This is a genomic window from Zobellia uliginosa (assembly GCF_018860745.1).
GTDB lineage: Bacteria > Bacteroidota > Bacteroidia > Flavobacteriales > Flavobacteriaceae > Zobellia > Zobellia uliginosa_B.
In genome coordinates this window covers 634,384-692,054 of record NZ_JAHKPY010000014.1, presented here as the reverse complement: position 1 = coordinate 692,054, position 57,671 = coordinate 634,384, and the positions used below count along the sequence as shown (strand labels likewise).

Below are 57,671 nucleotides of genomic sequence, written 5' to 3'. Positions count from 1 at the left end.
GCTCAGGAAAAGCAGGTGTTTGAAGAACAGGAGCCCAATCTTGATCTATGTAATTGTTGATATAGGTTTCCGGCCTCGTTAAACTACTTTTATACTTTTGGTCCCAGCAACTTATAAATGCATCTGCAATAGCAACACTAACTTTAGAAAGAGCAATACCTGATTCTAATAAAGAAGAGTTTTTTTCTTCTAAAATTTGGGCAGTAATATGTACCCAATGACCACCAGGTGAAATTTGTTGTTGAAAATACATCACATGTCCGTTCGTAGTTGAGATATTAGGATTGCAATCCCAAAATTTGGCAATTTCTAGTTTGGTTGAATCTAAGTTGTTTACCGTTTCGTATACTTCACTGGCCTCTTTATAAAACTTAGAATCTTTTTCAGCATCAAAAGCAGTAGGAAGTCCAGGATCAAATTGACCTGCTGAATCCAATACAAAAGTTTTTATTGTTCTCCAATGCGGCTCGATAGCTTCCATGTAATCAGGCGGAGTGGGTTTCCAACGGCCTGGGGTATCTGAAATACTAAATCTCGGCAAGGCTGTTCTTCTTAAATATCCATCCTTGCTAGCACGAACTAAAATTTCTTCTCCTAATTTTTTACCTAAAGAAACCGAGTTTTCATAAGTCTCCTTATCAATACCAATTCCTTGGACCTCTTTCAACAACTCTTGCTGAATGTTGTCAATTCTTTCTAAATCGAATACGAGTGATTTTGCTACCTCAGTAAAAGCTACCAAAGACGTCAGTGGGTAGTAATAGGTCTTATTGGCTTCTGGTTCACTTAACTTATTTAGGTCATTTAATTGACCACCTAGAGATTGTTTTGAGGCATCTTCAAACCGAATTCCTTCGTATGCGGCAATATTGGCATAGGCATAGATTCTACTTGCCACAGGCGGAGTGAATATGTCAGAGACGATTACGTCAGTAAGTTTTCGATTGTAGGCCGAAATACTTCCTTTAAAATAAGCGTCAAGGCCTTCCTGATTGTGTTCCGACCCGCAAGATGAGATTACTATTAGAATAAAAAGTAGAAGACTACTTGATTTCACTTTTACTAAATACTGTTTTTGTGTTTCCTGATACATCAGTAAATTTTATTTCCTTTATTTTATTATAAGCTTGAATACTTCTAGAACTATTGGACAAATAACCTGAACCGTAGTAGAATTCTTTTCTTACTTTCTTCCCATTTTCGAAAAAGATTTCTGCAAATAGAGTTTCTTTTTCTGCATTGATAATTTCGATGCTTTCTTCGGATGAATTTATTGTAAAAATTTTTAATGGCCCATTGTTATTGGCAGCAATAATTTGCAATTCTCCCATGTTATTACGGATGCTAGCCAAACCACTTCCATCAAAATCGTTTATGAAACCACTTTCTTTAAGAGACAGTGTTTCAAAACTACCATTACCCTTTCCTTTTAGAACTAATCCCTTCAAAGCATCGTATCTTCCTGTAGCTACATCAGCTGAGTAAGAGTTGCCAGTTAAAATTACATCTTCATTACCATCTTGATCAAAATCTTCAATAACAATTCCTTCAATAGGAGCCATTTGAGCTGCTATCGGTAAATCAATTATTTTGAAGCTACCATTTCCTAAGTTTTCTACATAACTACTGGCGAAGTTATGACTTTTCACTACATAGGCATTTTCTAATTCTTCTGGTAGAAATGATTTTTCAAAAGGGGTTTCTGCGTATGATTTATAGGTTTTAAAACGGGATCGCATAGCACTTATTTGACCAATAAGCTCATCTCGTGAATGAGCAATATAGTTTTCGCCATCATTATAATAACACATTATGGGATCTATGCGGCCATCTTTATCATAGTCGTTGGCATAAATAGATAGCGGTTCATTTTCTGAAGCCTTGAATTTATTGTTTAACCCTTGATTACCAACAATATAGTCGATATCGCCATCGCCATCAAAATCACCTCCGTTAATACTATTCCACCAACCTTCTGATTTTTTGAGTCCAGTTGTATTTGTAGCACGGACTAATTTGCCATTTTCATTATGAAAAAATTCCACCTGCATAAATTCACCCACAACAATTAAGTCACTCCATCCATCGGAATCATAATCGGTCCAAAGTGCTGAGGTTACCATCGTTAGTTTATCCCAATCGCTAATTTGATTACTGATATCTCTAAATTTAAGATTCTCTGCATCTTCATTGGCCAAATTCTCTAAGAGATAACTTTTAACCGGCATTGGATATTTACCAGGATCTACACGACCACCTACGAACAAGTCTAAATCACCATCATGGTCAAAATCAACCGCGTTTACCGTTGATCCACTTATTTTGATTTGTGGTAAGGCATCTGATTTAAAAAAATTTCCAGAACCATCATTTAAATAAAGCCTGTCTTGATAAATAAAATCCTCGGTTAAAAGTACTCCGCCACTTACTATATAAAGATCAAGATAGCCATCATTATTGGCATCAAAGAAAAGGCTACCCAAATCCTCTTTACTTACATCAAATGGAATAGTAGATTTGCTAAAAGTTGCATCTTTATTTTGCTCGAAAAATTCTCCAAATTGACCAGAACCACCACCCACATAAAAATCTTCTAAACCATCAGCATTATAATCCCCAACAGCTATACCGGGACCATTTCTTGATGCCATGTGCGGCAAAATGGGCTGAATTTTGAAATCAATCATACCATCTTCGATATGATTAAAGTCAAGTTTTGACTTTTCAGTTGTTGACTTAAACCAAGTTTTATCTTGGCCGATTGTCTCTTTACTTTCTAAAGTAACTTGATCAGTTTGTTTTATAAGTAACTGTTGATCCGCTTTAATACCTGTTAGGTTTTGATAACTATTGTCTGGCCACCAAATTTCAATTCGCTCAACAACATTTTCTTTCCCTAATCCGAAATGCAGTATAGGATCTGTACTAGATTCATAGCCCCTACTCAAGAAATTTTCCTCAAACTGCGTACTGGTTTTTGTAGTTATTTTAACCTTGGCTCCAATACCTTGAAGATTTCCTTGTTTTCCTACTAACTGTATTCTAAGATAATGATTGATGGTATCGTTCAGAGTTCTATTTTCATAAACAAAAGCAGGTTGATTAACATTATTAACTACCAAGTCTAAATCACCATCATTGTCTAAATCAGCGTATGCAGCACCATTTGAGCAGCTTGCATCTACTATGCCCCAATCTTCGGAAGTGTCTTCAAAAGTTGTATTGCCAGAATTACGATATGAATAATTCACCAGTTTAGCTGGAGGTAATTCTTGAATAGATTTTAATTTTTGATTGATTTTCGCTTCTCGCTCACCAAGTGGATTGTCGTATATGTTTTGATAGTGAATGTAGTCAAGGTTTCCTAAATCCCTCAAAAATCCATTTGTAATATAAATATCTTTATACCCATCGTTGTCATAGTCAGCAAGAAGCGTACTCCAGCTCCAATCAGTACTGCTTATACCAGCCATATTTCCAATTTCACTAAACTCACCTTCACCCATGTTTAGCTGCATGGTATTTCTGCTGTACTGGGCCTGATAACCTGCATTGAGCATCATTTGAAAGCGGTCATAACCGGTAGACGAAATAATCAGTTTTTGCCGCTCATTATCTTCCGGTCTCATGTCGAGTACCATTATATCGGGGTTACCGTTATTATCAATATCTGAAACACCGTTGCCCATACCGGCGTAAGATGTATGATTCATGTATTCTGTAATCTCATCTTTAAAAGTGCCGTCGCCTTTATTTATGTATAGAATATCATTACCAACAAAATCGTTTGAAATATAAATATCTGGCCAAGAATCATTATTGATATCTGAGATGGCAACACCTAAGCCGTAACCTTCTACTAAAATTCCAGCTTCTAGAGATACATCTGTAAATTTTCCATTGCCTTCGTTTCGATAAAGTCGATCATTACTTATTGATTGCCCATCTAGTTTTCTAGGATTGCTGGAATTCACTTGATGTTCATAAGCAGCAGGGTTAACCAATAAGTACAAGTCTAAATCACCATCCTTGTCATAATCAAAAAATGCTGAATGCATGGATTGCCTTGTGTCTGCAAGACCGTATTCTTTTGCTTTTTCAGTAAAAGTAATTTCACCTGAATTTGACGAAGGGCCATTATTGATGTAAAGTAAGTTGGCACGTTTTGATTCTTCGGCTCCGCCAGAAACTGCTATATAAATATCTAGAAAACCATCTTGATTGATATCAATCATTGATGCTCCAGTGCCCCAGCTATTATTCAAAAGACCAGCCTTTTTAGAAATATCTTCAAACTTTAAATCACCTTTATTTAGATATAATCGCCCTGAAACCATGTTGCCACTAAAATAAACATCAGTTAAGCCATCATTGTTAACATCACCTACAGCAACTCCGGCTCCCGTATAAATATTCATGTATTTAAATACATTAATACTGTCGTTTTCTGTAATAAGGTTATTGAATTCTATTCCTGTATCAGACGGATTCAATAATTTAAAACGCTTCGGTTTTTTGGTTTCACAAGAGGTCAAAAGAACTACACTTGCCAATAGAAGTATTAGATTTCTCATTGAACTGTAAGGATTTCGGTAGCGTTACCTTCAAAATCTAATATTCTAACGGAAACAGCATTCTGCGGGATAACTAGTTTACGACTACCTTGCGATAAATATCCGGTTCCATAATAAAATTCTATCTTTTGTTTTTTACCGTTTTCGTATTCAATGAGTGCATAGGCATCTTTGTTTTTAGGCGAATATACCTTTTGCGCCCTGCTTAGCTTTTTATGAACTTTAAGGTTGCCGTCATTTACACTAGAAATAATCAGCTCATCGTTTGTAGTAAACAAGTTTACTTGTCCTTTTGCATCTGCCTGAACAAAGAAGCCACTTTTATCAACATTAACTGAATTAAAGTGACCTGTACCGTTACCTTCAAGTAATGTTCCTATAGAAGCGTCATACCGACCCGCGAAAGTTTCGCCACTATAAAAATTACCAACAGCTAAAACGTCCAAATTGCCATCGTCATTAAAATCACTAATTGTGGTACTATATATAGGAGCAATTTGAGATGTTCTTGGAAGATCACTAATTTTAAATTTGCCTCCGCCTGTATTTTCTAGGTAAGCATTCGCAAAAGTTTCGCTTTTAACTACATATGCATTTTCTATTTCTTCTTTAGTGAATGATTCTTCAAATGTAGCTTTTGAATAATCTTCAAATGTTCTGAATCGCCCTCGCATGGCATTTATTTGGTCGATGAGGTCACTTCTTGAGTGCGCTACGTAGTTTTTACCGTTGTTGTAATAACACATTACAGGGTCAATTCTTCCATTTTTGTCATAATCGCTTGCATAAATGCATAAAGGTTCTTTAGCATTTGCTTTATAACGACTATTAAGTCCTAAATTACCTAGGATATAGTCGGTGTCACCGTCATTATCAAAATCCCCTGCATTGATACTGTTCCACCAGCCATGGGTATTTTTCAATCCTGTTTCACTGGTCACTTCTTTTAGTTTACCTAAGTCGTTTTGAAAGAAGCGGATTGCCATAAACTCACCTACAACGATAAGATCAAGCCAAGAATCGTTATTGAAATCAGTCCACAAGGAAGCCGTCACCATGCCAAGATTGGAAAACGTTTTGGAAATAGGTTGATTATCTTTTTCAAATTTAATATTGTTGGGAGTGCTTTCATTTTTTAATAATACACTTTCAGGAGCCATAGGGTATTCCCAAGGACGTATTCTGCCACCAACGAAAAGGTCTAAGTCACCATCTTTATCGTAGTCTGCGGCGTTTACGGTAGCTCCACTAATCTTTAATTCAGGAAGTGCATTGGTTTTAGTAAATGACCCAGATCCATCGTTTTTATAAAAACGATCTTGGTATAGAGTATCTCCTGTTTCATGAGATGAACCACCGCTTACTATATACAAATCTTGGTCACCATCTAAATCCGCATCGAAAAATAATACTCCCATGTCTTCGTATAATTCATCTTGGACGGGAGTTTCTTTAAAAGTGCCGTCATTTTGTTGAATTTTTAGCGTCCCTGCTTGTCCAGCTGCACCTCCTATGAAAACATCTTCCAACTCATCTCCATTAACATCGGCAACAGCCATTCCAGGTCCATTTTTTGAGTGCATATGGGGTAATAGGGGTTGAACCTTATAATCTACAAACTCATTTTCTTGATGTTTGAAATCTAGACCTATACTGTCAATTTTTTGAAATAATGTCGGACTGCTTTTTTTTGCACGTTTTATTAATTCAGACGCATCTTTTTGGTGTAGAGTAATTTCTTGATTTACAGATACATCTTTCAAAATTTGCTGAAGACCATTAGGCCAAGTTACCTGTACACTATCTATTAAATTTATATTGCCTATGCCAAAGTGAACAGATTGCTCAACAGTTGATAAGTAACCTCTATATGGGGTAAAGTATTGTTTTTGTAATTGTCCGTCGTAAAATAGCTCAACTTGACTTCCTAAGCCTTCAAGATTGGGTGCTTCTCCTTGAAATTTGAATTTTATATAATGTTTATTATCGCCAATGTTGGTGTTGTTTTTTAAAATGCTAGCGTGCTCGTCAATGTTATTTATCACCAAATCTAAATCACCATCATTGTCTAAGTCGGCATAAGCCATGCCACTTGAATATGTAGGCGTATTAAAGCCTGCCTCTTCAGACATGTCATCAAAAGTAAAATCACCTTTGTTTTTATATAAGTAATTTTGCTTCTTAATGCCAGGTAATTTGCCTAGTGCTGCTATACGTGCTTTTCTATTGGCCTCTTCAGTACCCATTGTTAATATTCGATTACCATATACCATAAAATCTAAATTGGTAATATCTTGTCGGTACCCATTGGTAATACACAAATCCTTTAAGCCGTCATGGTCATAATCGAATAGCAATGCGCTCCAACTCCATTCTGTTCCAGAGATACCAGCTATCTGACCCACTTCACTAAAAGAACCATTACCGTTGTTAAGTTGTAATGTATTTCTAATATATTGAGGTTGATACCCGTCTTTAATACTTTTTTCAAATACATCATAGCGATTTCCAGCCATAGTAAGTTTCCAGCGTTCATTATCTGGAGGCAGCATATCTAAAACTATAACGTCCATATTTCCGTCGTTATTAATGTCTCCGATATCATGACCCATTCCATTATAAGTTAGATGTTTGAAATACTTTTTGTTTTCATTTTTAAAAGTTCCGTTTTGTTGATTGATATATAATAAGTCATCCGTAAGAAAATCATTGGATACATATATATCTGGCCATCCATCGTTATTAATATCACAGATTTCAACACCTAAACCAAAACCTTCAACTAAAATTCCTGAATCGGCTGAAATGTCTGTAAAAGTCTGGTCACCGTTATTGCGATATAGTTTATCTACCGAAGGTGATTTGCCAGATCTATCTTTTGGTCGTGATACGTTACGGTTATAATCTACTAAGTCATTACTTAATACATACAAGTCTAAATCCCCGTCAGAATCGTAATCGAAAAAAGCAGATTGTACTGAATAGCCAGTATCTGCTATACCCCAAATCGCTGCTTTTTCTTCAAACTCTATCTTTCCAGTCTCCTTTGTTTTATTAATAAACAGTAGGTTTTGTCTTTCGCTGGCTTTAGAGCTTCTTGGCCCACCTTTACTAATATAAATATCTTTGTAGCCATCTTGGTTAATGTCTACTATTGCAACTCCATTAGACCAATTAGATGATCCTGATTTAGAAGATTCAGTAATGTCATCAAATTTAAAATCACCTAAATTTTTATATAATCGATTACTATTCATATTGCCTATGAAATAGATATCTTGTAAACCGTCGTTGTCAAAATCAGCAGTTGCAACTCCAGCCCCGTTATACATGTATTCAAAGTCTAATACACTTAGGCTGTCGGAGTATGTTAAGTTGTTTGAAAAACTAACACCTGTGTTATCTGGGTTCAATAATTCAAACAAATTATTATTATTCTTGCATGAAACAAATAATACAATTATTGAAAACAAGAAATATGGGGGCTTCCCTTTAAATTTATAGTGCATGTTCTAACAAAATATAAACAATATGTTTGTGTTGCAAATAAAAGAATCCAACCTATTAGATTGGATTCTTTATAATCAATTAAATCATAAAATATTTTAATGCATTTTAGTAACCTGCATTCTGGGTCATAAGACCTCCTGAACGATCTATTTCAGAAAGAGGAAAAGGGAATACCTCTAGTTTTGGATCCCAAGAAGAACCAAAGATGGTTGGACCTAAATCCCATCTTACAATATCAAACCAACGGTGTGGTTCAAACGCCATTTCAACTCTCTTTTCTTGCATCATTGCTGCTAAAGGATCTGAATTCATAGGAGCAGTTAAACCTGCTCTATCTCTAATATCCTGAATCTGTTGAACTGCGATACTAACATCACCACCCCCTCTAATCAATGCTTCAGCATATAATAATTTTAATTCAGCAAATCTAAACCAGCGCTCGTTATTGAAATCGCCAACACCATTTGGCGAATAATTAGCCGCAACCATATTTGTCTGACCCCGATATTTTTTAAGAGAAAGACCATTAGACGACCATGTTGGATCATAGTCTAACACATTTAATACTCCACCAGGACTTAATTTATAATAAGTCTCTCCTGGTTGATACACACTAGTTTCCAATCTAGTATCTCCTGGCTCAAAAGAATCAACTAAATCTTGCGTGGGAATGAACCAACCTTGTGCCTGTGCAGGGGCACCATTTGCCGGATCCCAATACCATGCTCTACCTGAACCCTGAGAACCTTTAAAATTCTCACTGTGATTGTCATCGAAAACCCAAATATTATCATCAGAGAATGGCCCCCCATATTGAATTTCAAAAATAGACTCTGAATTATTCTCATTATTATAAGCAAATACACTATCATAAGTCTCTACTAAACTGTAAGGACCATTATCAACAACATCCCCAAGCGCAAGTATTGCTGCCGGCCAATCTTCTTTAAATACATTTACCTTACCAATAAAAGATTTAGCTGCCCACGCTGTAGCCCTTCCTGTATTACCGCCATCCCAAGTTTCTGGTAAACCAGCTGCTGCATCTGAAAAATCTGAAAGAATTTGAGCATACAATTCTCCTGGACCAGCATTTGGAAGTGCTAGATTATTTAAGTCTTTACCCACTGCAATGGCTATTGGAGAGGTCTCACCGAAAAGTTTTAAGGCTTGAAAATGATAAAAAGCTCTTAAAAACTTAGCCTCAGCATTGAGCACAGTTTTATCTTCTGCAGTTAACTCATTCTCACCTTCTAAATTTTCCAAAACAATATTAGCCCTATAGATACCTTCATATATCTCACCGAATACGGCTTGAAAGGCTACATCTGCCGAAGTTACCTGAAGGTTGTCTGCTGATCGCGTCCTTGTATCGCCTGAGTTGGCATCCACTTCTGCATCATCAGTAATAATCATTGAAATTTTCCAATACTCTCCTGTTTCTCCAAGAGTCTCAGTACTTGTACCGTAAAAATCTTGTAAGGAGGAATAAGAGGAAAATATCGCACCATCAAAATCGGCCCTAGTTTTATAAAAGGTATCAGGGGTCACCCTGTCAAGAGGAGCTAAATCAAGCTCGTCCGCACAAGAATAGAAGCCTAAAATGGCCGCTAATAAGATATAAAAATTTGTTTTTTTCATAATCAAGTATTTTTTGATTAAATAAAATTTAATATTTTTTATTTAAAAATTTACTGTTAAGCCAATTTGGTAAGTCCTTGGTGCCGGACCAGTTCCTCCATCCTGACCAGTTGCAAGTGCGTTTGCCCCTTTTTGGAAACTTTGCGCACGTGTAACTTCAGGATCCCACCCCTTATAACTTGTAAAAGTCGCAAGGTTTGAAGCTCCAAAATAAATTCGAAGGCCGTTAATAAAACCACCTGTCCAATTTCCAAGATCCTCTCCAGGTATGTTATACCCAATTTGGAGATTTTGAATACGCAAATAATCCGCATCCTCTATCCAGCGATCAGAATAACGATTATTTTGATTAGGATCATCAAGTGTTAATCTGGGCATATCATTACTTGTTCCTTCACCTGTCCAACGATTTAAAACACGTGTGCTAAAGTTATTGGTACTTCGAAGATCTTCTATTTGACTACGTGCTGAATTATATACTTGCAAATCACCTACACCTCTAAAGACTAAGGCAAAATCAAAATTTTTATAATTTGCATTAAAATTCATTCCATAAAAGTAGCCAGGTATTGGACTACCTAAAATTGTTCTATCATCAGGAGTAATCTCCCCATCTCCATTAACATCAACAAAACGAATATCACCTGGTTCAGCTCCTTGAGATGAAGCGTCAGGCAGCGCACTTGCCGCTTCCGCAGTATTTTGATAAAGCCCATTAGTCTTGTAGCCGTAAAAATGACCAAGACTCTCACCAACTACAGTGCGATGTGTTTGAGCCCCTCCAATTCCTGAATTGATGGCAGTTACATCGCCTAAATCCGTAACTTCATTTTTAACGGTAGTAATATTTGCTCCAATGCTATACGTAAAGTGATCACCTACTTCTCCTCGATAATCAACAGCTAATTCAACTCCGGAATTTTTAATTGACCCCAAATTAGAATCTGCGCCATAAAAAATACCAGAAACTGATGGTAAAGGCACTGCAAGCAATACATCATCACTTTCTTTATTATAATAATCAGCGGTAATAGACATTCTACTCTGGAACAAACTAGCATCTAAACCAATGTCAAATTGAGTACTAGTTTCCCAGCCAAGAGCCGCATTTGCAAACCTTGTTGGGGCAGGAGCTCTAACGACGGTTTGGTCATCACCAATTACATAAAAGATATTACTTTCAAGAGCTGGTTGATATGGAAAACTATCAGGTGTTTGCTGATTTCCCAATTGCCCCCATCCTGCACGTATTTTTAAGTCATTAACAACCCCTTCAGTATTAAAGAATTCCTCAGATGATATTCTCCAACCTAATGAGACTGAAGGAAAAACACCAGACCGATTATCCTCTGCAAAACGAGAACTTGCATCTCTTCTAAAGTTTATGGTAGCGAGATACTTACCTTCGTAATCATAATTAACACGGCCCAACCAACCTTGAAGTGTCCAAAGGTCAGCTTCCTGAGTAGCAGTTGAATTAAGACTGGTAGTTGCAAAATTAGGATTGAAAATATTAGTACCCTGTACTCTAATCTTATCAAATGTAAATTTTGTCTGTTCAAAACCAACTAAAGCAGAAAAGTTATGCGACTCTCCAAAAGTTTTGTTATAACTTAAAGTAGCACCTGTAGTAAGTGTAAATTGTTTTGTTAGATTCTGTACCCTTAAGGATTGTCTTGCGCCCGTACCGTTAAAATTGGCCGGTGTTTGATTAAAAAGACCTTCACCAGTTACATGATCAACACCCACAGAAGCTTTTGCTTTTAACCCTTCTGCAAGTTCCAATTCACCATAAAAATTTCCAAGTACTTGACGAACCTCTATAGTGGTTAAATTTACCCTTGGGTCATTTCTCCACAAAGTGTTTTGAGACCCATTCCCAGCACCTATATTAGCAATCGATTCTATATTATAGCCTAATGGACCATTTATATCAAATGGCTGATAATATGGTGCATTTCTCAATGAAATACCCGCGGAGTTAACTCCACCACCTTCTGGCTGCACCTGTCTATCGGAATGACTAATAGCCAATGATTGTCCGAATTTTAAACGCTTTCCAACTTTAAAATCACTATTCGCCTTAAGTGAATAACGTTCAAAAGCCTGAGATTGCTCAATACCTTCTTGATCTAAATAACCACCAGAAATATAGTAGTTTGCATTTTCGTTACCGCCACTAGCACTTATGTTATGACTTTGAACGAAACCGGTTTTAAAAAACTCATCTTGCCAATCCACTTCCCGACTATTGGCAAACCCAGAGTAATCACGACCTAATTGACTTTGAATATCAATATATTGAGACACATTTAAAACATCGATCTTTTCTCTTAACTCACTAAAAGCAGTATAACCGCTATAGGTCATTTTACCTACACCACTTTTACCTCGTTTTGTAGTCACCATTATAACGCCATTTGCACCTCTTGCGCCATAAATTGCGGCGGAAGCTGCATCCTTTAATACAGTTATAGACTCTATATCATTCGGATTCAAACTCGCTAATGGGTTAGAGTCGGTAGTTGAGGAAGTATTAACTGTTATATTCGTTGTTTGAACCAATGGAATACCATCAATCACCCACAAAGGATCGTTATTACCCGGAGAACCTACACCCCGAATACGAACGTTAATAGGGGCAGCAGGGTCGCCACTTCGATTTGCAATATTAACACCTGCAATAGTTCCTGCTAGCGCTTGATCTGGACTGGTTAATGGTTTAGTGCCAATTTCTTCAGCGCCAATTGAACCCACAGCACCAGTAAGATTTCCCTTTTTCTGGGTACCATAACCTACTACTACTACTTCGCTAAGTGCCTGAGCATCTTCAGTCAAAGTAACATTGATTGTTGTTCGGCCATCAATGGCTACTTCTTGTTTGGAATACCCCACATAGGAGAATACCAAAGTAGAGCTGCCATCCGGCGCTTCTATACTGTAATTACCATCAAAATCGGAAACGCTTCCTACGGTAGTACCTTTTACCAATACATTAACCCCAGGCAGAACGCCTTGGTCGTCAGAAGTAGTACCTGAAATTGTGGTTTGTGCGCACAAAGATGCAACACTAAAGAAAAACAAAGCTGCGAGCACAAAACCATGTGATCGGACCCTATTTAATCCCTTAAAGTTCTGGTTCATAATGAGTAGTTTAAGTTAGTATTAAAATAATTGAGTTAGTAATCTTGTTTCAACCGCTCTTATCACCATTAACATGTTAAGAAAGATAAAAAACATCATTATGCATAGTAGCACATAAATATACTTTAACGACATTTTTATACAATTTAGCTCCTTTTTTTTGAAAATAATTGAATTCAAAAGAATTAAATAGAAAAAAATTAACATTATTAAGCATTTCTATGCTACTCTATGCTACAAAACAAAAATAAGAATTATTTCCATATGAATAACAAAAAACTTACTCTAAAAATGAGAAATATTCATTTTGAAAGCTAAAAATTATTCATTTCAGAATTAATTAATCTTGTTTGTACCGTAAATACAGACTACGCGCAAACTTTAGAGGGAATTACGCTTTAACAGTTTTGAAGTAACAATAGTATGGGAAATCATGTTGTTTTTTACATGGTGCGCTGCCATTGTAGCCATTTCCTTAAAATCTGTGGAGATTGTAGTGATGCCTCCAAAGGCAATTTCTTTAATTATATGATCATTATGGGAGAGTACACCCACATCCTCTCCAACAACTATATTTGAATTATGACAATCTTTTAGTAGCTCCCAAAGAGAAGTATCATTAATAAAAAAATAGACGGTTCCCTTCTCAACAGAACCTTCCATGTAATCTTCCAACACCACTCCGTTTAAACCATAATCAGCAATAAATCTGTGGAATGCCAGGAGAATTCCCCGCGGGTAATCCCTGTTTTCAGCGTAGAACAGTACTATTTTCTTATACTTTTTAATTTGTGGAAGCAACTCTTTTAACTTATCGAATGTGGTTGCCTCAAACTCCTGAGAAATATATGAATATTCCTCCGTCATAGGCAAGTAGCGGTCAACCACCAAGAGCTTTTGAGGCTCAATCCTTTCAAGAAGTGGTCTAATGGCTGCGTTGGGAATGGGGGCAACTACATACATTCCATATTTTCCCCGGATATTATTAAAAATAGTTTCAAAAATGGAAACATTATTGTGGTGAAAGAAGACATCTATTTGATATCGTTTTCCTAACTCTTTCCTGAACGTATTGTAAAAATCTTCCTGAAATCGTTGAAATGAAAACAATAATAAGGCTATTCGCAGTGTTACTTTTGTTTCATCGCTTATTATAAAATACCCTTTTAATTTTTTGGATTCAACTAAGCCTCTCTCCTTTAATTCTTCGTAAGCCTTAACTATAGTCTTCCTTGCATAACCAATATCACTCACCATTTTATTTATTGATGGCAACTTATCCCCAACAGAAAGCTCTCCTGAATCCAAAGCCTCTATGACACCATGCACCAACTGTTCATGTTTGGTTAAACTATTTACTTCTTTTAGTCGATGGATTATATGGAGTAACGACATTCGTTAGTATTAAAATTAAAGGCTGTGGCGATATTTGTAAGTATAATAATACAAATCTATTATAATAAACTTTTAATATCACATTTTTTGCGCTACAAATAAAAAAATAAATATTTTACAAGAAAACACTTACCAATTTTATTATACACAAAATATTTAACAGATAATTATGGAATATAACTATCTAGTCAAGTGCATTTGCACACTTATTAAAGTAAAAAAATTACAAGAATGAAAAAAGAGGTTACCTAGTTACCCCAACTTTTCATTTTGACTATTTCCATCGCAGGCTTTCCATGATACCACGAATGTCATTCTGTAGATAAGCTGCAGCTGGGTAAATAGAATCATAATTAGGTCTGGTATAGAAGTATAAAGACCCGGTTACAAAATTATCCGTACTATCCGTAACATAGAACTGTGCTTGTGAGGCCGCATTACCACTAACTTCGTAAAACATACCATAAACATCGTTTTTATCGTTCATAAACGGCTGTTCCGATATTCCATCTGCCTTTACAGAATGTTCATAACTCAACTTTTGAGCATCGGAAAGAAGCTTTTGCACATTATCTTCCACTTTTCTATAGTTAATGTATATCTCGCCTTTCATATCCGGATACCCTAAAACCAATGACGTTTTGGTCTTGCTTTTTATTCGTGCCTTAGTGTTGTATTTAAATAAAAAGTAATCTGTCTCTAATTCTCCTTGTTTAGGAGCTTCATATTCCAGACGTAATTGGGCCTTGGGTTTTGGTAGAACCTCTTCTTTACAACCTATGACCAACATAAGTATTACTAAAACAAACAAACTATATCTGCACATCTTGGGGTAACGTTATTTTTATTTGCTTCAACCTCTTTTTGTCCAAGCTTTCTACAATAAACTGATAATCATTAAAGGCGACTTTCTCACCTCTTTTGGGGAAACTCCCAGCAATCTCAAGAACAAAACCAGCAATGGTCTCTGATTCGCCTTTCTGCTCTTCAAACTCAGTTTCATTTTCAATCTTTGCTACGCGATAAAAATCCTTTAGCGCAGTCTTACCATCAAAGACATAATTATAATCATCCAATTTTGAAAAAATTAAATCCTCATCATCAAACTCATCACTTATATCACCAACAATCTCCTCTATAATATCCTCTAAAGTAACGATGCCGGATGTACCTCCGTACTCATCCACTACAACGGCCAAATGATTTTTCTTCTCCTGAAACTCCAACAAAAGGTCATCTAACTTCTTGTTCTCAGGTACAAAATAGGGCTCCCTAACAAGGGTCATCCAATTAAAAGTTTTTCTATCTATATAAGGCAACAGATCTTTAACGTAGAGCACTCCAAGAACATTGTCCATATTTTCGGAAAAAACCGGAATTCTAGAATACCCATTCTTTTTGATTTCTGCCAAAATTTCCAAAAACTTCATGTCTTCGCTAACGGCAAATATATCTATGCGCGGCCGCATTACCTGTTTAGTATCTGTATTACCAAATGTTACGATACCCTGCAAAATTTTTTGTTCTTCCTTTGTAGTATCTCCCTCAGCCGTTAGTTCCAATGCTTGAGAAAGATGATCTATACTTAAATTGGATTTTTGTTTACCCAATTTATTATATAAAAAGATAGTGCCCGCCCTCATGGGAAGACTCAAAGGACTAAAAATAAAATCCAACATCTTTAAAGGGTAAGACATAAAATGCGCGAACTCTATACGATTTCTGTTAGCGTATACTTTTGGTAAAATTTCACCGAACATAAGTATTAGGAATGTAGCAACCACTACTTCTAATAAAAACCGGACCCAGTCCAACTCTACATTAGCAAAAATTGAATTCCCTATGTTACTAAACAATAGTACTACACCTATATTGATAGCATTATTGGCTATTAAAATAGTAGCCAAAAGTTTTTTAGGACGTTCTAGAAGCTTGATAATGATATTACCTTTCACGCTTTTTTGTTCCGTTATCTCGTTCACATCTGTTGGCGAAAGACCAAAGAAAGCTACTTCCGCACCAGATATTAAGGCAGAAGACATTAACAATACGATTAGAATTGTAATTTCAAGTGCGAACGCACCCGTAAACGAGATAAAGTAAGGAACTAAACTAAGGGGGTCAGGGTCCAACGGCCAGAAATTTAGGAATAAACTATGGTTTGTGAATATAACTTCATTTCAAAACTCCGCTTAACGTAGAACAACGCACAGTCTGAAGATGCTGTAAAACTACAATGGTCTGAATTTACTTTTGTCATACCTTTTAATTGCATTTTTAGGGGTTTACTAAAAATACATATTTTTTCTTAGAACGGAAGATCATCTTCTTGCTCTGGGCTTACCGATTGAGCAGCTTTAGGACTACTTGCCGTATTTGAAACGGCATTTTGCGACGGTTGTTGCCCTCCCGTTTGCTGATTTGACATACTTTCTTTTTTAGTGGAAAGAAATGTAAAATCTTGAACGTGAACTTCTGTACTATAACGGGTATTGCCATCTTCACCCTGCCACTGGCGGTTTTTTAAACGGCCCTCCACATAAACTTTATCACCTTTGCTTAAATATTTTTCACATATCTCAGCAGCCTTATTTCTAACTACAACATTATGCCAATCTGTGTTGGTAACTCGCTCACCCGTCTGTTTATTGGTGTAACTTTCATTAGTAGCAATAGGAAAGCGGCCAATACATCCTCCACCTTCAAAATAATGCATTTTAACTTCATCTCCTAAATGACCAATTAACATTACTTTATTTAAAGTACCGCTCATAATCTCTTTTTTTGAAATTTGAATCTACAAATATACTCGTTTTTAAGCCTTATAAACCATCAGTATAGGTTACTATTTTTGAAATTTAACCTTTACCAAAACCAAAGGGCCTCTTCTTAAAAGCAGCTCTATTAAAAATAGATACTTAAAAAAGTTTTAAAAAGTCGGCAATTAGTACTGGAACGGGGTATTTCTCAACTTCGCTGAATGATATACTGCCTTCCTCACTTTCCTTTGTGTTCACAATCCAAAATGTGGTATACAAGTGCTGATGGGACAGTTTATGTACAATAGCATCTTCATTAAACCTCTGCAAAGAAATCAACTCCGATTTATAATCAAGGTTGCCCAACTCCTGCACTAAATCAGCTTTTGAAAGTTTCTTATCTGACTCCACAAGAGGAAATTGCCATAGATTTTGCCAAATTCCTTTGCCTTTCCGTTGCTCAAGAATTGTTTTGCCTTCATAAGACCTTAATACAACATAGTTAAAGTATCTATTACGAACTTTAGTCTTTTTCAACTTTACCGGAAGCTCACCTACCTTGTTGGTCTGTAGTGCTACACAGCTTTCACTCAAAGGACACTCTATGCAATTTGGATTTTTGGGTGTACACTGAATAGCACCAAATTCCATTATCCCCTGGTTATAATCACGAATGTTTTCCACATTCATGACCTCTCTGGCTAACTTTTTGAAATATTTAACACCCTCCGTACTATTAATGGCTAATTCCACACCATTATAACGAGCCAAAACCCTATAAACATTACCATCTACGACAGGTTCCGGCCTGTCATAACAAATAGACGCAATGGCACTGGCGGTATAGTCCCCTACCCCTTTTAATTGTAACAATTCTTTATATGTATTAGGGAAAACTCCACCATATTGATCTACTACCATTTTGGCGGTAGCATGTAAGTTTCTTGCCCTGGAATAGTAGCCCAAACCTTGCCAAAGCTTTAAAACCTCTTCTTCGGATGCACTAGCAAGGTCATGAACTTTAGGGTAATTACTAATGAATTTCAGGTAGTACGGTGTACCCTGAACCACCCGTGTTTGCTGCAACATAATCTCCGAAAGCCAAATCTTATACGGGTTTCGTGTACCCCTCCACGGAAGGGTTCTTTTATTCGCTTCATACCAAATAAGAATTTTCTCTGAAAAAGTCATTTTTACAATTGCTATGCCACGAAATTAATGGTTTAAAAAAGGATATAATACTTTAAGAATGGTCATAAATAGAAAAGTGATGGTGAACTACTTAAAATTAACCCTTTAGCACAAAAGATTAATTTTAATTTATATATTTGCATCCCAAAAAAATTATACTGAAAATTTAACACGAAAGATGACGAAAGCAGAAATTGTATCGAAAATCTCAGACAAGCTGGGAATTGAAAAAGGTGATGTACAGGCCACAGTTGAAAGTTTTATGGAAGAAGTGAAATCTTCTTTGGAAAGTGGTGATAATGTGTACCTTCGCGGTTTTGGTAGTTTTATCATTAAGACAAGAGCCGAAAAAACCGGAAGAAACATTAGTAAGAACACTACTATTAAAATACCGGCACACAATATTCCTGCATTTAAACCTGCCAAGGTTTTTGTAGAGGGTGTCAAAAGCAACGTACAAGTAAAATAAATATACTAACTTAAAGTAGAATTTTATGCCGAGTGGTAAGAAAAGAAAGAGACATAAGGTAGCTACCCACAAGCGCAAGAAGCGCAGGAGAGCTAACAGACACAAGAAAAAATAATTGCTAGGGGTTGAAAAATTTTCAACCCCTTTGCTTGTTTTTTCACCCATACGTTCATTGACATAGAGATTACAGATAATCTCGGCGAACTTTTATGGTTCGTTTCAATTATTTATTAATCTATTTGTCTATTTATTATAAATAGTAAGTATCGGCAAATACAAATATATTCAGGTGAATAGAGAATTAATCGTAAGATCTAGTTCTGATGCCGTCGATTTTGCACTCCTAAAAGATGGAAAGCTCACTGAATTGCATAAAGAAGAAGACAACAACGATTTTTCCGTTGGTGATATATTCTTAGCAAAAGTTCGCAAGCCGGTTACCGGTCTAAATGCAGCTTTTGTAAACGTAGGTTATGAAAAAGATGCTTTTTTGCATTATCATGATCTTGGCCCACAACTGGCCACTATGCTTAAGTTCATAAAGGGCGTGAGTACCAATAAAATTACTGATTACTCACTTGCCAACTTTCCATTTGAAAAAGACATTGATAAAAATGGCGTAATAACAGACGTTATCAAAGCCAATCAGTCTTTATTGGTTCAAATCGTTAAAGAACCAATTTCAACCAAAGGACCAAGAATTAGCTCCGAACTTTCTATAGCGGGGCGTTATTTGGTTATGGTGCCTTTTTCCGATCGAGTTTCCGTATCTCAAAAAATAGGGAGCAGCGAAGAAAAAGAAAGGTTAAAAATACTGGTAAGAAGTATAAAACCTAAAGGATTCGGGGTCATTATAAGAACAGTGGCCGAGGGCAAAAAAGTAGCGGAACTAGACAAAGACCTAGAAAACTTGTTGGCCAAATGGTCAACAATGTGTAAAAAATTGTACAAGGCTCACACGCCTTCAAAAGTGTTGGTTGAGCTCAACAGGGCATCTTCTATCCTTAGGGATATATTCAATGATTCCTTTACCGGAATTCATGTAGATGACGAAACCCTTTATGAGCAAATCAAAGATTATGTGCTAGAAATTGCACCTGGAAAGGAATCTATAGTTAAACTGTATAATTCTTCAGTTCCTATTTTTGAAAAATACGGAATTGAACGACAGATAAAAACTTCTTTTGGCCGTACCGCTAGCATGAGTAAAGGCGCGTACCTTATTATAGAACATACAGAAGCATTGCACGTTGTAGACGTGAACAGTGGAAATCGTTCCAATAAGGCCAAAAATCAAGAAGATACTGCTTTAGAGGTCAATCTATTGGCAGCTTCAGAAATAGCCAGACAATTGCGTTTGCGTGATATGGGTGGTATTATCGTAGTCGATTTTATTGACATGGTAAAAGCACCACACAGGAAAAAGCTTTTTGATCATCTTCGTGATGAGATGAAAGATGACCGCGCCAAACACAAAATATTGCCTCCTAGCAAGTTTGGACTTATACAGATTACCAGACAAAGGGTCCGGCCCGAAATGAACATCAAAACCACCGAGGAAAATCCGAATGGTAGTGGGAAAGAAATTGAAGCCCCAATTGTTTTGGTAGACAAAATTAATGCCGACCTAGAAAAGTTGTTGAAAGGACCTAAAAAAGATAACGGGATTACACTTAACATTCATCCGTTTATCGCGGCCTATATAACTAAAGGCTTTCCTTCCATGCGTTCTAAATGGTTCTTAGAGCACAAAAAGTGGATTAAAATACAACCGAGAGATGCGTATACGTATCTTGAATACCGTTTTAAAGACAAAGACGGTAAAACCATATATTAAAATCTTAAAGCGACCTTCGGCAACGATGGTCGCTTTTTTTGTGCCAAAAATTTACATTCCAAAGCCTAGTGTTCTTTAATACTTCAAATCGTACTTTAGCATTATAAATAAGCATGTTCCATCTTCACCATGAACCAACAACGAGCATATTCTATAGAAGAAGCAAAAAGAAAGCTGGAAAGTTATTGCGCTTATCAAGATCGCTGCCATAAAGAAGTGGTTACTAAGCTTCGTGAAATGCGTATGATTCCAGAAGCTGTAGATAAAATCGTAGTTCATTTAATCAATGAAAATTTTCTTAACGAAGAGCGATTTGCCCAAAGCTTTGCCAGAGGGAAATTTTCAATAAAAAAATGGGGCAAAAAACGAATTGTAAACGAACTGAAGCAACGTAATATCTCAAAGTATAACATTACTACCGCCCTTAAAGAAATAGACCCAGAAGAATACTTGCGCACATTAGATGCTTTAGCCGAAAAAAGAATTGCACAGATTACGGAAAACAACCCATTAAAGCGCAAAAAAAAATTAGCCGACTATCTTTTGTATAGGGGATGGGAAAGCCATTTGGTTTACGAAAAACTTAAAGAACTCGTACCCTGAATCTCTAAATTAGTTAATTAAAGAAAGTTAAAAACAGCACCGATATTTACATTAAATTGGTTATGTAGCTTATCTGCTGGTTCCAAATTTTCAATTTTGTATTTAGCTATAGGGAAACCTATTTCCGTATAAATTCCCAATCCATCTGAAAAAAAGTATCGCGCACCAGTATGAAAACCAAAATTCTTAAGGCCTAAATCCAATCCCGGATAAATATCTACCTCATCACTTAGACCAATTATACTGCCTAAATGTGCACTAAAACGGGCTTTCAAATCAAAACGATCCTTTGTACTGGCAGATACTTCCTCTTCTATTCCCAAAAGATAAGTCCCAGTAGCTCCAATAGATATATTTTCACCTAAACCATAATCATAAGACGTCATGATTCCCGTGCCGTTACCCTGCAAATTAGCTCCTACTTGAAATTTTTGGTCTCCCCTACCCTCGTAAGCCTGAGCCGAAATAAAAATTGTTGAAAAAAGCAAACATACAGATAGAAAGTAAAGTTTCATTATAGTGTATTTTTTAAAGAAAAGGATTCACAAAATTTATTTGGACAATCGTTTAGCAGTACGCTCAATTGCCTTTTTATTTTTCTTGTCTATCCATTTTTGGCCTTGTAATTTCCGCATTAAAATATCAAAATTACGCATTATGAAAACATTATACACTCCCTCTGCAAAATTTATAGGATTCTTTGGCCAAGACCTAAGACTCATTGAAAAACCAGGTGTTTTATACTTCATATAATGCCAATAACCTTCCGGCATATAAAGTACTTCACCATGGTTCAATTCAGTTTTAAAACCATTCGCTTTTTTCAATGCAGGCCACTGCTCAAAATCCGGATTATCAAAATCTATACTTTCATGAGTAATAAGGGAGTGGGGAACTTTATACAAGAATTTAGTCTCCGAAGGCGCAAAGAGAATACACTCTTTTTTCCCTTCAAAGTGAAAGTGGAAGATATTAGACATATCAATGTCATAATGCATAAACGTGTATGAATTCTTACCGCCAAAAAACAGCATAGGCAGCTTTTTTTTCAAGGTCAAACCAAAATCAGGAAACTCATAGTCCTTTTGAAGTTCTGGCACTTCCTTTAAAACGTTCCAAAGAAAAATACGGAATTTGGTAGGTTTGGCCTTAAGCAAATCAACGTATTCAGACATCTTCATTTTTGCATGTGGCTCATTAAAACCATCTTCATGGTTTACAGGCCTATCATCATACAAAGGAACAATCTTATCACCGGCAACCTCACTAATGTAGTTTAGGTTCCATTTCTCAAAAGCAGGCCAGTTTTCTATGGCACGCTCTATCACCACAGGTTTCTGCGGTTTAAAATAATACTCTAAAAAGTCTTCCTTGGTAATTGTTGATACCCGGGGAATAGCTGCTAGCTTCAATGGAATTAGAATTCTATTTAAGCCGTAAATTTAATTAACCTTGAGTAAAGATTTACTTAAAATTAAATTAATCTACTACTTTGCTCTTCGCTTTCGCCTCTTCGTTTCTCTCGATAGTATGCCCCGGTCTAGTCCATTTTGGCTTTTCACCTAAAGGTTGCAACTTAGATTCAGCAGCTTCTACTGTTTTTGGTTGTGAAACTTTGGTAAATGGTTTTTGCGGATTAAGACCGAGCATTTTGAACATTTCCATATCCTCGTTTACATCTGGATTAGGAGTAGTCAATAACTTGTCTCCCGCAAAAATAGAATTGGCACCCGCAAAGAAACACATAGCCTGTCCTTCTCTACTCATTTCCGTACGACCTGCGGATAAACGAACTTGCGTCTCCGGCATAACAATACGTGTAGTTGCCACCATACGAATCATGTCCCAAATAGAAACTGGCTCCATATCTTCCATTGGGGTTCCTTCTACGGCCACCAAGGAATTAATAGGCACAGATTCCGGCTGTGGATTTAAACTTGCCAAAGCAACTAACATTCCGGCGCGATCTTCAATAGCCTCACCCATTCCAATGATACCCCCGCTACAAACCGTTACATTGCTCTTACGCACGTTATCTATTGTTTCTAAACGATCTTCAAAGGCACGTGTAGAAATAACATCTTTATAATAATCTTCTGAGGTATCCAAATTATGATTGTATGCATAAAGGCCGGCTTCTGCCAAACGGTGTGCCTGGTTTTCTGTTAGCATACCCAACGTACAACAAACTTCCATATCTAGCTTGTTAATGGTACGCACCATTTCCAATACTTGATCAAACTCCGGACCATCTTTTACATTACGCCATGCAGCCCCCATACAAACGCGTGAGCTACCGGAAGCCTTTGCTCTAAGTGCTTGCGCTTTTACATGCGAAACTTGCATAAGATCATTCCCTTCAATATCCGTGTGGTACCGTGCCGCTTGGGGACAATACCCACAATCTTCTGGACAACCACCAGTTTTTATTGAAAGTAACGTAGAAACCTGAACCGTATTTGGATCGTGATGTTCTCTATGGATAGTAGCTGCATCGTAAAGCAGCTCCATTAAAGGTTTGTTGTAAATATCAAGAATTTCTTCTTTCGTCCAGTTGTGTCTTGTTTCGCTCATAGTCTTTTTGAAAATCTCGGCGTAAAAATAACCTTTCTAAAATTGAAATTGCAAATTAGACCAAATATTCCTAACGCTAATATTAAAAAACGCCCCGTTTATTTGGAGAGCAGAACGGAAACCGCGTTACCACCAAAACCTACCGCATTTACGAGTACTTTTTCAAGCTTTTTAGGAGATGGGGCATAGGTGATAAAAGGCACTCTTATTTCATGTTGACGCTGTATCATTAGGGCCGCTAATTCTATGCTTAACGCTCCCGACGCTCCAAAAGTATGCCCTATTTTCCATTTATTCGTAGTTAAAAAGGGCAACTTGTTACAAAAAACTTTTTCAATGGCCTTATACTCAGATATATCACCCTTAATTGTACCTGGCGCATGCATGACAATCGCATCAACTTCTTCTGGATTTATTTCTCCCAAAGCCATTTTCATAGAGCTTTGAAAACACTCCGCATCCGTAGAAATAGAAATATTATGGCGCAAAGGTTCCGTGGCATAACCTATACCTTCAATGACAGCCATAGTGTTAGAGGAAACTCCTTTTTCCAAACACATGACAGAAGCACCCTCCCCTAAAACCATCATGTTCCTTTCCTTTTCAAAGTCCAGTGCTCGATTAGGGTATTCTCCTTCGTTCTTTAAACTGTTCTCCGTATTATATTGCGAGTATATTTTTAGCGCTTTCATCTGGGCAATGGTAAAGGGCGTTAATGGTGCCTCGCTACCGCCCACCAAAAATTTATCGGCCATACCGCTTCTGATCCATGCTACTCCGTTTAAAACAGCATGAAGCGCTGTAGAGCAGGTAATAGAATGTGATATTTCAGGACCTTTTGTTTTTAAATCGTGCGCAACCCATGACGAGATATTCCCTAAAGTAGTAGTTGGCGAGCTTAAAGTTGCCGTTCTATTATTTTCTAAAAATTCTTGGTGGTATTTTTCAAAAAGTGCCGTAGCTCCACGTGAAGACCCAATATTGACCCCAAAACCATCACCTACTTTCCACCCGGCTTTTGCTACGGCATATCGCGAAGCATAAAGCGCGTATAAAACCGAATTATCAAGACTTTTATATTTATTATCCGAATTTCTTAGTACCTCAATTTCTCGTTTAGATTCGTTGGATAAAGGAGCTATCCATTCCATCTCCCCTCCAAATTCAGTCTGAATAAAAAAATGGTTGTCTTTAAGGTAGTTCTCCCATGTTTCTTCAGAAGTCATTCCCAATGGGGAAACTGAGCCTATTGCGGTAATGGAAATTGGTTCTTTCAAGCGAAAAATTTAGATTTTGTTCAGTAAATCTTCAATGGTAGTATAAATTTTTTGCAACTGACCATCAGTAATTACATAAGGTGCAGAAATATAAATGGTACTCCCAAGGGGGCGCAAAAATACACCATTATCCATAAAGTGCTTAAACATTTGGTCACGTAAATTCCCATAACGCTCCATTTTCACATTTAAATCCAATGCATATATAATTCCGCATTGTCTTGTTCGCGAAACTTTGGGGTGATTTTTCACTTTAGAGTCGAACTCTTCATGCAAAGCGATTACTCTTTGTATACTGTTTTGAATTTCTTGTGTTTGCAGCAATTCTAGTCCAGCTAAAGCTGCAGTGCAAGCTAACGGGTTTCCGGAATAGGTATGGCCATGAAAAAGCCCCTTTGCCAAATCGTCACTATAAAATGCGTCGTAAACCTCTTGTGAACAACTGGTGATCGCCATAGGAATTAAACCAGCCGTTAATGCTTTGGACATACAAATGATGTCCGGTTTGGTTTTAATATATTCCGAAGCAAAAAGTTTTCCTGTCTTACCAAAGCCGGTCATTACCTCATCGGCAATGGTAAGTATGCCATGCTTCTTCAAAAGCTCTAAGATACGGTTTAGGTTTTCCGCCTTATGCATTTTCATAGCTGCTGCACCTTGCACCAAAGGTTCGTAAATGAATCCAGCCACATCATTTTGTTGTAATCTCACTTCTAGCCGAGAAAGAAGAGCCTCTATATTTTCATCCGTGGGAACATCAACCCGCTCCACATCAATAAAAAATTCCTCAAAAGGTCCATTATAAACCGATAGTCCTGAAACAGACATAGCCCCAAAAGTATCTCCGTGGAAACCCTCTTCAAAAGCCAGCATTGTCTTACGCTTCCTACCCTGATTAAAATGGTATTGTAATGCCATTTTAATCCCGATTTCCGTAGCCGTGGAACCATTATCCGAAAAAAACAATTTTTCTTGGTTGTCAGGTAATACTTTTATGAGTTCTTCTGATAATTTAACCGCGGGCTCATGGGTGAAACCACTGAAAACCACTTGGTCCAACTGTTGCATTTGAGCATGCACCTTTTCCGTAATGAAATCGTTGCAATGACCATAAGCGCTAGTATACCAAGAGGCAATTCCGTCTATATATTCCTTATTATCCTCGTCATACAAAATAGCTCCTTTTGCTTTAACGATTCCTAACATTTCCGGATGCAACTTATGCTGTGTTAATGGGTGCCATAAGTGTTTTTTATCTCTAATAGATAGACTTTCAGTCACTAAAGTTTCTGATACGTTTGCCTTCTTCATAATGCAAAGATGAGGAATTAAAACTTTTTTTTTGAAGTATTATGATCATCTTTGATTCAGAAAAGTCTAAGAAACATGAAGTTTTTTAATGCCGGATTTTTACAACCGACCAATACCAAAAATATATATTGGCTATCGTTTTTAATTTTTATACTATACACGATATCCCTCTTTTACAATTTATATCTTGCACCCCTATATTCGGAAGAACCGCGGCGTGCTTTAGTGGCTCTTGAAATGTTGATAAACAATAATTTTATAGTTACCACTATACTTAATGAAACCTTCTACGACCACCCACCTCTTTGGAATATTGTCCTTGCCGGAAGTATAAAACTCTTTGGTTATAATACTTTCGCCCTTCGTTTTCCTTCTGCCTTTTCGTTTCTGCTTACGGGAATTGCTGCCTTCTACATGGGAAGAAAATATATTGGAACTAAATTTGGGTTGCTAAGCGCACTCTATTATTTAGTATGTGCAGACCTTTATTTTTACTTTAGCCTAACTGCGGAAATTGATATTTTCTATTCCCTTTTAGTTGTTTTATGCATTTTCAGCATTTTTCACTTTTACCAGCAAAAGCGGTTTTACCGGTTATTTGGGTTTGCCTATTTTTTCATAACACTTGCCTTTTTAACCAAGGGATTTGCCTCTTTTGCATTTATTATAATTACACTGGGTGTTTATCTTTTGTACAAAAGAGACCTAAAACGCCTATTTTCTTGGCCACATATATTTAGTGCCGCCTTATCTGCAGCTACTGTTTATTTCTATTTTTATATCTATGGAAGTTATGAGGATTTAGGAAAGTATATATCTGAAATGTGGGGATTAACACACCAACGAACCTTATTAAGTGACCGTTTTAGTGGAATTATAAAACACCTTTTATTTTACCCTCTAAATTTTATCGCGGTCATTTTTCCCGCAACTTTATTTTTGCTGTTTATTTGGAAAAAAGAACAGATACGCAGCGTTAAAACGCAACCCTATTTGGTCTTTCTGGTCATAACCTTTATTGCTAATTTTTTAGTGTATTGGATTTCTCCTGGAGCAAGAATGCGTTACACCTACATGTTTTTTCCCATGGTGATAACCGTACTCACTTACCCATTGTTCCTTCAAATAGAAGATAATAACTGGAAACATAAGACGTATCACACGTTTTTTAAGGTGATAATGACCATAGCAGCGCTAGCTTGTTTTGTAATCCCGTTCATTAGCTTTTTCTCAATCTTGCCTCACTTAAAATTTACCATGCCCCTTTTTGGCCTGTTGCTAATTACGGTACTGATTTTTCACCATAAAACTATTGGATATCCGAGGCATTTATTTGTAATTGCTTTTATTGTGGTTTGCAGATTGGCTTTTGACCATGTTGCCCTTCCATTAAAGGCATTGACTTCTTCTAGTGCTCCAAATGAAACATATGCCGATGACATTCATAAGATTGTTGGAGACGAGGCACCTTTGTATCTATTTACACAGGAAAGTTTACGCAGACACATTCAAACACCCTTTAAATTCTACGAAACGGCGTCATTTTTAGAAATGTCCAGAAAAAAAGTAATTTCTAGAACCAACCAATGCGAATTACCCGGTTACTACATTTTTAACCGCCAGGACCTAGAGGGCAGGAAACCATTATATGAATTCACGATAAGTAAAGTAGACCTAGTCTTGGTAAGAATTAATCAAGATTGAAGCGTTCTTAGTATAGGCGCAAATTTTGCGGCATATTTCTTAATAACGGCTTTGTCAAAAACGGCTTCTTCATCTATACGACCAATTGAAGACACTTTGGTTTTGTGAAGAATAATACTTTCAGTTTCGGGATTTTCCTTTCCACTGAACAATACAGATACATCGTATCCCTTCTGTTGCAACCAACCAATAGTTAGGAGTGTGTGATTAATGCTTCCTAAATAGTGTCTAGATACCACTACTACATGATAGGTTGGCATAATGATATCCAAAACCGTATCATCATTACTCAAAGGCACTAAAATACCGCCCGCACCTTCTATAACCAAAGCATTATCCGTTTCCGGCTCAATAATTTCAAGTCGGTCTATTTTAACACCATCTCTTTCTGCCGCGGCATGCGGACTCATAGGAGTCTTTAGCTCATAGCTGCTTTTATGTATGACCGTCGTATCATTAGAAATTAAGGATTTTACCTTATCACTATCCGTATTATCTAAATCACCAGCTTGAACCGGCTTCCAATAATCCGCTTCTAGGGCTTCTGTTATAATTGCGGAAGCTATTGTTTTACCTACTTCAGTTGATATTCCTGTCACAAAAATTTGCTGCATTCTATTGAGGTTTTGTTATCATGTTACAATGTAGGCATTTGTATTTTTTTTCTTCAAAAAAAGGGAAAAGTTTATATAAAATTCCTTTTCTGTTATAATACACCTCCGATTTTTGCATTTTACAGTTAGGGCATATAATTAAATTTCCATCGTCGTCCTGGGCATACGCCCTGATTTCGTTATAAATATCAATGGCCTTTTGTTTATCTTCCGTATACACCTGCAACTTAACGCCTCCGATGGCATTACTGATCATTGGGTCTGAGTTTAATGTATGTTCATCTCTTAAAAATACAGGAATACCCTCAGACTCCAACTTGCCCTTTAATATCTGTACATCCGCGGGATAATCAAAAGAAGCCACTGTGTGAAATTTATCTTCCATATTACATAAAATCGGCTATAACTTTTAGCAAATTATCAATTTCCTTTTCAGTATTAAAACTATGAAGACAAACACGTAATCTTTCCCGACCTTCAGGTACAGTGGGAGATTGAATAGGCCTTACATCATACCCTTTTTCTTGAATGACTTTGGCAATATCGCGAATTTTATCATTACCTGAAATGATACAACAATGAATAGCAGAATTACTGGGGATAAACTTTGAGTTTAAATTAAAATTCTCTAATTTTTGATTGAAATACGTAATATTATGTTTTAGTGCTACCACCTCATCAACCCGATTTTGAAGATGGTCATATGCTGATAAAACCGAGGCTACAGCATGCGGCGAAAGCCCCGTGGTATAAATAAAACTACGGGCAAAATTTACTAGATAAGACTTTAGCGAAGTACTGCTCAAAATTGCAGCACCATGACATCCCATACCTTTGCCAAAAGTTACGATTCGGGCAAAAACCTCTTCATGCAAATTTAGTTCTTGGAGCAAACCTTCACCCTGCTTTCCAAAAACTCCTAGGGCGTGAGCTTCATCAACTATAAACCGACAATTATAATCTTTACATATTTTAGCAAATGCACTTAAGTCAGGTACATCTCCATCCATGGAAAAAACAGATTCAGTGACCACATAGATTTCAACATCAGCCAAGTTTTTGTTTCGCTCAACCTCACATTTATGAACTAAATCTTTAAGGTTGTTATGCTTGTACTTATAGCTCTTGGCATTCCCCATTTGGATACCATCGCGAATACTAGCGTGAATATATTCATCATATAGAACAACATCTCCTCGTTGCGGTACCGAGCTAAAAAAACCAAGATTGGCATCATATCCAGAATTGAAGACCAATGCGTCTTCCGTACGATGAAATTTGGCCAGCATCTCTTCCAGTTCGTTGTAAAGAGAATGGTTGCCCGTTATCAATCTAGATCCGGTAGCACCATTTACAATGTGTCCCGTTTGCTTCACTATTTTACTGGCCATATCGAATAATGTAGACTTTTGGGCCAAGCCTAAGTAATCATTAGAAGAAAAGTCTACTCGCTTTTCATAAGGGCTTGGAATACTGCGCATGGAATTTTGCCCATTTCTAAGCTCTAATTTCTGAATAAGTTTTTCGGGTAGCTGTACCATAAACCAAATGTAAGCTGTTTCATCAAAACAAACACATACTTGATTAGTACAACATACCTGCGTTAAAGTATTTGATCTCTAGTCCTAGCTGTTGCGAAAAATGGGTGTGCGCTCCAAAATAAACTGACCCTTAACATATGTAGCAGCTAATTTATTCCCTAAGAGATAAGTTGTAAAATCTCCTTCCAAGTTTTGTTATAGTAGATTTTATCATTTTTAGCTTGAGCCGAGCCTATTGATATCAGTCCCAATAGAAGCCAAACGAATGTTTTAAAAATTGAGTCATATTATGATTTTTATTGACAACAAAGGTAAAACCATGTGCGCTAGGACACCCCATGTAATTAGGGGTTTTGTCTAAACGGAAAGATTATGATTATATGATCCTGAACAATAACTGGGTTTGTTATATAAATTGTAAAACCGAAAAGTTTATAAAACAGGAAGCAAACGAACCTTCAATTGAATTCGTTAAATATACTTATAAGGAAAAGAAAACATTACTGCTGTTCTACTACCTTAAATTCTTTATAAGCAGCATTAGGACTTGTAAAACGGTGCCTTATATCTAAATCAACACTCTCTTTGTTATTGTAATCAAACCCATTTCTGAAATAGACAAAAGATAAGTCCAACTGGAAAGACCCAATTTCCTGTAAAACTACTCCGACCCTTGACTCATATGCATCTTCTGCTTCATTCAATTTGGCAACCGTAACGTAATCATTGTAAAAAAAGTAATCCGTAGGACTTTCTCCTGAAGTAATAATGTATTCAGGGTCTATTGAAACGTTCACATAAGTATTGGAAAAATCAGAGAATTTTTTAACATTAAAAGAATAAGCAAACTGATTGTCTTTTGTAGTTTCAAATAAATCCAAGAGTTCATTGTACCCTTCTTCTTTAATATACCGGCTAAATTTTTGCGAAAAGAAAATGGTATCTCCAACTACATACTCGGTTTGGTCATCAAAGACAAATACATCCTCTACTTGTAGGTCTATATAGTTTATCGCAGAATCGTCATCATTAGAAAAACAGCCTGCCATGAGTAGGCTTAAAAGGAAGCAACCAATATATGTATATCTCATAATCACAAGTTTTAAAACCTATATCCTATTTTTATTCCTGTGCGCACTAAGGCAACATTTAAAAAAAAGAAATTAGTGCTAAAATTGGTTCGTATACCCAATTGTCCTTCTACAACCAATCTGTTCTTCATAAATAAAAACCGATACCCATATCCCGTTCCCAAACCACCAACAATGTAGTTTTCGGAGCCAATAACATACACGCCGTAGCCTTGATCATTAACGTTGCGTACATACCCACCGGTTTGTTCAACTTGGGATATGGAACCAAAGACTTCAAAAAAGTGGCCGTTGGTTTGAGTGCTGTTCAAATAGAACCGTACAAAAGGCATTATCTCAAAATTTGTGGTACGATCGTAATAGCCTGATGATTCTGTATCAAAATCTCCAAAATCATCTCCATAAATTGCACCGGACAAACCTACTGCCCACTTATTAGCAATTGTTCGCTCATAAGTTAAATCAAAACTACCAGTAAAAGGCAGTAATAAATTTGTAGAAATCTGATTTTTATATTGAGGTACATCTGCACCTTCTTGGGCAAAGCACAACATAATAGAACTTGAGAACAGCAGAACTATACAATATGTTTGTTTCATTATGCCAATTTGATTATTAATCAGATACTTATCCTGACAAAAGGTTGCGCTATTATGTTTTGTAATATAAATCTTTCTTTTATGCGTAGTAAAATCAAATGTAGGCTATACTCGCTATAATTGGTATATTAGACACATTAAATCTACGTTAATGAAATTCACTTTTACCTTCCTTTTATGCTGTGCCGGAAGCATTCTTTTTGCTCAAACCAACCATTATGATATTTCTTTTGAAAACGCCGTTCACCATGAGGCGGTAGTAAATGGTACTTTTCCAGATTTGAAAGCGGATACGGTTGCTTTTAGAATGAGCCGTTCTTCCCCCGGCCGTTATGCGTTGCATGAATTTGCTAAGAACGTTTACAGTTTTAAAGCCACGGACGGTAAAGGAAAAATTTTAGAAGTATTACGCCCAGACCCGTACCAGTGGCAAGTGGTTGGTCACGATGGTACTATTACCATTAATTACACACTTTTTGCTAACCGAGGAGGAGGCACCTATTCTCAAGTAGATGAAACGCATGCCCACCTAAATATACCTGCGACATTTATGTACGCTCCTGCCCTGAGCGATAGAAAAATTGAAGTTGATTTTAAGGTTAGAAAAGATTTGAAGTGGAAGGTAGCCACTCAACTTCCTTTGGTTTCTGGAACCACATATTCTGCGCCTAACCTTTATTATTTTATGGATAGCCCTACTGAAATAAGTAATCATTCGGTTCGTGAATTTGAGGTTGAGGACAACGGAAAGAAACAAAAAATACGTTTTGTTCTGCACCATAACGGCACGGACGAAGAACTAGATGCCTATTTCGAAAATGTAAAGAAAACCGTTCTAGCTGAAAAGGAAGTATATGGTGAACTTCCTGAATTTGATTATGGTATTTATACTTTCTTAGCCTGCTATATGCCCAATGCTTCCGGTGATGGCATGGAGCATCGTAACTCTACTATTCTCACTAGCACACGTAGTTTGGCAAATGGAGGCATGGAAGGTAATATCGGAACCGTTTCCCATGAGTTTTTTCATGCTTGAAACGTTGAGCGTATCCGCCCAAAATCATTAGAACCTTTTAATTTTGAAGAAGCGAATATGAGCGGTGCCTTGTGGTTCGCAGAAGGCTTTACCAGTTATTACACCAATCTAATTCTATGTAGAGCCGGAATTATTACTCCAAAGAAGTACGTAGAAGGCATTTCAGGTACTTTTAACTATGTTTGGAACTCACCTGCACTTCGGTATTTTAACCCTATAGAAATGAGTTATCAAGCTCCTTTTGTGGATGCTGCCACTTCCGTAGACCCAGTAAACAGAGAGAATACTTTTATTTCTTATTATTCTTACGGAAGTGTACTTGGTCTAGCTTTGGATTTATCGCTGCGCGAGGAAAAACTGAACCTAGATGATTATATGAAACTGGTCTGGGAAAAATACGGAAAAACCGAAAAACCCTACACCCTAGAAAACCTTCAACAAACACTAGCCGAATATGCAGGGAAAGAATTTGCGAACACTTTCTTCAATAAATACATATTTAAAAGTGAAATGCCAGATTACAGTGCTCTTTTACATTCTGTTGGAGTCCTATTGAAACAAGATATGGAAGCACCTTATTTTGGAGTAGCTGTTTCATTAGATGGCGATGGTCATGGCAAAATCCAATCCAATCCTAAAATGGGAACTCCAGCTTACCAAGCTGGATTGGATAAAGGAGATATAATCACGGGTATTAACGGTAAAGGTTTTCCTGACGGACAGCAATTCAGCACATATATTCAGAAACTAAAAGTTGGGGATACACTGAAAATTACCTTTAAACGCTTCGGGTTTGAAAAACAAACTACGCTTGTTTTGGAAAGTAATCCTGATTACAGTCTTTTCCTTGCAGAAAAAGAGGGTTTAAAACCATCTAAAAAACAGTTGAGAAGTAGACAAGAATGGCTAAAAACGAAAAAAAAGTGATACGCTACGCCACTGCAACATCCGAGGATGAATTGCAACAAATACTATCACTTCAGCGTGCAAATCTACCTACTTCCGTTTCACCCAAAGAAAGGGAAAAAGAAGGTTTTGTTACCGTAGTTCATGATTTAGACGTACTTACTAGAATGAATGATGCATGCCCTCATATCATTGCAAAAGATGATGACAAAGTTGTAGGCTACGCCCTGTCTATGACCGATGGTTTTAAAGATGAAATTTCAGTTCTAAGACCAATGTTTACAGAACTAGAAAATGTAAACATTCAAAATTTTATTACTATGGGGCAAATATGCGTTGCCAAAACCCATAGAAAACAGGGTGTTTTTCGCGGACTTTATAACGCCATGAAAAAAGCCTCCTACCCAAAATACGACGCCATCATCACGGAAGTAGATGCCACTAACAGCAGATCATTAGGCGCCCATTATGCCGTTGGTTTTGAGAATGTATGCACTTATCATTCCTTAAGTCAAGATTGGGAATTGATTTCTTTGAAGACATCATAATCCAATATATTTTAATCTACAATTATTGTTTTTCGATAATTTTTATATATTTGTTATTGTTAAACAATAATTATATTATGAAAAACTATACTAAAGCATTTAAGTTCTTTGTTAACTTATTAATATTTACGGTAATTATTTCAATTTTAGAAAAGGGCGGATCATTACTAAAATATTTAAACTCTGCGTCAACTATAATATCATCTAATTCTGACCTAATTCTTGTAATATTCAATCTGATATTATTAAGTTATGCACTTTGGCTTCTAATAAAATTCAGAAAAACCATTTATACCTTACATACAGATTCTGTTTTTTCCGCAAAAAACGGCTTCAGCTTTACATCTATCGGTAGAGGTTTAATATTTTACTCAGCCGGTGGATTTATTATAAGAGTTTTTGAGAATATTCTAAACAAACCTGCAATTAAAGGGGAATCTGTCGCTTATAATTTAGGAAGAGATTTTGGTGCTGCCCTGAGTGATAGAATACCAATTTTAGTAATTGCATTTTTTCTTTTGATTGTTGCCCAATTAATTAAAGAGGGCTATGATATAAAACAAGAAAACGACCTAACTATATAAAAAAGAATAAAATGAAAATATTCGGTCCAAAATCACTTTCAGCATTCTTCTATTATATATTTAGAAGTATTTCAATTGCACTCTTAGCTTTTCTCACCTATATGGAATTTGCTTTTATTACCAATAGATTTACCGTTAAGGATAGTAGATTTGATATGCAAATTCCCCTAACAGGAAGTTCTGTACAAGGCGATTATCAGTTTAGTGACATACTAACCATTACCCTAACCTTAATTTTTGGAATTCTACTTCTCTATTTACTTTCTAATATTTTCAAAGCCCTTAAAAAAACAGTCATATTTAATAAAGGTATTGTCAAAAATTTGAAACTTTTAACCGTCCTAAATTTAATTGTTGGTCCTATTCTATACTTTCTTATCCATTATCCTATAATGCATAAGACGGAATTTAGAAATGTTCACAATCTTATATTATTGGTCATCTTTGAGATGATTTCCTTGTTTCTAACATACGTATTTCAAAAAGGTTATACTGTACAATCTGAAAACGACCTAACCATATAACTATGAGCATCGTCGTTAACTTAAATACTGTATTAGCAGACCGTAATCTAAAAAGTAAAGAACTCGCAGAAATGATAGGTATAACAGAAGCCAATCTATCTATTCTAAAGTCAGGCAAAGCTAAAGCTATACGGTTTTCAACTCTTGAAGCAATTTGTAAGGCGTTAGATTGTCAACCGGCAGATATTCTTTCTTATGAAATAGAATAAAAAAAGGCTACACTTTTAGGTGTAGCCTTTATAATTTATAATAAAAATGTACTATTTAATCGGCCAATACAATTACCCGATTATCACTCATTTCAACAGTTCCGCTAGCAATGGGAAGTATTACCTTTCCGCTAGCATCTTTTGAGAACTTAGAAGCGTACGCTTCATCTATTTTTATATTGCCATCAACACGAACATTACCTTCTTGAAGCAAAGAAACTATAGCGGCATGACCGTTCAAAATCTGAAACTCGCCATTCACACCTGGTACAGTTACCGATGTTACTTCGCCTGAAAATAAAGTGGCTTCTGGTGATACAATTTCTAAATACATATTCTTAGTATTAAGTAGTTAGTCCAAAGTAAAAAGTACTTAATACTTATTACTCAATTCTTGGTACTAATTAAGCTTCAGCTAACATTTTCTCTCCCGCTTCTATTGCTTCTTCAATAGTTCCTTTAAGGTTAAAGGCAGATTCTGGTAGGTGATCTAACTCCCCGTCCATAATCATATTAAATCCTTTTATAGTTTCTTTAATATCAACCAACACCCCTTTAAGACCTGTAAATTGTTCCGCTACGTGAAAAGGTTGTGAAAGGAAACGTTGTACACGTCTTGCACGACCTACTGCAGACTTATCTTCTTCAGAAAGTTCTTCCATACCCAGAATAGCAATAATATCTTGCAATTCCTTATAACGTTGTAACAACTCTTTTACACGTTGTGCACAGTTATAATGGTCATTTCCTAAAATATCTGCTGTTAAGATACGAGAAGTAGAATCCAACGGATCCACCGCAGGATAAATACCTAGCTCGGCAATCTTACGAGAAAGTACCGTTGTAGCATCCAAGTGAGCAAAGGTTGTTGCTGGAGCTGGATCCGTTAAATCATCCGCAGGAACGTAAACCGCCTGTACAGATGTAATAGAACCTCTTTTAGTTGATGTGATACGCTCTTGCATAGCACCCATCTCTGTTGCCAAAGTTGGTTGATACCCTACCGCAGATGGCATACGACCTAAAAGAGCCGAAACCTCTGAACCTGCTTGAGTAAAACGGAAAATATTATCTACAAAGAAAAGCACATCTTTACCTTGACCTTCTCCTGCACCATCACGGAAATACTCAGCAATTGTCAAACCTGACAATGCCACACGAGCACGTGCTCCTGGTGGTTCGTTCATTTGACCAAAAACGAAAGTCGCTTTTGAGTCTTTCATAGCTGCTTTATCAACCTTGGTAAGATCCCATCCGCCTTCTTCCATAGAATGCATGAAATCATCACCGTATTTGATAATACCAGATTCCAACATCTCACGAAGTAAATCGTTTCCTTCACGAGTACGTTCACCAACACCGGCAAATACAGAAAGACCACCGTGACCCTTAGCAATGTTGTTAATTAACTCCTGAATCAAAACGGTCTTACCAACACCTGCACCACCAAATAATCCAATTTTACCACCTTTTGCATAAGGTTCAATAAGGTCAATTACCTTAATACCGGTAAAAAGAACCTCGGTAGAGGTAGAAAGATCTTCAAATCTTGGAGCCTCTCTGTGAATTGGCAAACCATCTTTACCTGATTTTGGCAACTCGCCCAAACCATCAATAGCATCACCGATTACGTTGAAAAGACGACCATAAACATCATCTCCAACTGGCATTTGAATTGCGCTACCTGTCGAAAGCACATCCGTTCCTCTACTTAGACCATCAGTAGAATCCATGGAAATTGTTCTCACTGTATTTTCACCAACGTGAGATTGTACTTCTAAAACTAGTTTAGAACCATCTTTACCAGCGATTTCAAGAGAATCGTAAATTTTTGGAAGGGCATCTCCTGATTGGAATTCCACATCGACTACCGGCCCAATAATCTGGGAAACTTTACCTGTAACTTTTGACATTACTTTATTAGTTTATGAATTCAAATTACTTACTGTATTGAAAAACACCTTAATACACCTATGTTTTTCAGGCTGCAAAGGTATGTTTTTCAACTCGAATTGTAAACTACTTTTTATTCTTTTTTCAGCACAAAAAAAGGCACCATTAAATGATGCCTTATAAAACATAGGAAAAATCTATTTCTATTGCAATGTAGGCGAGTAGTTCGTCGGATAGTTTCCGATGTTGAACAATGAGCCTGATGCTTCAAAATTGGATTGATAGGCCGCGTCGATCGCCTTCATGAATTCATTTGCCATCAAAGCATAACCTCTTGCCGTTAAGTGTACACCATCTAAAGAAAAGCCTCCACCTGTAACTAGATTAGCGGTTAAGGTAAAATCTCCATCGGTGACGCCTCCCTGAGCTAAATCTTGCAACAATTGATTTGCATCTACAAAAGCTAAACTTGCTCCGGATGCAGCAGAAGAAATGGTAGCGTTAAAAGCATCTGTAGCTATTTTAATTTCATCTTGTTCCTCTGGCGTTAACACCCATTTGTCCGCTAACGGCAAAGTAATACCCTCAACAGAAAATTGTCCGGCAACTGCAGGTGGAAGATTTGCTGCCGATAATGACGCAAAAGACTCCTCATTAACTTTACCTATAATACTACTACTCGGCAAAACCAACAAATCGTTTTCAGTTGCTGGTCTTGACTGACCGTAGGCCGTCCCCAAAAGACTAGCCACCAAAGGTGCAGCTGCCTCGGGCAAACCTAATTGCGTTACAAACGCAGGGAAAGCCGGGTTAGCATTAAAAGCACCTGTAATCTGAGCTGAGATGTCAGCTAAAGCTTCGTCCTTAATTACTACCGAATTATTCAAAGAGTCAGAGAACACTACTACACGTGCTGTTTCGCCCATGGCATTGTAAACTTGATTCAAAGCCCCATAAACTGTATTTAAAGTTGGAACCTGATCTGCAAAACCATTTTCCGCAGGGTCAATTGGGTCATGTGGAACAGTTGTAAAATGCGGAATAGATGTTACATAAGGAATGTTTGCCATTACACCTTTTGCGCCACCAGATGTTAAAGTGGTCACAAGGGTATTAATGGCTAGATCAAAAGTGGGCTGGTCCGAAATAGGATTTGTGCCATCACCACCTGAAAGGGCATAACCCAATACATCATTGTTACCGATCCACAGACTAAAAAAAGTTGGCGACTGCGCCATTGCCAACTCCAATACGCGTGCATCAGGAGTAGATCCGGTCATTCTAACAAAATAAGGGTTGGCCAGTCCGGCTGCTAAATTTGCAATATTACCATAACCAGGAGCAAGCAAATGAAAACTCTTTGCACCCGGAACACCCATATTGTTAAACGGGCCCGTAGGGTTGTTCAACGCAATATCCGTTGTTGGAACAATAGGCCCAACAACCTCTTCCAAATCAACTGGTCCGGCACCGCCAAAAACCAACCTTGGATTAAGGCCCTCTATCTGTGTTCCGCCCGCCAACAAGCCTCCGATATTATCATTCATCAAAGGTTGGGAAAAAGCACCGCCTCCGGCCAATGCAAATTTACTTGAAAGAAGATTAGGAAAGGAATTAGCTTGACCTGCCTGAAAAAGTGCATTATCCGTAAAACCTGCAGTTAACGAATTTCCTAGAGAAACATAAGTTGAAAAATCTGCAGAGCCCGCATCTAATTCAACAAGTGCCTCTGCCATTACCTCTGGCTCAAGGTCAACATCTTCAGGGTCATTACAAGCCGTAAAAGCCAAGATACCTAAAGTGATGTATATGTATTTTAAGTTTTTCATTTTGAACTTTGGATTAAAAAATTAATTATTGATTGTCCAAGATAAGTAGTACATAGACCCAATATTTCCTGTACCAAATGCTGTGTAGTACTCTTTACCTGTAAGGTTTGTACCTCCTAGTTTAAAAGAAGATTTGATACTTGGAACATTATAATTGATTTGTGCATCAACTACATGAAACTCTGGAATAACACCGTTACCAAAAGTAGCTTCCCAGAAATAATCATCACTAAATCTGTATGACACATTAAATCCGAAATTTTCAAATAACTGCTCATTTCCAAAAGATGCTTTGAACTTATGCTCCGGAGTATTAAAATTCAGCATAACATCTGGATTAGCATCGCGGTCAAAATCTAGTTTAGTAAAGGTATAACTACCTCCTAAATTGAAATTCCCAAACACTTTCATGTTAAGCCCTAAAGAAGCCCCGTACGAATTAACGTTGGCTTCCGTATTGGTATATGTGCTATATGCCTGAAAATCTCCATTAGCTATTGACGCAACTGAAAGAGCGCCATCCCCTGCTTCACCATAAAAAGGAGAAACTACAACTTCTTGAGAAATAAAGTCTTCATAACTGTTATAGTACGTACTGAAATCTATAACAAGCTTATCTATCTTACCTCTATAGCCAATTTCAAAGGATGTCACTTTTTCCGGCTTTACTAAATCTGGATTGGCAACTTCAAGGTCAGCAGGGTTTCCTGTCTGTCCTAATTGGGTTACAGATGCCGCGGAATAAGAATTGGAATAAGCTGCAGCACCAGTTTGCGTAATTTCAGAAGGCTGTCCCAAACCTTGGCCACTAGCACTTACTTGATATTCTCTTGAATAACGATCTAAATTACTTTCTGCAGAACCGACTAATATGGCCCTACCAGCATTTAAGCCAATAAATAAATCTTGAGTAGTAGGATTTCTAAATCCTGTTTGTGCAGAAGCTCTAATGTTATGATTTCTATTTAACGTATAACCCGCGGATAACCTAGGAGAGAAAAAACCATCGAAAAGCTCTGATTTGTCATATCTGATAGAACCTGTTAGTTTTAAGCTCTTATCCCCTTCAAAAGGAAGTGTTTTTTGAACTTGAGAATAGATACCAAACTCAGAATATCCAATAGGACCGTCAAAATCTGTGTAAATGGTCCCTGAAGAATTTAAGTCGTATTCTCTAAAAGAACCACCAACTTGAATTTCCGCCCAATCAATTAAATGACTAAAGTTATAGTTACCATCTGCATGGTAGTATTTTGAGGCATCTTGAAATTTAGACCCCGTAGATAAATCTGGATCAGCAACACTTCTATTAAAAGCTGCTTGAAATTCTGGTGAGCCTGGTAGATATCGTCCTGATTCTGCTTGAGCTCTAGCGGCAGCATGTGCTTGCTCATCTGTAGCTCCTCCTAAAGTAGCCTGCACATATGTTCCGGCATACTCACCAAACCAAGTATTATCATCTTTCCATGCTCTGTTAATATTGATACCTGTAAATACCATATCATAAGAGTCCCCTGATTTATCCCCTACCACATAGCCTCTCACAAAAAAGTTATCGTTTCTGATTTCAAGCTTATGCTGCTCTTGGAAGAAGCCTTTTATATTATATCTATTCGTACCTTGATAAATAGTATTACCCGTACCCACCTTACCTACGTAGGAAAGCTCTAAACTTTTACCTTCAATAGGTCTATAATATAAACCCCAGTCGGCTTTTATGCTTTCTGCATTATAATTTGTAAGATCACCTTCACTATAACCAGTTCTGCTAACTACTTCAGAAGGAACTAATGCATTTGCTCCTGAAGGCAACACACCTAAGCCTTCTAAAGTAAGTGCAACTTCTTTAATATTTGTAGAAACCTCATCCCCATAGACATTAACGCCATCATAGTTTAAATTATCCCTTGTTCCTCCCGGTGTAATCTTATCATCTTGGTTATTTGCAGCCCAGTCAGTTCCTTTTAAATATCCGAAATTAACTTTACCTGCAAATTTATTACTGAATTTATATGCCGCCCGGATACCAAAATCAGTATAAGAATTATCTCCAGCAGCTTCTTGAGAAGTTATTCCTCTTTTAATAGATACACTTATACCCTCATAATCGAACGGATTCTTGCTACGCATGAACAAAATACCGTTAAAGGCATTTGCTCCATATAAAGCGGAAGAAGCACCTGGCAACAATTCTACACTTAGTACATCTGTTTCAACCATACCCACCAAGTTACCAATAGGGAAGTTCAAAGCGGGTGTAGAGTTATCCATACCATCTACAAGTTGCATAAAACGTGTATTTGCAAAAGAAGCAAAACCTCTTGTGTTGACGGATTTAAAAGTTAAACTATTTGTATTTACATCAACTCCTTTCAAATTTTCCAATCCACCATAAAAATCGGCAGCGGTTGTATTCTTCACTTCAGAAAGGCCAATTCTCTCTACGGTAACCGGTGATTCAAAAATACGCTCAGGCGTTCTAGAAGCCGATATGACGACTTCATCTAAGAATGTTTGAGACTCATCTATTACAATGGTCAAAGTTTGATTGTTTGAGGTAACTTCCTCTGTTGTATCGGAATATCCGATACTGGTAATTCTTAACTGAAAAGGGGGGGTCTCAGAAGTTTCTAAACTAAAATTACCGTCAAAATCCGTAGTTGTGCCAATCGCTTTTCCTTCGATTACGATATTGGCGCCTGGTACGGGCTGACTGTTCTGATCTACCACTTTTCCGTTTACCGTTGTTTGCGAAAACCCGAAGCTAGTCGCTAACAGCAAGGCTAAAAACAGTATTGCTCTCATGTTAAGTTTAAGTTAAAAATGTTAGTGATCCGAAGTTACATTTTTTTTTTGACCAATAATCATAAAATGAAAAAAATTATGCATGCATAATACTTTTTTCGTAAAAAAGACCCCTTCAAATTACATATTCACTAAAACGAACAAGCCCCGACTTGCGTCGGGGCCTGTAAAAGCAATTCATATTTTGCAGCTGTTATTCCACAGTAACTGATTTTGCCAAGTTCCTAGGTTGATCCACATTACAACCACGCATTACTGCAATATGGTATGACAACAACTGCAGTGGGATAGTAGTCAATAACGGTGTGAGACTCTCTAAGGTCTCTGGAACCTCTACTACATGATCCGCAAGTTCTTTTACCTGCGTATCGCCTTCGGTTACTATAGCGATTATCTTTCCTTTTCTTGATTTGATTTCCTGAATGTTACTAACCACCTTTTCGTAATGCCCTTTCTTAGTGGCAATAACAAAAACTGGCATCTGCTCATCTATTAACGCAATAGGTCCGTGCTTCATTTCTGCCGCAGGGTAACCTTCGGCATGAATATAACTGATCTCTTTAAGTTTTAAAGCTCCTTCTAAAGCTACAGGAAAATTATAGCCCCTACCTAAATATAGGCAGTTGGTAGAATCCTTATAAACATCAGCTATGATTTCAATTAGTGCATTGCTCTCTAGAACCTTCTCTACTTTGGAAGGGATAGTTTCCAACTCAGTTAAAAATTCGTGAAATCTAGACTGAGAGAAAACACCTTTTTCTTTCGCTAACTTTAGTGCTATTAAGGTAAGAACCGTTATTTGAGTTGTAAAAGCTTTGGTTGAAGCTACTCCAATTTCGGGACCAGCATGTGTATAAGCGCCAGAATCCGTTTCTCGCGCAATGGAAGAACCTACTACATTACACACACCAAACACATACGCTCCTTTTTCTTTTGCCAACTTAATAGCCGCCAAGGTATCTGCTGTTTCACCAGATTGCGAAATAGCAATAAGCACATCTTTATCTGTAATTACAGGATTTCTATATCTAAATTCAGAAGCATATTCTACTTCTACGGGTATTCGTGCCAGGTCTTCAAATATATATTCCGCAACTAATCCTGCATGCCATGAAGTACCGCAAGCCACAATAATTATACGGTTGGCATTCATGAATTTTTCCAAATTCTCATCAATACCGGCCATTTTTATAAGGCCTTGAGCAGCACGCAATCTTCCTCTATAGGTATCTAAAATTGCTCTTGGTTGCTCATAAATCTCTTTAAGCATAAAATGATCGTAACCACCCTTTTCAATCTCCTCGATATTCATTTTCAGTTCCAGAATATTTGGGTATGCTACAGCATCATTCTTAATTTTACGTAGCTTGATTTCCTTACCTAACCTAACAATAGCCATTTCTTCATCCTGAAGATACACTGCATTATTGGTAAATTCGATAAACGGAGAAGCATCTGAAGCTATAAAAAACTCATTTTCACCAACTCCGATCGCTAATGGGCTACCTAATTTGGCAACCACTATCTCATCTGGTTTCTTTTTATCAAAAACAGCAATAGCATATGCGCCTACTACTTCATTTAAAGCTATTTGGACTGCCTTACCTAGTTTTACATCCTCAGTTTTCTGAACCTCTTCAATAAGGTTGATTAAAACCTCTGTATCTGTATCAGACTCAAAAGTGTAGCCCCTCTTGACTAATTCCTTCTTTATAGATTCGTAATTTTCGATAATTCCGTTATGGATAATTACCAAATCACCTGAATTAGAATAATGGGGATGAGAGTTAACATCATTTGGCACACCATGAGTAGCCCAACGTGTGTGACCAATACCTAATTTCCCTTCTATTGAAATGGTACTTTCTGCCTTTTTCTTTAAATCCTCTACCTTACCCTTGGTTTTAGCCAAGTTTATATCTTTTCCATCGTAAACAGCAACACCTGCACTGTCATATCCTCTATATTCAAGACGTTGTAATCCTTTTACGATAATCGGATAGGCCTCTCTATGACCTATATAACCTACTATTCCACACATACTGTATACGTTAATTTAAAAATTGGGGAAAATAATCACTTTGTCGCAAATGTACTGGAAGCTAGCCAAATACCCTTAAGACACGCTTATAAAACGAAAAATATCGTTAATTGGTATAGTAAGGCAAATCTCACCATCTACAAGTATAACTTCACGCAAAGAAAATTAGGGTAGTTGTTTTGTATAAAAATTAGTTGGTTTCGGTGTAGAAAATTTCAAGTTGTAATTTTTTATCGGCATTCGCTGCATCTACTGCACTGCCATACAGAACAGTGCCTAGTGGGGACAATGTATTTGCAACAGGCAATAGTTGCTCATCACCGTTTTCTAACATGGCACTTGAGTTAGTTGCTAAAAACAAGTTAGGGGTAGTTGTAAGCCCTAAGGTCACATTTTCGCCATCATCCAAAACGAGTCCATTGATATACGTAGTAACGTCTACAGAATATTTAATTCCTTTTCCTGCAGTAGAAGTTGTCAAAGCTCCATCATACTCCGCCAGTTGCCCGGTAGCGTCTGTGGCAGACAATGGTAAACTTGTATTAGTCTCCGTATTATATAAATATAATTTTTGTGGCTCTGCTCCTAAATTATCATCAGCTATGTAAAACACAAGATTTGCATTATTTATAATCCAGTTATTAGCCTTGATTTCTTTGATAACCGTGCTACTGTTTATCTCATCAAATAATTTTATTTCAGCAAAAGAACCTGCTCCACCTTTCAAATAGATTTTAGATGCATTTTCTTCAGTATCTAAATTGTCCATTATTTCCACAGGATACGATTCATTGATAAAAGTGTTCGCTGCGTTGCCATCAGTACTGGTAAGTTGCCCGGTAGTTGAACTAAAAGAGTCACTTAAAAAATTAAGTACCAAATCTTTTTGCTTACTCTGAGGAGAAACCACACCGTCCGTATCTGCACTATCATATTTATAAGTAACCGTTATATTAGCTGCCTTGAGATTAAATAGAAACATTAAATCCTGGCTTCCCTCTGAAAGTGTAAAATGCAAACCTCTTAGAAATTCTTTAAAATTGGTTTGACTAGAGAGTTCTGTTGAGCCCTCTTTATCTATAATATTTTCTTGAAAGAAAGCTTTATCCAACTCAACACGAATGCCAGGAGACAAGTAATTGAATTGTGTAGATTCATTAACATCCTCTGTAGTTTCATCATCTTGCTTAGCCACAGCTATCTGATCTGAACTTATGGACAAAGGATTTCCCGTAGCGCTATCATAAATAGTCTCGCCAAAAAAATTGGAGGCTAGATCTTGATTAGAATAATACTCCTGTGCCTCCTGAAAGTTAGCATTAGGGTCCAAATCACGCATAAAGAATGTAGACCTTTGAACTTTTAAATTAAAGGTCAGATTTTCATCAGTTGCCTTGTCATATAGTCTACTATTGGTATAAATACTGTCTAAATCAAAAGTTTTAGCAAATTGGTTAGCCACAAACCCAGCATCATCTGAGTCATCAGTTTCATCAAGCGGATTTGAGCCTCTTGTGTTTTCCTGAGCATCTGTAAGACCCCCTCCATCAGTATCACTGTTCGGATCCAATGGTTTATCATCCAACTCATCAATAAGTCCATCCCCATCTGCATCTCCAGTTGGATTTGTCAAAAATGGTATGTAAAGATAAACAGATTCTACGGTTTCGTTTTCAGGAATTTGGGCAGCTACATCAGCATTCTCTGTCTCCTCTTGCTCTTGAGAATATGATCCAAAAGTAGGATTATCACTAGGCAATAAAACTTGAGTTGTTACTTTCGCCTCTGTTCTTCCGTAAAGAGGGTCTTCATAAACCCCTAGCTGATAAATAGGTAATTTATTTGTTGCAACTGCTTTTATCTTCTTATTGTAAGCAAAAACATCAAACACAGCCTTATCATTCTTGAACGGCTCTCCGCCTACTACACCTGAGCCTACGGTTGTTAAATCTTCTTCACAAGATGTAAAGATGGTAGCAAATATTAGTACTGCAAGAGCAGGGAGCTTCAATCTGTTCAAAAAAATCATTCGGGCTATTTTAAAACTTCAGTGTTATAAAAATTGGCATAGGCCTCCTCAAATTCTTGCAAGGAAACAAATGGCAACACAGGTTTTTCAAGGTTGGAAATATGACTCTGTAAATCTTCCGGAATTTCTTCCGCCGCTAAAATAACGGCATCTGAATTATCTACAGCAACCTTTAACAAATTATTATAGGTAGGAGTTTTAAGCGCTTGTATACTATCTTCTGGAATACCATCGTAAGCAACCTTCTTGATCATATCAGAATCTAGCTCGCCCTCAAAGGACTTACTATAAACTGAAGTAACAATTTTACTAGCATCGAACAAAGGTTCATCTGCATAATATTTTTTGAGATATAAAGGTAACAAAGAGGCTAACCATCCATGAACGTGAATAATATCCGGAGACCAGTTTAATTTTTTAACCGTTTCAACTACACCTTTAGCAAAAAAGATAGCTCTCTGATCATTATCAGGAAACAAAGCTCCTTCCGCATCTGTAAACGTAGCCTTACGCTTAAAATATTCATCGTTGTCTATGAAATAGACCTGAATACGCTCGCGAGGAATGGATGCCACTTTAATAATCAAAGGCATATCCATATCATTAATCACTAAATTCATGCCCGACAAACGTATAACTTCATGAAGTTGATGTCTACGCTCGTTGATATTGCCATATCGCGGCATAAAAATCCGTATTTGGCCGCCATTGCTGTTGACCATTCTAGGAGTTTCATAAGACATTAGGGAAACTTCGTTCTGCGGAAGATAAGGTACTAACTCCGATGATACGAACAATATCTTTTTACCATTCATATATGCAATGTTTTTTTATTTATTTGGTGCAACGTGCGTGCAAAATTACAAAAATTCTACAGATTAGCAGTAATTATAGTAAGTTTGCTCGCTTTTAAACCAAACCTATGTTGGTATTCAGAACCAAAAAAGAACTCTCAAATTACATTTCTTCGCTGTCTAAAAATGAAAATTTAGGACTGGTCCCCACTATGGGGGCACTTCACACAGGACACGCCTCTCTAGTAGAGAAGGCAGTGAGTGAAAATAATACCGTTGTGGTAAGCATCTTTGTGAACCCTACACAATTTGATAATAAGGAAGATTTAGCAAAATATCCGAATACTTTGGATGCGGACTTGGACTTGCTTTCCAATGTTTCAGAAGGTATTGTTGTATTTTCCCCTTCTGCAGATGAAGTATATGACCATAAAATCGAGGCTAAAAAATATGATTTTGAAGGTTTGGATACCGTTATGGAAGGTGCATATAGAGACGACCATTTTAATGGCGTAGGTACAATTGTTGAGGCACTGCTAACACTCGTTAAGCCCAATCGCGCCTATTTTGGGGAAAAAGATTTTCAACAACTGCAAATTATAAGGAAACTTGTTGAACAACAGCATATACCAGTTGAAATAATAGGCTGCCCAATTGTTAGGGAGACCAGCGGCTTGGCCATGAGTTCACGAAACGAAAGGTTATCTAAAGAATTACGACAAAAAGCTTCGTTCATTTATAGTACACTACTAGCTGCCAAGGAAAAATTTGGCACGGAAAGTGCTAATTATGTACTGAATTGGGTTAAAAATCAGTTTAAAGAACATGTAGATTTAGAGTTGGAATACATTGAAATAACCGATGTAGAAACACTTAGCCCAGTTACAAGAAAAAACGAAAACCTAAAATATAGAGCGTTTATTGCCGTTTATGCTGGCGGAGTTAGACTAATAGACAATATTGCTCTCTAATTAATTATCTTTATCCCATGCAAATAGAAGTTGTAAAATCTAAAATACACCGTGTAAAAGTTACCGGAGCCGATTTAAATTACATTGGCAGCATAACTATTGACGAAGATTTGATGGATGCAGCCAACATTATAAGAGGTGAAAAAGTACAGATTGTAAATAACAACAATGGCGAGCGTCTTGAAACTTACGCTATACCAGGACCAAGAAACAGCGGAGAGATTACTTTAAACGGTGCTGCGGCCAGAAAGGTTGCCACCGGAGATATTCTTATCCTTATCACCTATGGTAGAATGGATATTGAAGAAGCTAAGACGTTTAATCCCGCATTGGTATTTCCTAACGAAGACACTAACTTGCTGAAGTAGCCTTGAACGAAAAAATAAAAAAAATTCTAAAAACTGCACTCCCAATAGCCTTGGGAGTTTTTTTAGTTTGGTACTCTTATTATAAAACTTCTCCGGAAGACCGATCTCAAATCATCTTCTACATCAAAGAAGCAGACCTTTTTTGGGTGAGCATTTCAATATTACTTGGTATTCTCGGGCATCTTTCCCGAGCCATACGATGGAATTACCTGCTAGAACCCTTAGGCTATAAACCTAAAATTATCAATAATGTATTTATAATTTTAATGGCCTATTTTGCAAATTTGGGTATTCCTAGAACAGGAGAAATTCTTAGGGCCACCGCTCTTACAACCTATGAAAATGTACCTTTTGAAAAGGGTTTTGGCACTATTGTAACAGAACGCGTCATTGACGTGATCATGCTTTTACTTCTAATTGGTCTCACCTTAATTTTACAGACCGATAGTATTTTGGGTTTTCTCCAAAATAAAGGATTTAACTTAAAAGGACTCTTATTATTAATGGGAGCAGGACTCGTAGGATTGGTTCTTTTCTTTATGTTCATTAAAAAATCAACACACAAAATAGCCATCAAGATAAAAGGGTTTATTAAAGGCCTTTTGGAAGGTGTTTTCAGCATCTTTAAAATGAAAAAGAAATGGGCATTTGTATTGCATACTCTTTTTATCTGGGGTTGTTATATTGGTATGCTCTGGGTCATTAAATTTACAGTACCGGAAACCATAGGATTATCTCTAAGTGAGCTCATGGTTGCCTTTGTAGCAGGGTCTTTTGCTATGACAGCTACCAACGGAGGTATTGGCCTATACCCTATTGCCGTAAGCAGTGCATTGACCATTTTTGGCATAAGTGCGGTATCCGGTGATGCCTTTGGATGGATTATGTGGATAGCACAAACTCTAATGATCGTTGTTTTTGGGGCAATATCTTTTCTGGTATTACCGTTATTCAACAGAAGCCGTTAAGGTTTCGTTGGATCCTAAAACTGAACCATGTTACGCAAACTCACCTTTTTTGCATGTCTGCTATGCGCTAGCCTTAACGCACAAGTTACACAAGAGATTTTTGAATCTTTCAAACTTCAAGAACGAAGAGATGTTAAATATTACTTCCCTGAAGATTACGATAAAGAAAAAAAGTACCCCTTAATTGTTGTTCTAGACGGAGAATATCTTTTTGATCAAGTTGTGGCCAACGCTAAATTTTATAACCAGTTTCATGGTATGCCCGCTAGTATAATTGTTGGCGTGGAACAAAGCAAAAAAAGCATACGTTTTGACGACTGCGCTTATGACCCAGACTCAGGACTTCCTTCCGAAAAAGCCAAAAAATTCTTTGAGTTCCTAGGTATGGAAATTATACCTTATTTAGATCTTAATTATAGTACAGCGCCTTTTAAGATGATAGTAGGTTATGATATAACCGCCAATTTTACCAACTATTGGTTATTTAAGGAAAACTCATTGTTTAATGCCTATGTAAATATTTCACCTGATTTAGCTCCAGAAATGGAAACCAGAGTCCCTGCACGTTTGGCGGCATTTGACAAACAGATTTTCTATGAATTGATAGTAGAGGCCGAAAAAAACAAGAATACTCCACGTGTGCTTCAGATGGATAAAGCCATTAAGGCAATTGACAAAGAATCGCTTCATTACAATTTTCAGCAATATGATGGTGCTGACCATATTTCCATAGCTACTTACGGACTAGGAAAAGCTTTTGATAACATTTTTGGTATGTTCAAACCAATTAGTCCAAAAGAATACAAACAGCAAATTTTAACTTCCGAAGAGCCTGTTTTTCAATATTTGGAAAGTAAATACCAAAGTATAGAAGACCTGTTCCGAGTTCAAAAAACAGTTGACCTGAATGATATTATGGCAATTTATGCCGCATGCCGGAAAAAGGAAGATGTAGAATCTTTAAAACCCCTTGCTGAACTTTGTAAAAAAGAATTCCCCGATACCATGATGGGTTTCTATTTTGAAGGTGAATATTACGAGCAAATAGGTGAGCCGAAAAAAGCATTCAAAACTTTTGAAAAAGCATTTGCAATGGATGAGATCGATTTCTTGACCAAAGAGATGGCGCTGGAAAAGATTGACGCACTGAAAGCTGACTTTGGATACTAAATCGCAAAGTACACACCATAAATTATCAAACAAAGTTTTACCTTTAAGGCCAATCTTCAAATTGAGATATGGCCAAGACAAAAACCGCTTTTTTCTGCCAGAACTGTGGCACCCAATATGCCAAATGGGTAGGACAATGTTCCGCATGTAAAGAATGGAACACCGTAGTTGAAGAAGTCATTCAAAAAGAAGAAAAAACAAGCTGGAAGCCAAGCACTACTGCTTCTAAGAAAATAGCAAAACCTTTGCGTGTAAATGAAATTAGCACAGAAAAGGAGCTTAGACTAAATACTTTTGATTTGGAATTTAACCGCGTTCTAGGTGGTGGTCTTGTACCCGGAGCATTGGTTTTACTAGGCGGAGAACCTGGCGTGGGAAAAAGTACGCTCCTCCTACAAATCGCTTTAAAACTACCTTATAAAACACTTTATGTTTCTGGTGAAGAAAGTCAGAAGCAGATTAAAATGAGGGCAGATAGAATTCATCCCAACAGCGAAACTTGCTTTATCCTTACCGAAACCAAAACACAAAATATTTTTAAGCAAATAGAATCTACCGAACCTGATATTGTGGTTATAGATTCCATACAAACCCTGCATTCGGATTATATTGAATCTGCTGCAGGAAGTATTTCCCAAGTTCGTGAGTGTACCGCAGAACTCATCAAATTTGCAAAAGAAACGAACACCCCGGTTATTCTAATAGGCCATATTACAAAAGATGGCTCCATTGCGGGACCTAAGATTTTGGAACACATGGTTGATACTGTTCTGCAGTTCGAAGGCGACAGGAATTACGTATATAGAATCCTAAGGGCCTTAAAGAATAGGTTTGGGTCCACGGCAGAATTGGGTATTTATGAAATGCTTGGAGGTGGACTACGACAAGTAAACAATCCTTCTGAAATACTGGTTTCTAAAAATGATGAAGGACTCAGCGGAACTGCCATAGCATCTACCGTAGAAGGCATGCGCCCTCTAATGATAGAAATCCAAGCTTTAGTAAGTACGGCGGTTTATGGGACCCCACAGCGCTCCACCACGGGTTATAATGCCAAGCGCCTTAATATGCTTTTGGCAGTGCTCGAAAAACGTGCCGGTTTTAAATTGGGCGCAAAGGATGTCTTTTTAAATATTACCGGAGGTATTTCTGTTGATGATCCTGCTATTGACCTGGCCGTTGTTGCCGCCATATTATCTAGTAATGAAGACATTCCTATTAAAAAAGGGGTGTGTTTTGCTGCGGAAGTTGGTCTTGCAGGGGAAATTCGACCCGTACAGCGTGTAGACCAGAGAATATCTGAAGCTGAAAAACTTGGTTTCACCGCTATTTACGTTTCCAAGAATAACAAAATCACTTTAAAGAACACCAAAATAGAAGTGCATTTAGTCTCCAAAATAGAAGATATGGTCAATGCTCTTTTTGACTAGACTAATTACTAATCAGGAACTTTACCTTTTATCCCGCATAATACGGGCAGTAACCATGATTATCAGGATTACCGCCACTATTACAATTAATTGCCCAAAACCTACTTTTAAAAAAAACATACTATTTATTTACGGTGCAGGGTTAGGAATAGAATTATGTATTGCCTCAATACCTTCTAGCACTTCATCATTTAACTTTAGGTCTATACTTTCTATATTTTCCTTTAACTGCTTTATGGAGGTCGCCCCAACGATGGTACTGGTTAAAAAAGGTCTTGTATTTACAAAAGCTAAAGCCATTTGCGCCATAGACAGCCCGTGTTTCTGAGCAAGCTCATGGTACATTTCTGTTGCTTTTATAGCTGGATCATTACTATACCTGTTATAATTAGGAAACAATGTAATTCTACTGGTAGCAGGTTTCATACCTCCTAAATATTTTCCGGACAGGGTTCCGAAACCCATTGGAGAGTATGCTAAAAGACCTATTTTTTCTCGCAAAGAAATTTCAGAAAGGCCCACCTCAAACTGACGATTTAAAAGACTATATGGATTTTGAATCGTTATTGCCCTTGGCAAACCAGCGTGAACCTTACTTTCGGTCAAAAAACGCATGGTTCCCCACGGGGTTTCGTTAGATATGCCCACATGTCTGATCTTTCCTTCACGAATGAGATCACGCATGGTTTCCAAAACCTGATGGATATTATCTTTCCAATGATCGGAAATATCATGCTTGTAACCTCTTTTCCCAAAATAGTTGGTATTCCTTTCTGGCCAATGCAACTGGTATAAATCAATATAATCAGTTTGCAAACGCTCCAAACTGCCTTCAACAGCACTACGTATAGCATCTGGAGAAAATCCATTGGTTCGTATGAATTTTGTAAACTCGGCCTTACCTGCTATTTTGGTACCTAGTATAACTTTATCGCGATTCCCATTTTTCTTGAACCAAGTTCCAATTATTTTTTCGGTTGCCGAATGACGGTCAGGATGCGCAGGAACAGGGTATAGTTCTGCTGTGTCAAAAAAATTTACACCATTATCTAAGGCAAAATCCATCTGTTCATGCCCTTCTTCTTCCGTATTTTGTTTGCCCCAGGTCATGGTACCAAGGCAAATTTTGCTGACTTCAATGTCAGTGTAGGGTAGGTTTGTATTTTTCATGTATTCTTGGGGGGTATAATTTGCAAAAAGCCCAAATTTAAGCAATTTGCTGTGTTACAGGAAACCCCTTATCGATTGTTGCCAAAAATTCGCTCAAATACCTATTTTGGGCTAACTACAGAAATAGAACAACCAGATTAGACCATATCAATTTTCCCAAATAATAAAACACAGAGTTACATACCATCAGAAATTTTAACTATTTGATACTAGAGCCTGTATAAATACGTTATTTCTAGACCGTGTTTCTTAAATATCAACTAAATATTCTGAGAAGCAAAACCAACTATTTAACCAAAAACCTACTTATGACGACCACTTATAAGTATTCTTTGTGTTCTCTGAAGAACCTCTTATTCCTTTTTTTGACACTAACAGTGTCATCTCTTTTGGCTTATGCATCCCCTTCCCCTACTGCGCTTGCAAAAGAAAAAACAAATATATCGAAGTCGGCTTTGCTTTATGGAACCCACCCTTTAACGGGTAGTTCTGATGGAGTTGTGAATTGTGCGAACGACGGTAGCGAATTACACGAGATTTATTTGTGTGGTGTAAATGATGAACGTTTAATTGTCACAAGCATTCCAGATTTGCAGACCATAACATGGTCTAAGCTTCAGCCGGGCAGCCCTACTAATGGATCATCTACCTGTGCCAATACCGCTTTAAACAGCTTGTGGGACGAGGTCAGTACAAATACTCAATACACTGTGACGGACGGTGGGGAATACAAAATTTTGGTAAGGTATACTGACAATAGTACCGAACGCTTTTATTTTAATGTGTATTCCAATGAATTAAACCCAAGTCCGGTAGTAACGAATATAGATTGTGGCACACCTGGTTCAATTTCCGTTAATAACGTTCCTTCCACCTACGAGTTCACTATTAATCATGGTGCCACATGGCAGGATTCAAATGTATTTACAATAAATAGCGTAAGTGCCTATGATATTCAAATTCGAAGAAAAAATGATACTGAGGGCTGTTTGTTCACTTTGGAAGACGTGATGGTTAACAATAACGCTATTGATGCCAGTGCCACTATAATTCCTATTTCGTGCAATACTTCAAAAGGAGCTATTAAAGTTGATATTTCTAACGCTTCCTCAACCTATGTATACGAAATTAGCCAAGGTGGTAATTTAATTAATTCTTCTGGAGCCATAACCAGCAGTTCTTACACTTTTCCCGATTTAGACTCTGGTATTTACGATATTAACGTAACCCTGGCCAGTGTTTCCGCTTGTTCATGGATAGCTCAACAAGAAATTCCGGTTTTTGCGGACGTGAAACCTGAAGCTATTGTCACAAAAAATATAGACTGTACTGATGGCATCATTACGGTAACCCAAACCGGAGGTACTGCACCTTACGAATACAGCGTAAACGGCAATGTAACATTTACTCCTTTTACTTTAGGAAATCAAACAAAAATTCCTGTCACTGCAGCTGGAGCTTATGTTATTACGGTAAAGGACGTCAATGGCTGTGAAGTAAACTCAAATTCTGTTAACGTTGTAACGGAACCCGAGATTGTTTACTCAATAAACCCACAAGACATTACATGTAATGGTACTGATGACGGGAGCATCTCAGTAGATGTAACGGATACCCAAGGCTATTCTATTACATACAGCATTGATGGCGGCAGTAGCTTTCAAACCTCAAATGTTTTTAGCAATTTAACTGCTAATACCTATTCGATCATCATAAAAAAACAAAAAGCCGGAGGCTCTTGTGAACTTCCCACTATCAGTTCTGAAGTTAAAGCAAGTACCTCATTTACCGCAAGCGCATCTGTTACTCAACAAATTGATTGCTCAAATGGTTCAGCAACTATTCAAGCAAGTGTAACGGCAGGTGGCACAGCCCCATTTGAATACAGTTTAGATGGCGAGAATTTTCAAACCGATCCCAATTTGAGTGGATTAGGAGCTGGTGGTTATACCATTACCGTAAGAGATTCAAACGGTTGTTTAACAACGGTTGATGAAACTGTAAACGCAGGATCCAATCCTTCTGATTTAACCTTTTCACACAGTAGTGTTGATTGCTCTACCGGCACGACCGATGTACGAGTTACGGTTGAAAATGGTAATGGTCCTTTTACTTATAAAATTATTCAACCTACCACTTTTACAGCATCTGGCGATACTTTTACAGCCCTTGCTCCAAATACATACACTTTTGAAGTCATAGCAGATGATGGATGTAAAATAGTTAGAAATTATGTTGTACCGAACCCAGTACAGTTTACAGCAAATGCACTGGTAAAAAACAATGTAAGTTGCGCCACAACTGGTACGGCAGATGGTAGTATAGAGTTGTCCGTAGACAATTTTAATGGCTCGTTTAGTGTAGTGGTAGAAGATAGCTCAGGAAACCCTTTAGGTCTTGGCCTTTTAAATCAGTCCAGTTCTCCTTTATTGATTACAGGTCTTCCTGCGGACACCTACACTCTCAAAACAAATGATGAATCAGGACCTTGCCAAAAACTTCAGACCATAACCGTTAGTGGACCAGCTACTCCGCTTGTAGTAGACAGCTTTAGTATTTCCAATATAAATTGCGGCTCTCCAGGATCTGTTACTATCGAGGCTTCAGGTGGTTGGGGAAATTATAGGTACTCTGTAGAACAACCTGACAATACGATGCATCCTCTTACGGCTCAGAGCAATAAAACCATTACTGGATTATCGCAAACCGGGCAGCACACCATTTATGTAACGGATGTAAACGGGTGTTTAGTAAACACTACCAAATTTGACCTTATAGACCAAGGAGGTCCTATTGCCGATGTAGATACTTCAGCCGGTTCGCCTACTAATTATTGTTATTCAAGTACAACTCAAGGTGTCCTGAAAATAGACGTTTCCGGAGGAGAAGCTCCTTATTTTTACACTGTAAACAGCGGAACGCCCGTAGCAATAACAGGAGGTACATTTACACTGTCCGACTTAACCCCTTATGATTATTTAATTGAAATAATTGGCAACAACGGATGTAAAACCATAGTTACCGACACTAAAATCTCAGGACAGTTATTTGCCTTAGGGGAAATTACGAAACCTTATGGTTGTGGTGCCACACCAGATGCTATTATAGCCATAACACCTCAAGAAGGATACGCGCCGTACACTTATTATGTGAACGGAAACACTACTCCAGTAAGCATACCTTTTAGCGCTTCTACAGAAGGTTCATACACATTTGATGTGATAGATAGCAAAGGTTGTACTTTCACTACGGACCCTGTTATAATCTCTGCGGCTCCGGCTTTAGGGTTTGATCACGAAGTATCCAATACTACTTGCGGAAAAGATGGTACGGGATCCGTTCAATTGAAGGCCACAGGAGGAACACCTCCTTATGAATATGCATTTAGTGACATTCCTTTTAGCGGAACAAACCCTGCTGTTTACGGCGATCAGGCAGTTTTTACGAATCTTGATGCTACCACATATTATTTTGCAATAAAAGATGCACTCGGGTGTATTATTGAAAACGAACAGGCCATAATAGGTGCAGAAGCCGCCATTGAAGCCGAAATAGAGAAAACAGATATTAGCTGTGATCCCGCTGGTGGTAACCAATGGGGCAACATGAAAATATCCAATATCCAAAATACAACAGGACCGGTTTCCATTTCATTGATTCGTGTTTACGACAAAGCAAAATATGAAGCTGGTGAGGAAACCCGTACTTGGACTTATAGAAACTATGAAAACATTGATCTCGCTACCAATTCTAACTACCTAAATGCTTACCAGCCTGCCAAATACGGGCCAAAAACCGGTTTTGATGTGCTTCTATATTGGGCTAACCATTTTGTAGTTAGAATAGAGGATGAAAAAGGATGTTCATGGGAATCTCAAGTGTATACCGTTGAATCACCTCCAATTCCTTCGGGGGTAACTTCACCAGTAGCATTGCAGACTTGTGCCAATGGAGCAACGTATGATTTTTCTATAACAAATCAAGATTCAGATGGTGATGGTACGCCAGACCTAGTAGGGCCTTTTGATGTCCGGTTGTACCCTTATCAACTTATAGATGATGATGGCGATGGTGTTGAAGATGATGTTAACAGTGGTTGGAGACCTTTCAATGATTCAGAAAATCCATTATGGGATGGAGTTGCTGGTACGGCCGGCAATCCTAATGAACGTGATTATAGATTTACGAACAGCGCTCTTTATGGTAAGCTATTATTTGGGGTAGCCTATTCCGTGGCGATTCGCGATAACGCTACCGGTTGTGTAAGATGGCGCTCATTAAGACCAATTGTTGAACCACCTGTAGGTTTCATTACCGTTGATGCGGTTCCTCAAAGTGAAACTTGTTATAACGCTAGAAACGGAGAAGTAGAACTAACAATTGCCAACTCGGCTCCGGGACCTGTGAACATTAAAATTTACAATGCGGGTAATCCAGTACACACCGCCTTTCATTATAACCCACCCACGGTAATGAGTACCGGCGCTCCTTTTACCATAACCGTACCAAACATGCGCGTAGCGTGGTATGTTGTAGAGGTAGAAGATAGCTCAGGTTGTACT

The 57,671-nt window shown here is 37.4% G+C and carries 42 protein-coding genes and 1 pseudogene (2 of these 43 only partly in view); 15 read left to right on the top strand and 28 right to left on the bottom strand.

What is annotated here, in order from left to right:
• From KO521_RS17840 to mutY, 10 genes are all read right to left on the bottom strand, one after another.
• Positions 1 to 1,093 carry the 5' portion of a vanadium-dependent haloperoxidase gene (locus KO521_RS17840; protein ID WP_215941259.1) on the bottom strand. 263 nt of this gene lie to the left of the window's left edge, so only the first 1,093 of its 1,356 coding nucleotides appear in the window; the start codon lies at positions 1,091 to 1,093; the stop codon falls past the left edge of the window.
• On the bottom strand, positions 1,044 to 4,574 hold the full coding sequence (locus KO521_RS17835; RefSeq protein ID WP_215941258.1) for a VCBS repeat-containing protein: 3,531 nt from the start codon (positions 4,572 to 4,574) through the stop codon (positions 1,044 to 1,046). The genes KO521_RS17840 and KO521_RS17835 overlap by 50 nt, the downstream gene beginning before the upstream one ends.
• The gene (locus KO521_RS17830; RefSeq protein WP_215941257.1) at positions 4,571 to 7,999 is read right to left on the bottom strand and encodes a VCBS repeat-containing protein; all 3,429 of its coding nucleotides are present in this window, start codon (positions 7,997 to 7,999) and stop codon (positions 4,571 to 4,573) included. Before KO521_RS17830 ends, KO521_RS17835 begins: the two co-directional genes overlap by 4 nt.
• 190 nt (positions 8,000 to 8,189) lie before the next feature.
• Positions 8,190 to 9,725, bottom strand: a complete 1,536-nt coding sequence (locus tag KO521_RS17825) for a RagB/SusD family nutrient uptake outer membrane protein (RefSeq protein WP_215941256.1) — start codon at positions 9,723 to 9,725, stop codon at positions 8,190 to 8,192.
• A 42-nt stretch (positions 9,726 to 9,767) separates the two neighbouring features.
• Entirely contained in the window at positions 9,768 to 12,869 is a 3,102-nt protein-coding gene (locus KO521_RS17820) for a SusC/RagA family TonB-linked outer membrane protein (RefSeq protein WP_215941255.1), read from the bottom strand.
• 381 nt (positions 12,870 to 13,250) lie between these two features.
• Complete coding sequence (locus tag KO521_RS17815; protein ID WP_215941254.1) at positions 13,251 to 14,264, bottom strand: GntR family transcriptional regulator; 1,014 nt, start codon at positions 14,262 to 14,264, stop codon at positions 13,251 to 13,253.
• 274 nt (positions 14,265 to 14,538) lie between these two features.
• The gene (gldD, locus tag KO521_RS17810) at positions 14,539 to 15,090 is read right to left on the bottom strand and encodes a gliding motility lipoprotein GldD (RefSeq protein ID WP_215941253.1); all 552 of its coding nucleotides are present in this window, start codon (positions 15,088 to 15,090) and stop codon (positions 14,539 to 14,541) included.
• A complete protein-coding gene (locus tag KO521_RS17805; RefSeq protein ID WP_215941252.1) occupies positions 15,077 to 16,396 on the bottom strand; it encodes a gliding motility-associated protein GldE in 1,320 nt (439 codons plus the stop codon). The genes gldD and KO521_RS17805 overlap by 14 nt, the downstream gene beginning before the upstream one ends.
• A 176-nt stretch (positions 16,397 to 16,572) precedes the next feature.
• Positions 16,573 to 17,037, bottom strand: coding sequence for a single-stranded DNA-binding protein (locus tag KO521_RS17800; RefSeq protein ID WP_215941251.1), 465 nt, complete (start codon positions 17,035 to 17,037; stop codon positions 16,573 to 16,575).
• A 145-nt stretch (positions 17,038 to 17,182) separates the two neighbouring features.
• Positions 17,183 to 18,214: an A/G-specific adenine glycosylase gene (gene mutY / locus KO521_RS17795; RefSeq protein WP_215941250.1), complete on the bottom strand. Its 1,032-nt coding sequence runs from the start codon at positions 18,212 to 18,214 to the stop codon at positions 17,183 to 17,185.
• A 178-nt stretch (positions 18,215 to 18,392) separates the two neighbouring features.
• On the opposite strand from mutY, the gene KO521_RS17790 reads away from it, so the two are divergent.
• From KO521_RS17790 to KO521_RS17780, 3 genes are all read left to right on the top strand, one after another.
• Positions 18,393 to 18,683, top strand: a complete 291-nt coding sequence (locus tag KO521_RS17790) for an HU family DNA-binding protein (RefSeq protein WP_038236075.1) — start codon at positions 18,393 to 18,395, stop codon at positions 18,681 to 18,683.
• Positions 18,684 to 18,972: 289 nt separating this feature from the next.
• Positions 18,973 to 20,520 (top strand): Rne/Rng family ribonuclease, encoded by a 1,548-nt coding sequence (locus tag KO521_RS17785; RefSeq protein WP_038236077.1) that lies wholly within the window; start codon positions 18,973 to 18,975, stop codon positions 20,518 to 20,520.
• Between the two features lie 129 nt (positions 20,521 to 20,649).
• The gene (locus KO521_RS17780) at positions 20,650 to 21,123 is read left to right on the top strand and encodes a regulatory protein RecX (RefSeq protein ID WP_215941249.1); all 474 of its coding nucleotides are present in this window, start codon (positions 20,650 to 20,652) and stop codon (positions 21,121 to 21,123) included.
• A 17-nt stretch (positions 21,124 to 21,140) separates the two neighbouring features.
• On the opposite strand, the gene KO521_RS17775 is transcribed toward KO521_RS17780, so the two are convergent.
• The 5 genes from KO521_RS17775 to bioA form a co-directional block, all read right to left on the bottom strand.
• Positions 21,141 to 21,638, bottom strand: coding sequence for a DUF6646 family protein (locus tag KO521_RS17775; RefSeq protein ID WP_215941248.1), 498 nt, complete (start codon positions 21,636 to 21,638; stop codon positions 21,141 to 21,143).
• 36 nt (positions 21,639 to 21,674) lie between these two features.
• Positions 21,675 to 22,535, bottom strand: a complete 861-nt coding sequence (locus KO521_RS17770) for a cupin-like domain-containing protein (RefSeq protein WP_215941247.1) — start codon at positions 22,533 to 22,535, stop codon at positions 21,675 to 21,677.
• 67 nt (positions 22,536 to 22,602) lie between these two features.
• Positions 22,603 to 23,697, bottom strand: coding sequence for a biotin synthase BioB (gene bioB / locus KO521_RS17765; RefSeq protein ID WP_215941246.1), 1,095 nt, complete (start codon positions 23,695 to 23,697; stop codon positions 22,603 to 22,605).
• 98 nt (positions 23,698 to 23,795) lie between these two features.
• Positions 23,796 to 24,974 (bottom strand): beta-ketoacyl synthase N-terminal-like domain-containing protein, encoded by a 1,179-nt coding sequence (locus KO521_RS17760; protein ID WP_215941245.1) that lies wholly within the window; start codon positions 24,972 to 24,974, stop codon positions 23,796 to 23,798.
• 9 nt (positions 24,975 to 24,983) lie between these two features.
• Positions 24,984 to 26,285: an adenosylmethionine--8-amino-7-oxononanoate transaminase gene (gene bioA / locus KO521_RS17755; RefSeq protein ID WP_215941244.1), complete on the bottom strand. Its 1,302-nt coding sequence runs from the start codon at positions 26,283 to 26,285 to the stop codon at positions 24,984 to 24,986.
• A gap of 75 nt (positions 26,286 to 26,360) precedes the next feature.
• Here bioA and KO521_RS17750 point away from each other — a divergent pair, with 75 nt between their 5' ends.
• Positions 26,361 to 27,989, top strand: a complete 1,629-nt coding sequence (locus tag KO521_RS17750) for an ArnT family glycosyltransferase (RefSeq protein ID WP_215941243.1) — start codon at positions 26,361 to 26,363, stop codon at positions 27,987 to 27,989.
• Here KO521_RS17750 and bioD read toward each other — a convergent pair.
• From bioD to KO521_RS17725, 5 genes are all read right to left on the bottom strand, one after another.
• A complete protein-coding gene (gene bioD, locus KO521_RS17745) occupies positions 27,980 to 28,603 on the bottom strand; it encodes a dethiobiotin synthase (protein WP_215941242.1) in 624 nt (207 codons plus the stop codon). The genes KO521_RS17750 and bioD overlap by 10 nt on opposite strands.
• Position 28,604: 1 nt before the next feature.
• On the bottom strand, positions 28,605 to 28,988 hold the full coding sequence (locus KO521_RS17740; RefSeq protein WP_215941241.1) for a putative signal transducing protein: 384 nt from the start codon (positions 28,986 to 28,988) through the stop codon (positions 28,605 to 28,607).
• A gap of 1 nt (position 28,989) precedes the next feature.
• On the bottom strand, positions 28,990 to 30,144 hold the full coding sequence (locus KO521_RS17735) for an aminotransferase class I/II-fold pyridoxal phosphate-dependent enzyme (protein WP_215941240.1): 1,155 nt from the start codon (positions 30,142 to 30,144) through the stop codon (positions 28,990 to 28,992).
• Positions 30,145 to 30,644: 500 nt separating this feature from the next.
• Positions 30,645 to 31,235, bottom strand: coding sequence for a hypothetical protein (locus tag KO521_RS17730; protein WP_215941239.1), 591 nt, complete (start codon positions 31,233 to 31,235; stop codon positions 30,645 to 30,647).
• Positions 31,236 to 31,246: 11 nt separating this feature from the next.
• On the bottom strand, positions 31,247 to 31,834 hold the full coding sequence (locus KO521_RS17725) for a DUF3575 domain-containing protein (protein WP_215941238.1): 588 nt from the start codon (positions 31,832 to 31,834) through the stop codon (positions 31,247 to 31,249).
• Positions 31,835 to 31,985: 151 nt separating this feature from the next.
• On the opposite strand from KO521_RS17725, the pseudogene KO521_RS17720 reads away from it, so the two are divergent.
• From KO521_RS17720 to KO521_RS17700, 5 genes and pseudogenes are all read left to right on the top strand, one after another.
• Positions 31,986 to 33,797: pseudogene (locus tag KO521_RS17720) on the top strand (M61 family metallopeptidase).
• Entirely contained in the window at positions 33,773 to 34,324 is a 552-nt protein-coding gene (locus tag KO521_RS17715) for a GNAT family N-acetyltransferase (protein WP_215941237.1), read from the top strand. The pseudogene KO521_RS17720 and the gene KO521_RS17715 overlap by 25 nt, the downstream one beginning before the upstream one ends.
• A 77-nt stretch (positions 34,325 to 34,401) precedes the next feature.
• Entirely contained in the window at positions 34,402 to 34,908 is a 507-nt protein-coding gene (locus KO521_RS17710) for a DUF2975 domain-containing protein (RefSeq protein WP_215941236.1), read from the top strand.
• 11 nt (positions 34,909 to 34,919) lie between these two features.
• Positions 34,920 to 35,432 (top strand): DUF2975 domain-containing protein, encoded by a 513-nt coding sequence (locus tag KO521_RS17705; protein ID WP_215941235.1) that lies wholly within the window; start codon positions 34,920 to 34,922, stop codon positions 35,430 to 35,432.
• A 2-nt stretch (positions 35,433 to 35,434) separates the two neighbouring features.
• Complete coding sequence (locus KO521_RS17700; protein ID WP_194525646.1) at positions 35,435 to 35,641, top strand: helix-turn-helix domain-containing protein; 207 nt, start codon at positions 35,435 to 35,437, stop codon at positions 35,639 to 35,641.
• 55 nt (positions 35,642 to 35,696) lie between these two features.
• Here the strand turns inward: KO521_RS17700 and KO521_RS17695 are convergent, their stop codons facing one another.
• The 7 genes from KO521_RS17695 to KO521_RS17665 form a co-directional block, all read right to left on the bottom strand.
• On the bottom strand, positions 35,697 to 35,975 hold the full coding sequence (locus tag KO521_RS17695; protein WP_194525645.1) for a F0F1 ATP synthase subunit epsilon: 279 nt from the start codon (positions 35,973 to 35,975) through the stop codon (positions 35,697 to 35,699).
• Between the two features lie 70 nt (positions 35,976 to 36,045).
• Positions 36,046 to 37,554 carry a F0F1 ATP synthase subunit beta gene (gene atpD, locus KO521_RS17690; RefSeq protein WP_215941234.1) on the bottom strand — a complete coding sequence of 503 codons (1,509 nt, stop codon included), beginning with the start codon at positions 37,552 to 37,554 and terminating at the stop codon, positions 36,046 to 36,048.
• A 183-nt stretch (positions 37,555 to 37,737) separates the two neighbouring features.
• On the bottom strand, positions 37,738 to 39,363 hold the full coding sequence (locus KO521_RS17685) for a G-D-S-L family lipolytic protein (RefSeq protein WP_215941233.1): 1,626 nt from the start codon (positions 39,361 to 39,363) through the stop codon (positions 37,738 to 37,740).
• 21 nt (positions 39,364 to 39,384) lie between these two features.
• Positions 39,385 to 42,168 carry a TonB-dependent receptor gene (locus KO521_RS17680; protein ID WP_215941232.1) on the bottom strand — a complete coding sequence of 928 codons (2,784 nt, stop codon included), beginning with the start codon at positions 42,166 to 42,168 and terminating at the stop codon, positions 39,385 to 39,387.
• A 193-nt stretch (positions 42,169 to 42,361) separates the two neighbouring features.
• Positions 42,362 to 44,209: a glutamine--fructose-6-phosphate transaminase (isomerizing) gene (gene glmS / locus KO521_RS17675; RefSeq protein ID WP_215941231.1), complete on the bottom strand. Its 1,848-nt coding sequence runs from the start codon at positions 44,207 to 44,209 to the stop codon at positions 42,362 to 42,364.
• A 190-nt stretch (positions 44,210 to 44,399) separates the two neighbouring features.
• Positions 44,400 to 46,238 carry a DUF4270 domain-containing protein gene (locus KO521_RS17670; protein ID WP_215941230.1) on the bottom strand — a complete coding sequence of 613 codons (1,839 nt, stop codon included), beginning with the start codon at positions 46,236 to 46,238 and terminating at the stop codon, positions 44,400 to 44,402.
• A 5-nt stretch (positions 46,239 to 46,243) separates the two neighbouring features.
• Positions 46,244 to 47,053 carry a glycogen/starch synthase gene (locus KO521_RS17665; protein ID WP_215941229.1) on the bottom strand — a complete coding sequence of 270 codons (810 nt, stop codon included), beginning with the start codon at positions 47,051 to 47,053 and terminating at the stop codon, positions 46,244 to 46,246.
• 107 nt (positions 47,054 to 47,160) lie between these two features.
• Between KO521_RS17665 and panC the strand changes: the two genes are divergently transcribed.
• From panC to radA, 5 genes are all read left to right on the top strand, one after another.
• The gene (gene panC / locus KO521_RS17660) at positions 47,161 to 48,003 is read left to right on the top strand and encodes a pantoate--beta-alanine ligase (protein WP_215941228.1); all 843 of its coding nucleotides are present in this window, start codon (positions 47,161 to 47,163) and stop codon (positions 48,001 to 48,003) included.
• 17 nt (positions 48,004 to 48,020) lie between these two features.
• A complete protein-coding gene (gene panD, locus KO521_RS17655) occupies positions 48,021 to 48,371 on the top strand; it encodes an aspartate 1-decarboxylase (protein ID WP_215941227.1) in 351 nt (116 codons plus the stop codon).
• 2 nt (positions 48,372 to 48,373) lie between these two features.
• Positions 48,374 to 49,339: a lysylphosphatidylglycerol synthase transmembrane domain-containing protein gene (locus tag KO521_RS17650; protein ID WP_215941226.1), complete on the top strand. Its 966-nt coding sequence runs from the start codon at positions 48,374 to 48,376 to the stop codon at positions 49,337 to 49,339.
• Between the two features lie 27 nt (positions 49,340 to 49,366).
• The gene (locus tag KO521_RS17645) at positions 49,367 to 50,509 is read left to right on the top strand and encodes an alpha/beta hydrolase (protein WP_215941225.1); all 1,143 of its coding nucleotides are present in this window, start codon (positions 49,367 to 49,369) and stop codon (positions 50,507 to 50,509) included.
• Between the two features lie 68 nt (positions 50,510 to 50,577).
• Positions 50,578 to 51,939 carry a DNA repair protein RadA gene (gene radA, locus KO521_RS17640; protein ID WP_215941224.1) on the top strand — a complete coding sequence of 454 codons (1,362 nt, stop codon included), beginning with the start codon at positions 50,578 to 50,580 and terminating at the stop codon, positions 51,937 to 51,939.
• 129 nt (positions 51,940 to 52,068) lie between these two features.
• On the opposite strand, the gene KO521_RS17635 is transcribed toward radA, so the two are convergent.
• Positions 52,069 to 53,109, bottom strand: coding sequence for an aldo/keto reductase (locus KO521_RS17635; RefSeq protein ID WP_215941223.1), 1,041 nt, complete (start codon positions 53,107 to 53,109; stop codon positions 52,069 to 52,071).
• Between the two features lie 377 nt (positions 53,110 to 53,486).
• Between KO521_RS17635 and KO521_RS17630 the strand changes: the two genes are divergently transcribed.
• Positions 53,487 to 57,671, top strand: the 5' portion of a protein-coding gene (locus tag KO521_RS17630) for a T9SS type B sorting domain-containing protein (protein ID WP_215941222.1). It continues 4,209 nt past the right edge of the window; 4,185 of the gene's 8,394 nt are visible here — the first part of the coding sequence; the start codon lies at positions 53,487 to 53,489; its stop codon lies off the right edge, out of view.

Bases quoted from the DNA above. Each gene is read 5' to 3' on its own strand.
- KO521_RS17835 (WP_215941258.1), bottom strand. From the start codon at position 4,574: ATGAGAAATCTAATACTTCTATTGGCAAGTGTAGTTCTTTTGACCTCT.
- KO521_RS17825 (WP_215941256.1), bottom strand. From the start codon at position 9,725: ATGAAAAAAACAAATTTTTATATCTTATTAGCGGCCATTTTAGGCTTC.
- KO521_RS17820 (WP_215941255.1), bottom strand. From the start codon at position 12,869: ATGAACCAGAACTTTAAGGGATTAAATAGGGTCCGATCACATGGTTTT.
- KO521_RS17815 (WP_215941254.1), bottom strand. From the start codon at position 14,264: ATGTCGTTACTCCATATAATCCATCGACTAAAAGAAGTAAATAGTTTA.
- gldD (WP_215941253.1), bottom strand. From the start codon at position 15,090: ATGTGCAGATATAGTTTGTTTGTTTTAGTAATACTTATGTTGGTCATA.
- KO521_RS17800 (WP_215941251.1), bottom strand. From the start codon at position 17,037: ATGAGCGGTACTTTAAATAAAGTAATGTTAATTGGTCATTTAGGAGAT.
- mutY (WP_215941250.1), bottom strand. From the start codon at position 18,214: ATGACTTTTTCAGAGAAAATTCTTATTTGGTATGAAGCGAATAAAAGA.
- KO521_RS17790 (WP_038236075.1), top strand. From the start codon at position 18,393: ATGACGAAAGCAGAAATTGTATCGAAAATCTCAGACAAGCTGGGAATT.
- KO521_RS17780 (WP_215941249.1), top strand. From the start codon at position 20,650: ATGAACCAACAACGAGCATATTCTATAGAAGAAGCAAAAAGAAAGCTG.
- KO521_RS17775 (WP_215941248.1), bottom strand. From the start codon at position 21,638: ATGAAACTTTACTTTCTATCTGTATGTTTGCTTTTTTCAACAATTTTT.
- bioB (WP_215941246.1), bottom strand. From the start codon at position 23,697: ATGAGCGAAACAAGACACAACTGGACGAAAGAAGAAATTCTTGATATT.
- bioA (WP_215941244.1), bottom strand. From the start codon at position 26,285: ATGAAGAAGGCAAACGTATCAGAAACTTTAGTGACTGAAAGTCTATCT.
- KO521_RS17750 (WP_215941243.1), top strand. From the start codon at position 26,361: ATGAAGTTTTTTAATGCCGGATTTTTACAACCGACCAATACCAAAAAT.
- bioD (WP_215941242.1), bottom strand. From the start codon at position 28,603: ATGCAGCAAATTTTTGTGACAGGAATATCAACTGAAGTAGGTAAAACA.
- KO521_RS17740 (WP_215941241.1), bottom strand. From the start codon at position 28,988: ATGGAAGATAAATTTCACACAGTGGCTTCTTTTGATTATCCCGCGGAT.
- KO521_RS17735 (WP_215941240.1), bottom strand. From the start codon at position 30,144: ATGGTACAGCTACCCGAAAAACTTATTCAGAAATTAGAGCTTAGAAAT.
- KO521_RS17730 (WP_215941239.1), bottom strand. From the start codon at position 31,235: ATGAGATATACATATATTGGTTGCTTCCTTTTAAGCCTACTCATGGCA.
- KO521_RS17725 (WP_215941238.1), bottom strand. From the start codon at position 31,834: ATGAAACAAACATATTGTATAGTTCTGCTGTTCTCAAGTTCTATTATG.
- KO521_RS17715 (WP_215941237.1), top strand. From the start codon at position 33,773: ATGGCTAAAAACGAAAAAAAAGTGATACGCTACGCCACTGCAACATCC.
- KO521_RS17710 (WP_215941236.1), top strand. From the start codon at position 34,402: ATGAAAAACTATACTAAAGCATTTAAGTTCTTTGTTAACTTATTAATA.
- KO521_RS17705 (WP_215941235.1), top strand. From the start codon at position 34,920: ATGAAAATATTCGGTCCAAAATCACTTTCAGCATTCTTCTATTATATA.
- KO521_RS17700 (WP_194525646.1), top strand. From the start codon at position 35,435: ATGAGCATCGTCGTTAACTTAAATACTGTATTAGCAGACCGTAATCTA.
- KO521_RS17695 (WP_194525645.1), bottom strand. From the start codon at position 35,975: ATGTATTTAGAAATTGTATCACCAGAAGCCACTTTATTTTCAGGCGAA.
- atpD (WP_215941234.1), bottom strand. From the start codon at position 37,554: ATGTCAAAAGTTACAGGTAAAGTTTCCCAGATTATTGGGCCGGTAGTC.
- KO521_RS17685 (WP_215941233.1), bottom strand. From the start codon at position 39,363: ATGAAAAACTTAAAATACATATACATCACTTTAGGTATCTTGGCTTTT.
- KO521_RS17680 (WP_215941232.1), bottom strand. From the start codon at position 42,168: ATGAGAGCAATACTGTTTTTAGCCTTGCTGTTAGCGACTAGCTTCGGG.
- glmS (WP_215941231.1), bottom strand. From the start codon at position 44,209: ATGTGTGGAATAGTAGGTTATATAGGTCATAGAGAGGCCTATCCGATT.
- KO521_RS17670 (WP_215941230.1), bottom strand. From the start codon at position 46,238: ATGATTTTTTTGAACAGATTGAAGCTCCCTGCTCTTGCAGTACTAATA.
- KO521_RS17665 (WP_215941229.1), bottom strand. From the start codon at position 47,053: ATGAATGGTAAAAAGATATTGTTCGTATCATCGGAGTTAGTACCTTAT.
- panC (WP_215941228.1), top strand. From the start codon at position 47,161: ATGTTGGTATTCAGAACCAAAAAAGAACTCTCAAATTACATTTCTTCG.
- panD (WP_215941227.1), top strand. From the start codon at position 48,021: ATGCAAATAGAAGTTGTAAAATCTAAAATACACCGTGTAAAAGTTACC.
- KO521_RS17645 (WP_215941225.1), top strand. From the start codon at position 49,367: ATGTTACGCAAACTCACCTTTTTTGCATGTCTGCTATGCGCTAGCCTT.
- radA (WP_215941224.1), top strand. From the start codon at position 50,578: ATGGCCAAGACAAAAACCGCTTTTTTCTGCCAGAACTGTGGCACCCAA.
- KO521_RS17635 (WP_215941223.1), bottom strand. From the start codon at position 53,109: ATGAAAAATACAAACCTACCCTACACTGACATTGAAGTCAGCAAAATT.